Origin of the sequence: Rahnella sp. PCH160 (genome assembly GCF_047784855.1) — a bacterium.
Lineage (GTDB): Bacteria > Pseudomonadota > Gammaproteobacteria > Enterobacterales > Enterobacteriaceae > Rahnella.
In genome coordinates this window covers 1553790-1611460 of record NZ_JBLOGT010000001.1, presented here as the reverse complement: position 1 = coordinate 1611460, position 57671 = coordinate 1553790, and the positions used below count along the sequence as shown (strand labels likewise).

At 46.7% G+C, this 57671-nt stretch carries 51 protein-coding genes, 1 tRNA gene and 4 pseudogenes (2 of these 56 cut by a window edge); 21 read left to right on the top strand and 35 right to left on the bottom strand.

What is annotated here, in order from left to right:
* The 5 genes from ACM5QY_RS07480 to malK all read right to left on the bottom strand — a co-directional run.
* On the bottom strand, window positions 1–160 hold the beginning of the coding sequence (locus ACM5QY_RS07480; RefSeq protein ID WP_416119963.1) for a methylated-DNA--[protein]-cysteine S-methyltransferase. It extends 326 nt beyond the left edge of the window; 160 of the gene's 486 nt are visible here — the first part of the coding sequence; its start codon is at window positions 158–160; the stop codon falls past the left edge of the window.
* 175 nt (window positions 161–335) lie between these two features.
* Window positions 336–1034 (bottom strand): acid phosphatase, encoded by a 699-nt coding sequence (locus ACM5QY_RS07475; RefSeq protein WP_416119961.1) that lies wholly within the window; start codon window positions 1032–1034, stop codon window positions 336–338.
* A 133-nt stretch (window positions 1035–1167) separates the two neighbouring features.
* Window positions 1168–2067 carry a maltose operon protein MalM gene (gene malM / locus ACM5QY_RS07470; protein ID WP_416119960.1) on the bottom strand — a complete coding sequence of 300 codons (900 nt, stop codon included), beginning with the start codon at window positions 2065–2067 and terminating at the stop codon, window positions 1168–1170.
* A gap of 225 nt (window positions 2068–2292) precedes the next feature.
* Window positions 2293–3591: a maltoporin gene (locus tag ACM5QY_RS07465; protein WP_416119959.1), complete on the bottom strand. Its 1299-nt coding sequence runs from the start codon at window positions 3589–3591 to the stop codon at window positions 2293–2295.
* Between the two features lie 26 nt (window positions 3592–3617).
* Window positions 3618–4727 carry a maltose/maltodextrin ABC transporter ATP-binding protein MalK gene (malK, locus tag ACM5QY_RS07460; protein ID WP_416119958.1) on the bottom strand — a complete coding sequence of 370 codons (1110 nt, stop codon included), beginning with the start codon at window positions 4725–4727 and terminating at the stop codon, window positions 3618–3620.
* Between the two features lie 375 nt (window positions 4728–5102).
* Here malK and malE point away from each other — a divergent pair, with 375 nt between their 5' ends.
* The 3 genes from malE to malG all read left to right on the top strand — a co-directional run bounded on the left by malE (window position 5103) and on the right by malG (window position 8833).
* Window positions 5103–6302, top strand: a complete 1200-nt coding sequence (gene malE / locus ACM5QY_RS07455; RefSeq protein WP_416119957.1) for a maltose/maltodextrin ABC transporter substrate-binding protein MalE — start codon at window positions 5103–5105, stop codon at window positions 6300–6302.
* Between the two features lie 67 nt (window positions 6303–6369).
* On the top strand, window positions 6370–7929 hold the full coding sequence (malF, locus tag ACM5QY_RS07450) for a maltose ABC transporter permease MalF (protein WP_416119956.1): 1560 nt from the start codon (window positions 6370–6372) through the stop codon (window positions 7927–7929).
* Between the two features lie 13 nt (window positions 7930–7942).
* Window positions 7943–8833 (top strand): maltose ABC transporter permease MalG, encoded by an 891-nt coding sequence (gene malG, locus ACM5QY_RS07445; RefSeq protein ID WP_195815614.1) that lies wholly within the window; start codon window positions 7943–7945, stop codon window positions 8831–8833.
* Window positions 8834–9041: 208 nt separating this feature from the next.
* On the opposite strand, the gene ACM5QY_RS07440 is transcribed toward malG, so the two are convergent.
* The 9 genes from ACM5QY_RS07440 to ACM5QY_RS07400 all read right to left on the bottom strand — a co-directional run bounded on the left by ACM5QY_RS07440 (window position 9042) and on the right by ACM5QY_RS07400 (window position 15829).
* Window positions 9042–9953, bottom strand: coding sequence for an alpha/beta hydrolase (locus ACM5QY_RS07440; protein ID WP_416119955.1), 912 nt, complete (start codon window positions 9951–9953; stop codon window positions 9042–9044).
* 344 nt (window positions 9954–10297) lie between these two features.
* Window positions 10298–11134 carry a DUF4942 domain-containing protein gene (locus ACM5QY_RS07435; protein ID WP_416119954.1) on the bottom strand — a complete coding sequence of 279 codons (837 nt, stop codon included), beginning with the start codon at window positions 11132–11134 and terminating at the stop codon, window positions 10298–10300.
* Between the two features lie 82 nt (window positions 11135–11216).
* Window positions 11217–11642 carry a hypothetical protein gene (locus ACM5QY_RS07430; RefSeq protein WP_416119953.1) on the bottom strand — a complete coding sequence of 142 codons (426 nt, stop codon included), beginning with the start codon at window positions 11640–11642 and terminating at the stop codon, window positions 11217–11219.
* 79 nt (window positions 11643–11721) lie between these two features.
* On the bottom strand, window positions 11722–12030 hold the full coding sequence (locus tag ACM5QY_RS07425) for a TA system toxin CbtA family protein (protein WP_416119952.1): 309 nt from the start codon (window positions 12028–12030) through the stop codon (window positions 11722–11724).
* A gap of 12 nt (window positions 12031–12042) precedes the next feature.
* The gene (locus tag ACM5QY_RS07420; RefSeq protein WP_416122835.1) at window positions 12043–12507 is read right to left on the bottom strand and encodes a JAB domain-containing protein; all 465 of its coding nucleotides are present in this window, start codon (window positions 12505–12507) and stop codon (window positions 12043–12045) included.
* Window positions 12508–12792: 285 nt separating this feature from the next.
* Window positions 12793–13140: a hypothetical protein gene (locus ACM5QY_RS07415; protein ID WP_416119950.1), complete on the bottom strand. Its 348-nt coding sequence runs from the start codon at window positions 13138–13140 to the stop codon at window positions 12793–12795.
* 129 nt (window positions 13141–13269) lie between these two features.
* Complete coding sequence (locus tag ACM5QY_RS07410) at window positions 13270–14091, bottom strand: DUF932 domain-containing protein (protein WP_416119949.1); 822 nt, start codon at window positions 14089–14091, stop codon at window positions 13270–13272.
* A gap of 9 nt (window positions 14092–14100) precedes the next feature.
* On the bottom strand, window positions 14101–14727 hold the full coding sequence (locus tag ACM5QY_RS07405) for an EcsC family protein (protein WP_416119948.1): 627 nt from the start codon (window positions 14725–14727) through the stop codon (window positions 14101–14103).
* Window positions 14728–14827: 100 nt separating this feature from the next.
* On the bottom strand, window positions 14828–15829 hold the full coding sequence (locus ACM5QY_RS07400; protein WP_416119947.1) for a hypothetical protein: 1002 nt from the start codon (window positions 15827–15829) through the stop codon (window positions 14828–14830).
* 731 nt (window positions 15830–16560) lie between these two features.
* Between ACM5QY_RS07400 and ACM5QY_RS07395 the strand changes: the two genes are divergently transcribed.
* The gene (locus ACM5QY_RS07395; protein ID WP_416119946.1) at window positions 16561–17127 is read left to right on the top strand and encodes a YagK/YfjJ domain-containing protein; all 567 of its coding nucleotides are present in this window, start codon (window positions 16561–16563) and stop codon (window positions 17125–17127) included.
* A gap of 38 nt (window positions 17128–17165) precedes the next feature.
* Here ACM5QY_RS07395 and ACM5QY_RS07390 read toward each other — a convergent pair whose 3' ends face one another.
* On the bottom strand, window positions 17166–17486 hold the full coding sequence (locus ACM5QY_RS07390; protein ID WP_416119945.1) for a hypothetical protein: 321 nt from the start codon (window positions 17484–17486) through the stop codon (window positions 17166–17168).
* Between the two features lie 287 nt (window positions 17487–17773).
* Between ACM5QY_RS07390 and ACM5QY_RS07385 the strand changes: the two genes are divergently transcribed.
* The 5 genes from ACM5QY_RS07385 (at window position 17774) to ACM5QY_RS07365 (ending at window position 21240) form a co-directional block, all read left to right on the top strand.
* On the top strand, window positions 17774–17980 hold the full coding sequence (locus ACM5QY_RS07385) for a helix-turn-helix transcriptional regulator (protein WP_133823240.1): 207 nt from the start codon (window positions 17774–17776) through the stop codon (window positions 17978–17980).
* A 115-nt stretch (window positions 17981–18095) separates the two neighbouring features.
* A complete protein-coding gene (locus ACM5QY_RS07380) occupies window positions 18096–18518 on the top strand; it encodes a putative zinc ribbon protein (protein ID WP_416119944.1) in 423 nt (140 codons plus the stop codon).
* 98 nt (window positions 18519–18616) lie between these two features.
* Window positions 18617–19246, top strand: coding sequence for a hypothetical protein (locus tag ACM5QY_RS07375; RefSeq protein ID WP_416119943.1), 630 nt, complete (start codon window positions 18617–18619; stop codon window positions 19244–19246).
* A gap of 119 nt (window positions 19247–19365) precedes the next feature.
* The gene (locus ACM5QY_RS07370; protein WP_200222978.1) at window positions 19366–19794 is read left to right on the top strand and encodes a putative zinc ribbon protein; all 429 of its coding nucleotides are present in this window, start codon (window positions 19366–19368) and stop codon (window positions 19792–19794) included.
* Between the two features lie 486 nt (window positions 19795–20280).
* Complete coding sequence (locus ACM5QY_RS07365; RefSeq protein ID WP_416119942.1) at window positions 20281–21240, top strand: glycosyltransferase; 960 nt, start codon at window positions 20281–20283, stop codon at window positions 21238–21240.
* Window positions 21241–21355: 115 nt separating this feature from the next.
* On the opposite strand, the pseudogene ACM5QY_RS07360 reads toward ACM5QY_RS07365, so the two are convergent.
* Both ACM5QY_RS07360 and ACM5QY_RS07355 read right to left on the bottom strand, forming a co-directional pair.
* Window positions 21356–22498: pseudogene (locus ACM5QY_RS07360) on the bottom strand (IS110 family transposase).
* Between the two features lie 520 nt (window positions 22499–23018).
* Window positions 23019–24095: pseudogene (locus tag ACM5QY_RS07355) on the bottom strand (DDE-type integrase/transposase/recombinase).
* A gap of 322 nt (window positions 24096–24417) precedes the next feature.
* On the opposite strand from ACM5QY_RS07355, the gene ACM5QY_RS07350 reads away from it, so the two are divergent.
* From ACM5QY_RS07350 to ACM5QY_RS07335, 4 genes and pseudogenes are all read left to right on the top strand, one after another.
* Window positions 24418–26784: a sensor histidine kinase gene (locus ACM5QY_RS07350; RefSeq protein ID WP_416119941.1), complete on the top strand. Its 2367-nt coding sequence runs from the start codon at window positions 24418–24420 to the stop codon at window positions 26782–26784.
* Window positions 26781–28289, top strand: coding sequence for a hypothetical protein (locus ACM5QY_RS07345; RefSeq protein WP_416119940.1), 1509 nt, complete (start codon window positions 26781–26783; stop codon window positions 28287–28289). The genes ACM5QY_RS07350 and ACM5QY_RS07345 overlap by 4 nt, the downstream gene beginning before the upstream one ends.
* Window positions 28268–28735: a hypothetical protein gene (locus ACM5QY_RS07340; RefSeq protein ID WP_416119939.1), complete on the top strand. Its 468-nt coding sequence runs from the start codon at window positions 28268–28270 to the stop codon at window positions 28733–28735. Before ACM5QY_RS07345 ends, ACM5QY_RS07340 begins: the two co-directional genes overlap by 22 nt.
* Before the next feature lie 100 nt (window positions 28736–28835).
* Window positions 28836–29950 (top strand): annotated as a pseudogene (locus tag ACM5QY_RS07335) (IS256 family transposase).
* Window positions 29951–30051: 101 nt separating this feature from the next.
* On the opposite strand, the gene ACM5QY_RS07330 reads toward ACM5QY_RS07335, so the two are convergent.
* The 6 genes from ACM5QY_RS07330 to ACM5QY_RS07305 all read right to left on the bottom strand — a co-directional run bounded on the left by ACM5QY_RS07330 (window position 30052) and on the right by ACM5QY_RS07305 (window position 37698).
* On the bottom strand, window positions 30052–30891 hold the full coding sequence (locus tag ACM5QY_RS07330) for a phosphoadenosine phosphosulfate reductase domain-containing protein (RefSeq protein ID WP_416122834.1): 840 nt from the start codon (window positions 30889–30891) through the stop codon (window positions 30052–30054).
* A complete protein-coding gene (locus ACM5QY_RS07325; protein ID WP_416119938.1) occupies window positions 30891–31619 on the bottom strand; it encodes a hypothetical protein in 729 nt (242 codons plus the stop codon). Before ACM5QY_RS07325 ends, ACM5QY_RS07330 begins: the two co-directional genes overlap by 1 nt.
* The gene (locus tag ACM5QY_RS07320; RefSeq protein WP_416119937.1) at window positions 31613–34189 is read right to left on the bottom strand and encodes an ATP-binding protein; all 2577 of its coding nucleotides are present in this window, start codon (window positions 34187–34189) and stop codon (window positions 31613–31615) included. The genes ACM5QY_RS07325 and ACM5QY_RS07320 overlap by 7 nt, the downstream gene beginning before the upstream one ends.
* Window positions 34186–35133: a DUF4007 family protein gene (locus tag ACM5QY_RS07315; RefSeq protein WP_416119936.1), complete on the bottom strand. Its 948-nt coding sequence runs from the start codon at window positions 35131–35133 to the stop codon at window positions 34186–34188. The genes ACM5QY_RS07320 and ACM5QY_RS07315 overlap by 4 nt, the downstream gene beginning before the upstream one ends.
* A 1024-nt stretch (window positions 35134–36157) precedes the next feature.
* The gene (locus ACM5QY_RS07310; protein ID WP_416119935.1) at window positions 36158–37414 is read right to left on the bottom strand and encodes a tyrosine-type recombinase/integrase; all 1257 of its coding nucleotides are present in this window, start codon (window positions 37412–37414) and stop codon (window positions 36158–36160) included.
* 199 nt (window positions 37415–37613) lie between these two features.
* A tRNA-Leu gene (locus ACM5QY_RS07305) sits at window positions 37614–37698 on the bottom strand.
* Between the two features lie 220 nt (window positions 37699–37918).
* Between ACM5QY_RS07305 and ampH the strand changes: the two genes are divergently transcribed.
* Window positions 37919–39058 carry a D-alanyl-D-alanine-carboxypeptidase/endopeptidase AmpH gene (gene ampH / locus ACM5QY_RS07300; protein WP_416119934.1) on the top strand — a complete coding sequence of 380 codons (1140 nt, stop codon included), beginning with the start codon at window positions 37919–37921 and terminating at the stop codon, window positions 39056–39058.
* A 72-nt stretch (window positions 39059–39130) separates the two neighbouring features.
* On the opposite strand, the gene lptG is transcribed toward ampH, so the two are convergent.
* Together lptG and lptF are read right to left on the bottom strand one after the other, a co-directional pair.
* On the bottom strand, window positions 39131–40201 hold the full coding sequence (gene lptG, locus ACM5QY_RS07295) for an LPS export ABC transporter permease LptG (RefSeq protein WP_416119933.1): 1071 nt from the start codon (window positions 40199–40201) through the stop codon (window positions 39131–39133).
* A complete protein-coding gene (gene lptF / locus ACM5QY_RS07290; RefSeq protein ID WP_416119931.1) occupies window positions 40201–41295 on the bottom strand; it encodes an LPS export ABC transporter permease LptF in 1095 nt (364 codons plus the stop codon). Before lptF ends, lptG begins: the two co-directional genes overlap by 1 nt.
* Before the next feature lie 278 nt (window positions 41296–41573).
* Here lptF and pepA point away from each other — a divergent pair, with 278 nt between their 5' ends.
* From pepA to ACM5QY_RS07275, 3 genes are all read left to right on the top strand, one after another.
* Window positions 41574–43085 carry a leucyl aminopeptidase gene (gene pepA / locus ACM5QY_RS07285; protein ID WP_416119930.1) on the top strand — a complete coding sequence of 504 codons (1512 nt, stop codon included), beginning with the start codon at window positions 41574–41576 and terminating at the stop codon, window positions 43083–43085.
* Between the two features lie 119 nt (window positions 43086–43204).
* The gene (locus ACM5QY_RS07280) at window positions 43205–43690 is read left to right on the top strand and encodes a DNA polymerase III subunit chi (protein ID WP_101075028.1); all 486 of its coding nucleotides are present in this window, start codon (window positions 43205–43207) and stop codon (window positions 43688–43690) included.
* The gene (locus ACM5QY_RS07275) at window positions 43683–46538 is read left to right on the top strand and encodes a valine--tRNA ligase (RefSeq protein ID WP_416119929.1); all 2856 of its coding nucleotides are present in this window, start codon (window positions 43683–43685) and stop codon (window positions 46536–46538) included. Before ACM5QY_RS07280 ends, ACM5QY_RS07275 begins: the two co-directional genes overlap by 8 nt.
* A 95-nt stretch (window positions 46539–46633) precedes the next feature.
* Here ACM5QY_RS07275 and ACM5QY_RS07270 read toward each other — a convergent pair whose 3' ends face one another.
* Entirely contained in the window at window positions 46634–47776 is a 1143-nt protein-coding gene (locus ACM5QY_RS07270) for a YjgN family protein (protein WP_416119927.1), read from the bottom strand.
* 399 nt (window positions 47777–48175) lie between these two features.
* On the opposite strand from ACM5QY_RS07270, the gene ACM5QY_RS07265 reads away from it, so the two are divergent.
* The 4 genes from ACM5QY_RS07265 (at window position 48176) to ACM5QY_RS07250 (ending at window position 52654) form a co-directional block, all read left to right on the top strand.
* Window positions 48176–48679 carry a GNAT family N-acetyltransferase gene (locus ACM5QY_RS07265; protein ID WP_416119925.1) on the top strand — a complete coding sequence of 168 codons (504 nt, stop codon included), beginning with the start codon at window positions 48176–48178 and terminating at the stop codon, window positions 48677–48679.
* A 63-nt stretch (window positions 48680–48742) separates the two neighbouring features.
* Window positions 48743–49483: a MurR/RpiR family transcriptional regulator gene (locus ACM5QY_RS07260; protein ID WP_416119923.1), complete on the top strand. Its 741-nt coding sequence runs from the start codon at window positions 48743–48745 to the stop codon at window positions 49481–49483.
* Between the two features lie 147 nt (window positions 49484–49630).
* Window positions 49631–51163: a PTS transporter subunit EIIC gene (locus ACM5QY_RS07255; protein ID WP_416119921.1), complete on the top strand. Its 1533-nt coding sequence runs from the start codon at window positions 49631–49633 to the stop codon at window positions 51161–51163.
* Window positions 51164–51220: 57 nt separating this feature from the next.
* Complete coding sequence (locus ACM5QY_RS07250; protein WP_416119920.1) at window positions 51221–52654, top strand: 6-phospho-beta-glucosidase; 1434 nt, start codon at window positions 51221–51223, stop codon at window positions 52652–52654.
* Window positions 52655–52696: 42 nt separating this feature from the next.
* Here ACM5QY_RS07250 and ACM5QY_RS07245 read toward each other — a convergent pair whose 3' ends face one another.
* The 9 genes and pseudogenes from ACM5QY_RS07245 to ACM5QY_RS07205 form a co-directional block, all read right to left on the bottom strand.
* On the bottom strand, window positions 52697–52996 hold the full coding sequence (locus tag ACM5QY_RS07245; protein WP_416119919.1) for a hypothetical protein: 300 nt from the start codon (window positions 52994–52996) through the stop codon (window positions 52697–52699).
* Between the two features lie 396 nt (window positions 52997–53392).
* Window positions 53393–53719: a DUF2185 domain-containing protein gene (locus tag ACM5QY_RS07240; RefSeq protein WP_416119917.1), complete on the bottom strand. Its 327-nt coding sequence runs from the start codon at window positions 53717–53719 to the stop codon at window positions 53393–53395.
* Window positions 53703–54197, bottom strand: a complete 495-nt coding sequence (locus ACM5QY_RS07235) for an ankyrin repeat domain-containing protein (RefSeq protein ID WP_416119916.1) — start codon at window positions 54195–54197, stop codon at window positions 53703–53705. The genes ACM5QY_RS07240 and ACM5QY_RS07235 overlap by 17 nt, the downstream gene beginning before the upstream one ends.
* Window positions 54184–54340, bottom strand: a pseudogene (locus tag ACM5QY_RS07230) (GH-E family nuclease). Before ACM5QY_RS07230 ends, ACM5QY_RS07235 begins: the two are co-directional and overlap by 14 nt.
* 168 nt (window positions 54341–54508) lie before the next feature.
* Window positions 54509–55582, bottom strand: a complete 1074-nt coding sequence (locus tag ACM5QY_RS07225; RefSeq protein WP_416119915.1) for a PAAR-like domain-containing protein — start codon at window positions 55580–55582, stop codon at window positions 54509–54511.
* 161 nt (window positions 55583–55743) lie between these two features.
* On the bottom strand, window positions 55744–56178 hold the full coding sequence (locus tag ACM5QY_RS07220; RefSeq protein WP_416119913.1) for a hypothetical protein: 435 nt from the start codon (window positions 56176–56178) through the stop codon (window positions 55744–55746).
* 98 nt (window positions 56179–56276) lie between these two features.
* Window positions 56277–56507: a hypothetical protein gene (locus ACM5QY_RS07215; RefSeq protein WP_416119912.1), complete on the bottom strand. Its 231-nt coding sequence runs from the start codon at window positions 56505–56507 to the stop codon at window positions 56277–56279.
* A 104-nt stretch (window positions 56508–56611) separates the two neighbouring features.
* Window positions 56612–57076 carry a DUF4279 domain-containing protein gene (locus tag ACM5QY_RS07210; RefSeq protein WP_416119911.1) on the bottom strand — a complete coding sequence of 155 codons (465 nt, stop codon included), beginning with the start codon at window positions 57074–57076 and terminating at the stop codon, window positions 56612–56614.
* Window positions 57073–57671, bottom strand: partial view of a PAAR-like domain-containing protein gene (locus ACM5QY_RS07205; RefSeq protein WP_416119910.1) — the 3' portion only. The gene runs 550 nt beyond the window's last position; only the last 599 of its 1149 coding nucleotides appear in the window; the start codon falls outside the window, past its right edge; it ends in the stop codon at window positions 57073–57075. The genes ACM5QY_RS07210 and ACM5QY_RS07205 overlap by 4 nt, the downstream gene beginning before the upstream one ends.

The window sequence follows — 57671 nt, the reverse complement described above, 5'->3', positions numbered from 1 at the left end:
TTTTCAGCAAGATGGGAAACGTCGGGTCTTCCACCATTTCGCCCAGTTTCACCCGACCATCGATTTCGCATTCCCACAAAATAGCTGTCAGCTTGTCACCTTTTGCCGCCAGGGTGAGTAATCCGACCGGTGAATCTATCCGCTTAAATCTGTAGTCCATTTGTACTTTCCTCAGCCTGTTATGCGCAGAACACTTTACCGGAAAGGCGTGAAGCAGACCAAGAGGCAAAACAGGGATTTGCGGGACATCTTCCAGAGAATCTTCGAAAAATGAAAGCGTTACATAGTTGAATGTAACGCTTCAGGGGTAGGAATATTAGCGGAGAGAAAAGCGGTTATTTCAGGCCCATCTGTGCGCGCAGCTCGGCTTTTGCGGCCTCAAATTCAGCTTTGAACTCAGGCTCTTCAGAAATTCTCTGCGCAATCAGCGCCGCACCGGTACGGCTCATCACGGTATCAGAACGGTAATGGAAACCCGCCACCAGGCGATTTTCGGCATAACCGGCGGCGCGGGTGAACAGCGCATTACGTTTTTCCGGCACCATTTCGCCCAGCACCGTCGCCATCAGGTAACCGATAGTGGAATGCCCGGAAGGCCATGAACCAGATTTGGATTTTTTCAGCAACGGATGAATCTGCTCATCCAGCATGTACGGGCGCGGGCGGTTAAACGCTTTCTTGGCGTGATCATCCACCACGTCTTCTGTCGCGACGACGCGCTCAAACAACGCGGCGGTTTTTGGCAGTTTTTCCGCCGTAAAATCAGGGCCCATCACATCGGCATAACGCCAGACGTTTTCTTCGGCATCGGCAATCGCCGCTTTTTCCTGTTCCGGCGTTCGGGTCGCCTGAATCTCCAGCAATTCTTTCAGTTCGGCTTTGGTCTGAGCGGAATCATCGGCCGGTGGTGCAGGCAAATATTTGGTCAGATCAAGCTGTTCGGAAGTGATGAAGGGTTTGGCTTCGTCAGCGGCCTGAACAACAAACGTCGAACCCAAAGTGAAAAGCAGTAAAGCGACAAGTGACTTACGCACGGTGAAACTCCTGATATTTTTTGAATATCAGGAGAATAGAGAAGGAATATGACGGATAAATGACAACAAAATTCCTTAAATACGACGGCACGGATTTACGCCCTTTCCTCGCGGGAAAAGGCGTAAAAGGTGCTTACCGTTTCACGCTTTCGATAAAGGTTTTACGGGCGGTTTTCGAGCCCAGACGTTCGGCTTCATCCAGTAGTTTCAGGGCCTTATCAACGTCACCGGCTTTCACGGCTTTCTTAATCGCGTCGTTGAAGTAGCTTTCAGAATCGCTGAGCATCGGCTCGTTTGGCTTCGCAGGCGTTGCAGCGGGCGCGGCGGCAGGCTGGGTATTGCCGACCACCACTGGCGTTGCCGCGGCCGGGGCGGAAGACGGGAAGATCTGACCAATCATCACGTTACCGGTTCGCTGTTCGGCGGTCACTTTAATGCTCAGCGTGCCGGTCGGGGTATGACGCGCAATCGGATCCGGGATATCTGGCACGGCGTTACCCACGCCCGCCGCAAAGGCTTTCGCCGGATTGGTCATCTGCGTGGTGCCTGCCAGATCCTGACGCGTGGTGTACACCAGCAGATAAATTTGTTTCTGACCCAGCGCTGGCGTCAGTTTTAATGTGCCTTCCAGACGATCGCTGGAGACGATCCCCGGCTTCTGGTACGGGAAATAACTGGAAGGATAAAACGCCGCCGGACGCATCTGCTCATCGAGCACTAAGACGTTCGGCGCATAAAGGGTTTTGCCGGTGGCAATACTGGTCAGCGTGATTTCAAGCGAACCGCGATCGGCAGGCAGCGCAAACGCGCCCACCGCGCCCTGAATTTCACCCTGATTAATCTGTACGCTGGAGGTTCCGAGCGTCACATCCTGCGTCACTGGCGGAACCAGCGGCGTCCATGAAAGGTTGCGTAAGGTCTGGCTGGAAATCGCCGGTGCCGTATTGGCATCATTTTGTGCAGCGTGCCCGACCGCAGGGGCAGCCGCCATCAGACTCAGCGACAGACACAGTGACAGCAGATTTTTTTTCATTATTGTTTCCTTTGAAATCACCCTGAAGCTGGCGGTCATCACCGATAATCCGCCAGCCAGCACATCTTCTTTACTGCTTTTGTTTATGCAATGAGGAGCCGAACCTCTAAATCATTCGTGTCACAGGAAGGCGGCAAGCCTCCAAGTCCCCGGGAGCGTAGACAACTACGTGACCGGGGCGAGGAAGCGCAGCCAACGCACCAGTGGCATGAAGGATGACGAGGTTTACCACCAGATTTCCATCTGCGCACCGAAAGTCACTTCATCGTCGTTGCCGCGGCTGAAGGTTCTTGTGCTGGTGTCATTCATCGCTAAGCCATTGCTTGAGCCGCTGTCAGTGTCATAGCCCCATTTTTCATCCCAGTTCGCGTAGGTGGCGAAGACACGGATGGCCGGACGTGACCAGATGCTGTCGCCTGCCTGCCACTGTTGCGCCAGGGTAACTTTGTACTGACCGTTTTTCTCGCTGGTGCGCTGAGATTTCACGTTGTCGTAACCGACTTCCAGCAAGGTACTCATGATTGGCGTCCATTTGTACATCGGGCGCACACCCACGGTGTACCAGGTCGTGCCGTTGTTGTTGTCGCGGTCAACGTCCTGATACATCGCCACATACATCAGGCTCCAGGTATCGTTGAAGTCGATGGCACCGTGGTCGAGAACGCGGATCATGCTGCCGTTGTTGTCGATGGCGGCACCGTTGGAATGGCCGTTTGCTGCGCCCTGGCCCGGATCGGTCATGGAATCAGACGCGTATTGCAGGACAAATTTGTTGTAGCCGTTGTAAATGCTTTGCGTGTGTTCAGCCGTTAACAGGAAGCCGTCTTTAGTCGCATTATCAGCGAAAGAATAACCGTCACGCGCATTGGCGCGACCGTAATCCACACCCAGTTCCAGCACACCGCCTGGGTTAGTTTGCAGACCAGCCAGACGAACGTCGAACACGTCGTTGGACGTTGGCACTTCATTACGCTGGTCAGCGATGTAACCGTAAGAGCCCCCGCTTTCGGTGTTACGGGTCGCGGCCAGAGACAATTTACCGAAGCCCAGGTCGACATCTTCCAGACCGGCACCCGGACCTGAAATATCCCAGTAATAGAAGTCGATCATGTGGACGTCATGACGTTGGTAGAAACGCTTACCGGCCCAGATAGTGGAGCCCGGCAGCCATTCGATCAGGTTCTTACCCTTCACGTTTGCTTCGCGGAAAGCCGGATCGGTTGACTCCCAGTCGTTCTGTTGGGATACGGAATACGCCACGTTGGTGTCGAAGTAGAAGCTTTTATCCCCTTCTTTCCAGACTTCCTGACCCAGTTTTAACTCTGCGTACGTCTCACATTCGTTACCGAGACGGTATTTGCTGTCTGCGCCTGTCGCTTTGAAACACTGTTGCTCGCCACCGCTTCCGGTCCAGCCGATACCCGAACGGGCGTAACCCGTAAAATCAACGGCCATTGCTTGTGTAGAAAGGATGCCAGCAGCCACTGCCAGCGCCAGGGAAGAACTACGCATTGTAATCATCATTTTCTCCTGTAGGGGATCGCGTGCTTTCAAACACCAGGTTCGGGGTGTAACCGGCGACATGCCGTTCCATCCTCGCGGAACAGATGGCAGCGGTGTGGCGGCAAACCGATGGCGAATGTTGCACCTTCTTCTACCAGCACCACGTCGTTCTGGCGGTACACCAGGTTTTGACGAATTGCCGGAATTTGGATGTGGATCTGTGTTTCGTTACCCAGTTGCTCAACCACCTGCACTTCGCCGGAAAGCGTCACTTCGGCGACGTCACTTGGCAGAAGATGTTCAGGGCGGATCCCCAGCGAAAGGTTGCTGCCGACCTGGACGTCGGTGCCTTCCACCGGCAGCCAGACTTGCTGGCGATTGGGCAATTCAACCTGCACACGCGCAGGTTCAGCACCGGTGACTTTCACCGGCAGGAAATTCATTTTTGGGGAGCCGATAAACCCGGCGACAAAGCGGTTGGCAGGATAGTGATAAAGCTCAAGCGGCTTACCGACCTGCGCGATATGCCCGGCGTCGAGCACCACGATTTTGTCAGCCAGCGTCATCGCTTCGACCTGATCGTGCGTCACGTAAATCATGGTGCGTTTCAGGCGCTTATGAAGACGGGAAATCTCAATACGCATCTGCACACGCAGCGCGGCATCTAAGTTAGAAAGCGGTTCATCGAGCAGGAAAACGGACGGTTCTGCCACCAGCGTACGGCCAATCGCCACGCGCTGACGTTGCCCGCCGGACAGCGCTTTCGGACGACGGTCGAGCAGATGCGCCAGTTGCAACACTTCGGAGACCTGATTCACCCGCTGACTAATTTCGGCTTTTTTCGCGCCCGCCAGTTTCAGGCCGAAAGACATGTTTTCAGCGACGGACAAATGCGGATAAAGCGCATAAGACTGGAACACCATGCCGATACCGCGTTCTGCGGGCGGCACTTCATTCATACGTTTGTCACCAATTTTCAGCTCGCCGGAGGTGATGTCTTCCAGACCGGCAATCATGCGCAGCAGCGTCGATTTACCGCAGCCGGATGGCCCGACAAACACCACAAATTCGCCCTCTTCGATTTCCAGATTGATGTCGCTGGAAATCACGGTTTCGCCAAAGGCTTTGTACACGCTGTTAAGGGAAACGCTCGCCATCCTGAACTCCTGTACTTGCTGCCAGCGGGAAAACTCAATGCAACGAAGAGTGAAGGATCGGCCGTTAAGCGTAATCATCCGTAACAGAATTTTTCATGGGGAGGAGCAGGGAGGATGACCTATTCATGCAACCGGATGAAAGTTCACACCAAAAATCAAATTCGTGATCTGAATGGCAAAAACCGAACCATTTTTTTGAGTGATGAGCCACATAACGCCTGAGAGTGTCGGCGGGATCACACTCTGAGGGGCGGGGGCGTAGAAGGGGGGATGATGAAGCCCTGACGGGTTAAATCCACACTGGCGTCGTACCCTGCCTTTTCCGTCTCAGACGGGAAGCAAACCGACTCCTAACAGGAATAAAAGGACTGGATTATGACCCTCAGCATTAAGAAGATCGTGAAACACACACTGGCACTTTCGGCGCTGGCTACTCTGGTGCTGTCATCTTCCGCTTTTGCCAAAATAGAAGAAGGAAAGCTGGTCATCTGGATCAACGGTGACAAAGGCTATAACGGCCTGGCGGAAGTCGGTAAGAAGTTTGAAAAAGATACCGGTATTAAAGTCACGGTCGAACATCCGGACAAACTGGAAGAAAAATACCCGCAAGTCGCAGCGACCGGCGGCGGCCCTGACATTATCTTCTGGGCGCACGACCGTTTTGGCGGCTACGCACAATCGGGCCTGCTGGCAGAAATCAGCCCGGACCAGACGTTCAAAGATAAGCTGTTCCCGTTCACCTGGGACGCCGTAACCTTTAACGGCAAGCTGATCGGCTACCCGGTTGCGGTCGAAGCGCTGTCACTGATTTACAACAAAGACATCATCAAAGAAGCGCCAAAAACCTGGGAAGAAATCCCGGCGCTGGACACAGCGCTGCGCGCCAAAGGCAAGAGCGCCATCATGTGGAACTTGCAGGAACCGTACTTCACCTGGCCGATTATTGCCGCTGACGGCGGTTACGCGTTCAAATATGAAAACGGCAAATACAACACCAAAGACACCGGCGTAAATAACGCAGGTTCGCAGGCTGGTCTGCAATTCATCATCGATCTGGTGAAGAACAAACACATCAATGCCGACACCGACTATTCCATTGCCGAAGCCGCATTCAACAAAGGCCAGACCGCGATGACTATCGACGGCCCGTGGGCGTGGTCAAACCTCGACAAGAGCAAAATCAATTACGGCGTGACGCTGCTGCCCACCTTCCACGGCAAACCGTCTAAACCATTCGTCGGCGTGCTGACTGCCGGGATCAACGCCGCCAGCCCGAACAAAGAACTGGCGAAAGAGTTCCTGGAAAACTATCTGATCACCAACGACGGTCTGGCTCTGGTTAACAAAGACAAACCGCTGGGTGCTGTGGCGCTGAAAACCTATCAGGAACAGCTGGAAAAAGACCCGCGCATTGCGGCCACTATGGCGAACTCCAAAAACGGCGAAATCATGCCAAACATTCCGCAGATGAGCGCCTTCTGGTACGCAGAACGTAGCGCCATCATCAATGCAGTGAATGGCCGTCAGACCGTTCCACAGGCGCTGAAAGACGTCGAAACCCGCATTACCAAGTAAGCACTTTTCAAGGCAAACACCGGCGCGGAACTCACGGGTTCCGCGCCGTGAATAAAAGGATTTCCCTATGAATGCTCGAAAAAAACGGCCGTTCAGCACTGCGTTAAAATGGCTGGTGATCAGCCTGCTCGCCTGCTTTACCGGTTATCTGATCGTGCTGATGTATGCGCAGGGTGAATACCTTTTTGCCGTTCTGACGCTGATTCTGTCCAGCCTCGGCTTATACATTTACGGTAACCGTCACGCGTATTCTTGGCGCTACGTTTACCCCGGTCTTGCCGGAATGGGGCTGTTTGTCCTGTTTCCGCTGATCTGTACCATCGCCATTGCCTTCACCAACTACAGCAGCACCAACCAGCTGACGTTCGAACGCGCGCAGTCCGTTCTGATGGGACGCGAGTTCCAGGGCGGAAAAGCGCTGAATTTCGCTCTATTCCCTGCGGGTAAAGAGCCGGCCGGTGATAAATGGCAGCTGGCGCTGACGTCAGCCGATGACAGCGAGACGCTGGTTTCGCCGCCTTTTACGTTCGATGCTTCCGCACCCAAAACGCTGGAAATGCTGCCGCAAACCCCGCCATCCGCTGAAAAAGCCGGGCTGCGCGTGGTGACGCAAAATCGTCTGGCACTCGGCCAGTTATCCGCAAAATTGCCTGACGGCGAAATCCTGCGCATGAGTTCCCTGCGCCAGTTCTCCGGCACGCAGCCGCTATACAAGCTGGGCGAAGACCACAAACAACTGACCAACGTCCAGACCGGCACAATTTACCGCCCGAACATGAACACCGGTTTCTATCAGGCAGTGAACGCTCAAGGTGAATGGCAGGCTGAAAAACTCAGCCCCGGATTTACCGTCGGAATTGGCTGGGGCAACTTCCTGCGCGTTCTGCACGACGACGGCATTCAAAAACCGTTCCTGTCTATTTTCGTCTGGACGATTATTTTCGCGCTGCTGACCGTGGTGCTGACCGTGGCCGTCGGCATGGTGCTGGCCTGCGTCGTGCAGTGGGAAGAACTGCAAGGTAAAGCGGCGTACCGCATCCTGCTGATCCTGCCGTATGCGGTTCCGGCGTTTATCTCGATACTGATTTTCAAAGGGTTATTCAACCAGAGCTTCGGGGAAATCAACCTGATGCTGAGCGCCCTGTTTGGCATCAAACCGGCGTGGTTCAGCGATCCGATGACCGCCAAAAGCATGATCATTATCGTCAACACCTGGCTGGGTTATCCCTACATGATGATCCTGTGCATGGGCCTGCTGAAAGCCATTCCTGAAGATCTCTACGAAGCTTCCGCCATGGACGGCGCGACGCCGATGCAGAACTTCTTCCGCATCACGCTGCCGCTGCTGATCAAACCACTGACACCGCTGATGATCGCCAGCTTCGCGTTTAACTTTAATAACTTCGTTCTGATCCAGCTGCTGACCAACGGCGGCCCGGACATGCTCGGCACGACCACACCGGCCGGACATACCGATTTGCTGGTCAGTTATACATACCGCATCGCCTTCGAAGGCGGCGGCGGGCAGGACTTCGGGCTGGCGGCGGCGATTGCCACGCTGATCTTCCTGCTGGTTGGCGCGCTGGCTATCGTGAACCTGAAAGCTTCACGCATGAAATTCGACTGAGGAGAAACACAAAATGCCAATGGTTAAACCTAAGTCGCAAAAAGTCAGATTACTGGTGACGCACCTTCTGCTGCTGTGCTTTCTGGCGCTGATCCTGTTCCCGCTGCTGATGGTATTCGCCATCTCGCTGCGGCCGGGTAACTTCGCGACGGGCAGCCTGATCCCCGATCAGGTCTCGTGGGATCACTGGAAACTGGCGCTGGGAATTGCAGTGACCAACAGCGACGGCAGCATTACGCCACCGCCGTTCCCGGTGATGCTGTGGTTGTGGAACTCGATCAAGATCGCCGGCATCACCGCCGTCGGGATCGTGGCGCTTTCCACGACGTGCGCCTACGCCTTTGCCCGCATGAAATTCCGTGGCAAAAGCTCGCTGCTTAAAGGGATGCTGATCTTCCAGATGTTCCCGGCGGTGCTGTCACTGGTGGCGTTATACGCCCTCTTCGACCGCCTCGGCATTTACGTGCCGTTCCTCGGGCTGAACACCCACGGCGGCGTGATCTTTGCGTACATGGGCGGTATCGCGTTGCACGTCTGGACCATCAAAGGGTATTTCGAAACCATCGACGGCTCGCTGGAAGAAGCCGCCGCGCTCGACGGTGCCAGCCCGTGGCAGGCCTTCCGGCTGGTACTTTTGCCGCTGTCCGTCCCGATTCTGGCGGTGGTCTTTATTCTGTCGTTCATCGCCGCGATTACCGAAGTGCCGGTGGCATCGTTGTTACTGCGTGACGTGAACAGCTACACCCTGGCGGTGGGTATGCAGCAATATCTCAACCCGCAAAACTACCTGTGGGGCGACTTCGCGGCTGCCGCAATTCTGTCGGCAATCCCGATTACGGCGGTATTCCTGATAGCTCAACGCTGGCTGGTCGGCGGCCTGACGGCAGGCGGTGTGAAAGGTTAACTGCAAGGCTAATGCGCTTACCTCCAAAATAATTCGAGGTGCAGAAAGGCGGCAAGTGAGTGACTCCCGATGAGCTGACAATAAGTCAGTGATTCGGGTGAGCGAATGCAGCCAACGCATCTGCAGTTCGAAGTATGAAGGAGGGTTTGATTTCCCTGTGTCTTGGGCGGCCGAATAGGCCGCTTTTTTTTGTCCGGGAATTTATGGCTTACAGGGTACTGAGACGGGTTGCGATATCCCGCATAGCATTTCGCGCCGTCTGGCTGATTCCGCCAAGCTGGAAAAAACCATGGATTACGCCCAGATAACGTTGCGCCGTGCAAATGACGCCCTGATCTGTCAGGCGGGTAAACAACTTTTCACCTTCATCACATAACGGATCGTACTCGGCTGTGATGATATGCACAGGCGGCAACCCCGATAAATCATTACGCCATAACGGGCTGACTTCGGGATGCATTAAATCAGTATCCGGGCAATAAGCTTCAAAACCGCTGAGCAACATTTCGCTGGTGAGGACGTAATCAAAACCATTACGTTGATGGCTGGCAGATGACGCAGTGGCGTCAATCATCGGGTAAATCAGGACTAGCTGCTGAGGCAACCACTGCCCTGCATCACGAAGGCGAAGCGCCGTTACCAGGGCAATATGTGCGCCCGCACTGTCGCCTGCAAATACAATACGTCTGCAGTCTACGCCCAACGTCCCGGCATGTTCCCGGATCAGGTTTACAGCACGTTCCGCATCATCGTGCGCTGCCGGATAAACATGCTCGGGTGCGAGACGATATTGCACCGCAATCACCCGACAGCCGCTGAAAAAGGCCAACTGACGCAGCTGATTATCATGTGTCGCAAAACCACCACTCACAAAACAGCCGCCATGAAAATAGATCACCGCCGGCAATATTTTTTGCGCATTTAAAGGCGACACAACGCGCAATGAAATGCCATCGATAACCACATCTTCAACATTTACGCGCTGCTCGATATCCCCCGCCAAAACCGTGCTGGCGACATATCCGGCACGACGCGCCTCATAAGTCTGACTGCGTGATGACGGGCGACCTGCGGCAATAAAATCATTAACAAGGGAGGCGATTGCGGGTTCCAGAGCCATGGGGGGTTCTTCCTGAGTGTGGGGTGAATTCAGGAGTTTAATGCGGTTATCGGAAAGAAGAAAGGACAGGGAAAAGCGGGTAAAGAAGGAAGTTTAGGCATAAAAAAAGCCACCCGTAGGTGACTTGATTTTCATACTAATGGTGCGAAGGCCGGACTCGCCAATCAATTTCAAACATCTGAATTATAAGTAAATAAATCGAGACACCACCACCTTGTATACTCACTTATATACTCAATTGAATTTGACAAGAAATACAATTAAATCAATAAGTTACACGATTGGTGGTTTTGAGTTTTTACGTGATTTTTCTGAAGAAAAACAGGTCTTAAAAACTCCTGAGATCATACCCGTTGCGCTAACATTCCGGGGTAGTGTTTCGCAATGATGTCATTCATCTTGTCGATTAGCTCTGGGCGCTTAAACGTCAAGTGCCCGGTACCCTTCTGGAAATATCTAATATTAAAGTAATCATCTTCATACGACTGTTGGCTCGGGTGATCACGCACATATTCCATGAGTCGGGTAGTAATATCGCCCCGGCTATCGGGGATCGGTTTTCCGTCCAGCAAAAATAACATGCGCTCCAAATCGGCCAACTGATCTCGTCGCCAGCCCCAGTTCAGACTGTAGCCCCAGCGATTGTGAGTCACCAGATTATTGATGATGATCTTCTTTCCAAAACTGCACGGACTATTAGTTTTGTAATCCCACGATAGCCCTTTGAAGACGTTGATGATGCCACGCTCAAAGACATCCATTTTGTTGAGATGCAACTGCTCAAAGGTGCTGAGAATATTCGCTTCGCTGATGGCAGGAATATTCTCCCCCTCAAGGTTTTTGTTCCACTGGTCCCTTGCCTGGGCATCCATCAAACTGAGCATTCCCGATTTCTTCATCAAATCTCGCCATATACCGCGATCAAGATTGCAGGTAATCACCTTCATCGCCGTTTCTGCTTTCTCCATAAGCCAGCAGCCGCAGCGGAAGTCTTGTCGCATGGCCCAGTCTCTTGCAATTCCACCGCCAATGCTGCTGGTGGTTGCCGAGATGCCTTCAAGCTGGAAGATAAGGGCTTCAGTCTGTGCCAGCGCTGCGTTACGCCCCGTGACGATCCGCTCGATATTGGTCGAGCAGATGAGTTCAGTATGGTCAGTTAATACTTCAGGTTCTGTCTGCATAATTAGTTTTCCATGCACAAAAGCAAACACGCCTGCCGGGAATGGCTAGCGCATTATGCTGGGAGAGTCGGGACAACAAAAATCAGACGTTCAAATCAGGAATGCGGCTTGCAAGATTTAAATACTTAGCGATCCAGTCAGCTGTTTGTTGCCAGTCAGAGAGGGGAATATCAGTCTTTATCTGCCAGGTGGCAGGTGGCAGGTGGCAGGTGGCAGGGCAATAGTAGTTAGCTAATAGAATAACCACCCTGACCAAAAAACCATAAGGCAGGTTATTAGTATTGCAGCTGTAGTCGGCTGTTTGATGCATACCGCGGGTCAGTATAAATGCATCCCCAGCCTGCTGGCGGGCTCCGCTTCCGTTAAATGAAATGACGCCTAGCCCAATTAAACTATCGTCAAACCGCAGCGACGTATTACCTGAATGCTCGCAGTTGGTCAGGCTGGGATGGCCTGTGGTTGCGATTGCGTTCTTATGTAGCGATAAGCGAAAGTCACGGCCCTGCATAGATCCAGCCACGCCTCTGGTTCAGCCTCCTGAACCTGTTTGATACGATATATTCCAGTATTGGAAGAATTGTTATCGTTCATGGCCTCTCCCCTTTTGTTTGAGAAAATATTCCAGTAGCCCGCCGCGCACGCAGAACATCGACGACGTTGAGATAAGGCTCTTCCCAGGAAAACCCATCGAGGTCTGTCCGTATTAATGCATAACGCTCAACCTGGAAATTCACCGCATCTGCCAGCGAGATCCCCGCATCGATATGTTCCTGTATGACCTGGCTTTCACTAAACGGCGTATCGTTTAGCGTCAGGCCATAATGTTGCTGGAACAGATATGCCAACAGAGTTTGCCAGGCTTCAGTCGGTGTCACTGCTTTAGAAATGGAAGTCATCAGAATGTATCCTCACAGCCAGCCGCGTTCGGCAAAAGATATCGATTCGCCGTGTCCGATGACGACATGATCCAACACCTTGATACCCATCAGAGTTGATGCTTCGATCAAGCGCTCTGTCACGGAACGGTCTGCACTGCTGGGCTCCGCAGATCCCGATGGGTGATTGTGTGCAAAGACCACTGCCGCCGCGTTGTGGCCTAAGGCTCTTTTTATGATTTCCCGCGGATAAACAGAGGTAGCGTTGATGGTGCCCAATGACGTCGTTTCACTGGCAATGAGGCGGTGCTGAGTATCCAGATACAGCACCATAAACACCTCGCGTTCGAGCTGCTCCAGTTGTAAACGCAGGTACTGCAGGGTCTCGGCGCTGGAATTAAAACTAACGGGTTTCTGTTTCATCTGTTTTTCAAGCAAGGTCAGCGCCATCTGGATAACGCGCTGGTGGGTTTGATATTGCATGTGGAGAACTCCAATAAAAGATAAGCCGCTATCTATTGAGACAGCGGCTATTTAGCGAAGACTGGTTAAAAGAGATATTAGAATTACGGCATAAAGACCATAACCCGACGGTATAGTTTATATTTCACTAATAGCGACGCAATAAATTAGTCTTGCGAGATGCATTATATGGTGAAACTCTTTAAGGAGAGGAACCCTACGGAGGAGAGGTTTATGATGGCTATTAATACGGAGTATTAATACATCCTTTCATCCCTTTAGTAATAGCAGAGTACAGGAGATGAGAATACCGATTCTCATCTATTGGTAATGCATCGTCCAGTTACCCTTGTCAGTGACAACGTCGATCTGAAGCACAGAACAGGACGATAAAACAAACAACGTTATGGACTCACCATAGTTGAGTGTTTTGGGCAGCATGCTTCGCCCAGTAATTGCATATTTTTTATCCACACGACAGTTACCCCGATTGACAATAACATCTCTAATTTCGGCTTTATCAGTTATTGCCGTTATCTTCACTTTTAATTCTGGGAAATTATAGTGCGGATTAACTCCTTTATATAAAGAAATATTTACGGGAGCAGAAGCAAATGAACATGCAGAAAATAGAAATAAGACGAGTGCAATAATGAATTTCTTATACATGGAAATATCCTTTATGGAATATGACTGAATGAAGGTCTGGTAACATGAAAACAAGAGTTAATGAGGCCGACTTGGTCGGGGAAGTAATGCGCCAGAACAGAAATGTCCTTTCGAGGAAACGATGAAATTTCAGGAAGCGAGTTGCAACATTTGCTCAGCCATCACCCATAGCGCACGGTTAAGCTTAATGTCCCCATCAATGCCTTTAACAGCACGCGTGTGAGCCCGCTTGCCAGTAGCGGAAACCCCCGTTAATCCACCTTTGATCAGGTTTTCCTGAACCCGTTGGTAGGTCGTCCATAAGTCATCCGCCTTGTCTTCCCAGCGACGGGCAGTCAGTAGTTGAGACTCGGTGATAGGATGATGCTCTTCCCCATAGCGATAGTTCAGAGCAGCATGAGCAAAAGCCTGTCGGGCAGGGGCTGGCAGACTCAGGCACTGCATGGCTTCGCGCTGCTCTTCAACGCGTTCAAACACGTCCAAAACTTCATATGCTCCTTCTATCACCCGCCCCACCACATCACCTTTATGCGGGACTCGAACTTCACCAAAGGTATCACCACAAATCAGCCCATTAGCACACACGGCTCTGAACATGCCTGGCAGCATCTGATAACTGCTCGAACCGTCATGGCTATTCAGCAAAATGATTTCCGGCACTTGTTGACCAGTGATCTGACCTTCCCGACGGAGCCTGAGTAAATGCTTGGTATGCTCGCGCTTATTTGGGTCGCGAACACGGGTCTGGCAGGCATAGAACGGCTGAAAACCTTCACGCTGCAGATTTTCAAGCAAGGATATGGTCGGAATGCAGGTATACCTTTCGCTGCGTGACTCATGTTTGCTGTCACTGAATACACTGGGCACGTAGAGAGCCAACTCATCATGCGTAAGAGGTCGGTCGCGACGAATAGAATTCACCCGCCCAAAGCGGGATGCGAGAAGTGTCATGGTTTTTCCTTAATTATGATGTGGGTTAATATCAGGGAGAAATATTTCAACGGCTAATGCACCTGATGAACGAACTAACAGCCAGTCTAGGGTGCCGCTGATAATGCCCCCTATCAGTGGAATCAAGCGGGAGGCGGAGCCAGTAGCAACACCAACGGTTGAATGCATCATCAATGTGGTGATTGTTTTCTCGCTCGCAGCTTCCAGGGCTTTGAAAGATAGCTGACTAATAAAATGCATACTGGTGTTATGGAGCAGTTCTTTAGCTACGCTGCCACCGAGACAAATGTAAGCAAGATGTCGGGTTCTAAGATCATCAGGCGAATAGCCACCCAAAATCGCGACAGCAGCAATCATTCGGAACTGAATAAATAGCAAGCCGGTCAATCCGGCAGGAAGTGCCACAGGCAATGTTATAATGCCGGCCAGCCCAGTAATAAACCCGCTGGTTGCTGCTTTACTTGATTCCCAGCTAACTAAGCTGTCTGCAGCCTGATGAATATCAGAAAATGTGCTTAGATAGTGATGGGCCAATTTTTCTGCAGAATCGGTGCCCAGCCCTCCTTTAATAGCCTGGGCATACAAACGGTCGAGCCAACTGAAAAGAGTATTAAATGGGATGTCATCATCATGCATAAATCACCTTGTGACGAATAAAAAAGCCACGGTGATTTACCGTGGCAGGGTTCGAGTTGGTGATATAGGTTTATGTTTTTTTTATTTCCTTTTTTTCTTTTTATTTTTTTATCTGTGAGATGGCATAACTACGTACTTTTTTTGCTTTTATAGGATCATAAGGTGGGTAGAAACGCCTCAGTGACATATCTTTATTACGAACCTCATTTTTTGATATGGCGTTGAGTGTATGAACAGGATAACTTTCCTTAGCGAGGAGTATTAGGTAAGCTTCAAAGCTTTTAATATCACTAGCCAAAGCGTCGTATTTTAATTGAGAGTTTCCTTTTTGATTAAAATCATCTAAAAAAACATCTTCAGCTTTACTTTTGTCGTCTACCAACTTTCGTGAAAACATCGTTCTGACTTTGTCATTGTATACTTCACTATTACCATACCTACGTGAAACATCAAAAAATAAAGCACAACCATCATTACTTGTGACCTTTGCCCACAAGTTAATAATCTCAGTAGCAAGATTGGCGTTAAATCTATCATCATTTATGTAAAAATTAATATGGATGTATGGCATGCCGTTAGGCTCTTTCATCACAACCCAAAAATGACCAACTATTTTTTGAAGAAGTACCCTTTGCCTCGCATTATTTAAAAAATTACGCATTGCAGAAACTAACACCCAGCAACTATTTTTGACATCAAGTGGATTATCGAGTTCTTTATTTATTATCGCATCTCTTTTGAGAGAAAATGAAAAACGTAATGAGTATAAAGAAGGATGTTTCCTGTTCAATCTATGATAATGAAGCAACAGAGTATTAAGAAGTTCTGATTTCTTTTTTAAAAGAGGTTGAGTGATTTCCTTTATATTATTTTTAGCCTCAGTTAACTTATCAAAGTCGTTAAGAGAAAATGATCCCTCAACCAAGTTAGAAACTCTTCTAAAATATTTTATTATTTTATTATCATTTTGATCATAATAGTCAAGGCAAAAATCTGCTTCCACGACCCTCAATCTTTTCATCACATAACTTAACTTTGTCAGCCTTATTTCATCTTTTTTATTATGAAAAATAAAATCAAAATGATCAGTAAAGGAATTCATATCTACCTCATTCAAATCATACATTTTAGATATTTAACTTCATACATTTTACATGTAAGTTGTACTTACACTTACAATAATACTCCGATTAAACCCAGTTTTCTACCTTGAAGAGGCTGTTAGCAAAGCATGTACATGTCGGCAGTTAAATTGTGCTTTTAGGTTGAGGGTGCCCCTTACCGCTTCAAAGACAAATATATCATTCCTTCATAACTGAAGAACTTACAGAAGCAAATATTCGAATGAAAATAGTAATAATTTACATAGCAGCCTTATGAGACGAACCGCATTAACTCTGTTAACCACAATCATCTGTGCTTGTATTCTTAACTCTGAATCCTGATAAAACTCACGGTCATGAACAACTACTTTGATTAATCAACATGTCAATTCTGCCATTATCACCTCTTCCAGATTCCCGAGTTTCTATGGCTAAAAATTACATTTGGGTTAATTAATATAATTAATAGGCACCCCAATAAATACACACCGTAACTCTCTGTAATTAACGCACGCTCAACCACACATGTCAGCATCAATACGACACATAGCTTTGATTCACCTTAGCCATTTCAACCTGCTGATAATTAGGCAACCCCCATTGATATCTCACCCTGTTATCAGCCCTGAGGCATTGGCTCCTCAGGGCCTGAGGAGGCTGTTCTAATAAAGCATCTAATCTTGTGAGTTCTACTATGAGAGAAAACGAATTATACAATCAGGGCTATTCAATGAACTGGTTTCTTCATGCACTCATCAATAATCAAATCGATGCAATGGTACAACGCTATGCAAGGCTTTATGCCTTGAGGATCGATTTTTTCTACAAAAAAGGCTCTGACCGTTTTAAAAACAGTTCTCCGCGCTCAATGGAGGATGAGTTACGCCTGTTAATGACGGAGATGATGGCTTCCCCTGCAGTAGTAGGGTATTTCTGGGTAGTTGAATGGACGCCAGATCATGGCTTTCATGCGCATGCTGTTATCTGGCTAAATGGTCATAAAACACAGCGAACCTATCCCTTTGCAGAGAAGGCAGGTTCATTTTGGCAGGAGCTTACTAAACAGGAAGGTTTTCATTACCGCTGTGAATATCATGAAAATTACAGCGCAAATATTAACATGCCAATCAACTACAATGACCCAGCCAGTATCGCCAATATTCGCTACATATTGAGCTATCTGGCGAAAGAAGAGCAAAAAGAAGGATTATGTTGCTATGCCAGCAGTGAGGTTCCGCTTCCCTCTGGTGCTGGACGTCCCAGATCACCCGTCCATTCTACGGATTGGTCTTCTTGATGATCAAAAAACAGGGCTTTAAGCCCTGTTCTGATTACTTAGAAGTTACTGCGATTAAAACCAGAAGCTTCAGTGCAACGAATAAACGTTTGTAAGCCTTCTTTCATCACCAGGCGCTTCATATAGAGCATATTGGCATAATTGGCCTGAGAAACGTGTGATTCAAGATGGCGGTGCACAGTAATGTGATCGACCTGAAGTCGGTCATAACCGATATGTGTATTTCCGACGTTATAAGCTGAGAAAATCGCCAGCTGGTCCGAAGCATGTAATGTATTCAGAAACTCCTGCGCTTTTTCTTCACTCGTAATGTACGGCAATACCTCAACCGTCTGTTCAATTAATTTATCAATATGCATTAGCTGTTTCCATGTTGTTTTCGTATTCACAGAACATGGTGGCATTACGTCGAGGTTCAACCTGATTACTATGTAAATGGGGAGCCAGATCTCAATTTTTGAACTTAAAAATGCTTGCTAACGGTTACCTTCTTCAAACACTGCATCCGTGAACTCTTCGCCATCCCTTTTATTCAAAGCTCAGAAGTAAATTTTTACTCGGAGGGACATGATATGTAGAGATGCCAGTAACCACGCATAACCTTACCGCATGCTCTTCATCCCCCCACCGAAGAAGAGAAAACATCATGACAACGACACCAGAATTACTAAACGATCCGATGATTGACATGGCTTTCATCACAGCCTACACCGGGATGACGGACAAATGGCTTTATAAATTAATTCAGCAAGAAGAGTTCCCTAAGCCCATCAAACTCGGACGCAGTTCACGCTGGTTAACAAGCGAAGTTGAACAGTGGGTAAAACAGCGCATCGCCCAATCCCGCCCGTAAGCATATCCCGCACTCACTAACTTGAATTAACCCCTACAAGCCCCCTGCAGTAGCTACTCCTGCCCACCTGGGACGGATTACGCACGTCTGCAATTTGGCGTAACGGAGTAAAAACATGCACGCAAAATCATTTATCGCCTTCAACAGCAACGGGCAACTCATGGCCGCAACAAAGGCATCGTTAGCCCCTAATGACCAATACCGTTGCCATCTGTGTAGGGCCCTCATGAAACTCCACACGCCAGAGAACGGAAAGAATCCTTGGTTTGAACACATCCAACAAACGACAAGGACGACATTAGTTCACAAACTCCATGACTGCCCCTACCTCACTGCCGATGCAGAAGAGATGGCCCGAGTCAGCGCTTTACGCCGCTTCGTTCCAGAAGCACAGCCCATAGTCCAGAAAGGCGACTGGTACTGCACAAAATGCAGAAGTGACTACCATGCAGAGAAATACTGCACGCATTGCCAGACAGGCATCTACAGCATTGAAACTGCCTCCCCCACTTGGAATGAGTTATCTGTATTTCAGTAGCTCTCACTGCACTGGCCTGACGCAAATTCATAACTCAGGCCATCAAAAGATCAAGTCACCCAACTCCCCTTTCAGCAAAAAAATAAAGAGAAATCACGATGCCTAATGCTCATGCAATTACGGCTTTAAAGAAGTGCTATCAACACATACTTGATAGCTATCGCATGGTCGATGCCGTAACGGGACAACCGGTGCAGGCCTTGAGGCCCTATCTCAGGCTGGGGATGTATCAGTGTGATTTTGAACAGCGAAGCCACACCTGTCAGATTATCGCACCGGTTTTCATCGCTCACCTGCTAACTCTTAGACAGAAGCAGCAGTCAGATAATCTGGTCTCGCACGATGCAGCGGCTAGACATCTGCGGCCTGAACATTTCATACAGAGCACGCAATTCTACTTCTCATTGCTGCGAGCAGAATGTCAAAGGCTGGGATGGTCAGGGCTCGCCGATGACTTGCTGGCGCTAAGTTCACATTTTTACGATGAACCCTGGCATCTGGAGAGGTTTGCGCTCGCTTACTTTTACGGCTTGCTGGCGAACGATCCGGAGTACTTTGCTCTGCTGGCACCACCGCAGCATGAGGCTTCTCTTCATCCAGTTGAACGAGTAAATCATCGGGTGTTGCTACTGAACGCACACCTGGCGAAAACACCGAATCTGCATAACCTGATTGAGGAATATGTGTTTTTCGCATTTTACAACCTGTGGGGTCAGACCCCGCCTTAAGTACCGCCCCTTCCCATCCTGGGTGGGCTGCCCCTAACACTTCCAATCGTATTGCAATCTTCTTATTCATCGGAAAAACCACCCAATGACTACAGCCGGTCGCGGCAAGAGGCGCATCTATGCAATTTAAGAAAATAAAGCGTGGCGTTACCCATGATGGCGGGTGGGTTAAAGCAGAATTATATCCTCTGCCAGCATCGCTGCGTTGTTACTGCGAGGGCTGTTTAAACCCTTTGCATTTTCGAATCACGCATGCGGAAGGTCGTTTTTTTGAACACGACCTTGAAAATAGCGACATCAACCGTTTAGAAGAATGCCCCTATTTGCTTTTACCCCACAGACCCGCGCAACTCTCCACTGTTGCCCGGGCAACAGCCCTGCATGAATCCTTTAATTTGGGAAATCCTCAACCTAGGCACTTTATCTGCGTGATGTGCGATTACGAATTTTTCGGACTAAAACACTGTCCCCGCTGCGGTAACAGCCTGTACTGCACGGAAGTGAAAAACAGAAATACGCTGACCTTGTCTGTAAAGTTTGCAAAATAAATTAGGTTCATACCCGCACTCAGAAAAGTGACTGGGATATATCACGCAACAAACGACTATCACTAGCTGCAGTGCATCGATCGGTGATAACGATCGAAAACCAATTATCGATCTATCAAAACGATTATCTTTTCAGCAATCTCTCTGGTTATCCTTGGCTCCATTGTTGACGATAGATGGCTTTGTATCACGGCGTATTACAGCTGTGGGGCTTGCTACGTCATCACTACAGGGGTGCCAGAAACTAGTCGTCCCTCAGGTAACCATTATTGCATCAGATTAGTACGCCAACACCAGGCCACCATGCTCGAACGATGCAGCTGCGAAGAGATGAACATGAAAAGATGTACCCGATGCAATAAAAAAAGAAACTTCATCGAACGGTTATTTGCGCTGGATAAAGAGCTCTGCGAGGAATGCTTATACGACATTCAATTGGAAATTCGAGAAAGAAGAGAAATCCCAGTTCAAAGGCACAAAGATTAAATGGCGCTCATTCAGCAAGACCGGCAGGCCGTAATCGAGGTCAGCGTCATTATCCCTGTCTATAACGCGGCAGAGACCATCAGTCACCTCATCAGCAAGATCCTTAGGGAAACCCGTGTCGTTATTGAACTCATTATCGTTAACGACGGTTCCACTGATGGTACTGGCAATCTTATCCGGGATATCTGCGACAACCGGCTCATCCTCATTGAGCAGAAAAACCAGGGCGTCTACGCTGCTCGAAATGCCGCACTGGATATCCATCGTGGCGAATGGGTGATCTTCCTGGATGCGGACGATGACGTTGAAGACGGATTCATATTTACACGCTGGAAGACCGCACTGGCAACTCATGCTGATGTGGTGATCTTCAATGCCTGGCGCACGGGTTCAGGAACTTCCAGAACGCCCGTACACACCAGGCAACCTTACGGACAATCCTTATCCGGACATGAGTGGATACGCCACTGCGTGACGCTCCGGGAATGGCCGCACTACCTTTGGCTGCAGATTGTCAGGTCGTCCTATATCCGGCAAAACTCCTTATCCTTTCAGTCCGGTAAAAGCCACAAAGATATTCTCTGGACGATTCATCTCGCAACCAGCAACGGGCGTTTTTATCTTTCTGATTGCAAGGATTACACCTATAAGATGAATGCAGATTCCATTACACATCGGACCGATTACTTTGATGTCAGGGCTCAAAGTTATATTGAGGTGATTGCAGAAATTATTCGTCTGGCAAAGCATGACCAAAACAAAAAGATCAGCCAGTTTTTATACCGGCACGCGCTAGTGGAGGCACGTCACTTTTTGGGATTGTACAGGAATAATGTATGCAATACATTAAATGTAAAAAGCAGTTTTAGAACGGGAATATCGGTATTCAGTTTATTAAAGGGAGTAAGTAATATGAGTGATGCGTTTTTCTTTATTAAGCTGTTAGGGAGGATTTTATAAACTGGGAGTTCTGTAAAACACTCGACCAGTCATCAAAATAGCTCACTTTTCATTTTTGATGGATGATTGAATGAACTTGAATTGGAGGGGGCCCCTATTAGATTATCAAGCATGTTTATGACGGCATGAGTGTATAAAAAGTAGCGTCACGCATCATAGCGAAGAGGACTTCACAGCACCGCCTTTCGAAAGCGATAAGCGCTTGGTTGTGCCGTTTTTCCTGGTTCATTTTGCGTGTGTAGTAAGCCTTGGAGATCGGATTTCTAAGCGCAGCGAAGGCAGACAGGAACAGCGCCCGTTTGAGGGTTTTATTACTCCGCCACGAAGAGTGTTCCACTCATATTGATGAGCCGGAACGTCGGGTTACCGGCGCAAGACCGGCATATACTGCGTGTTGTCCAGTAGAGGTGAAGTCTCGACAAACGACCTTAATGAGGAGTGTGGCGGCGGTCCTGACGTCGCCCCGGGCATGCTGGTCAGGACCGGGTATAGAGGGTGAGCAAGAACCCGCTGTTCTACCTCAAAAACCACCTCGTCCCTTTGCTTACGCAGCATGATGAGCAGGAGTGTCTAACGTGGCAGGACCACGACAGCGGCATTCATACCAGGAGCGACGACAGTTTGCTCAGTTAGTGCATCGATAATATCTGCAGCAAGGCGCTTTCCGAGACGAGGCGTGAGTTTGCAGAGCTGGGTTGCCAACTTCCTCTCATCCAGCGAAGCGAGCTTTTCGGGTGAGGTATATCGTTGGAGAAGATCGAGTACTGCCGGATGTATCTGAGTCAGCAGGCCGCGAATACGGTTACTGGCCTGAGTTGTCTGAGCGGCAAGGTAATCATCGAAGCCGCAGAGCATGCAGAGTTCAACGATTTGTTCGTCAGCTGATTTTATCGTGCGTAGCGCATGAGGCATGGGCATGGGCATGGGCATGGGCATGGGCATGGGCATGGGCAGTTTCGGCGATGATAGAAGCATTACGGGCATCTGTTTTGGCTTCACCGGCGTGTAAATCTGCGATGCGGCGCATTACCAGCCCGGGAAAAGCGCCGATGATAGCTGGCTGGTCGGCAACCAGCATTATCAGACCATGTTGTTTAAGGTCAGATATCAGCGGTCTGAGATTGTTTTCGTCGTTGGGCAATGCTTTATTGAACGAACGCTTTCCTAAAAGACTAACGGGAACAGCTTGATGCGTATCTTTACCAGCATCAGTGCCAATAAAGACCTGGACTGATTCGTAATCGCTGGATTCGGTTATTCTGTCCGCCTAATGTCTGACTGGCCACCTCCAGTCGTCCTTGAACCCGGTGCCCCCAGGTTCAAGGACGACTGGGACTGCAATCAAGCCAGGTATGTCTAGTTAACCCCCCCTATTATAAGGGGTACGAATAAGGTAACGGGGATCTTAATATGCAATATATAAATAAATAATAAAATACCCCTCATATCTATATAGCTGTTAGATAGGGAATAAAGATCGCCATTTTGAGTTTATTTATCTCATTAAGAATCTGTTTGGCAGGCATGACGATTATTTTATTACATATATTTTTCACTGCACTTACTATTAAATGAATATGCCTTTTGATTATAGTGTTTTTTAAATCATCTTTTCGAACATTTATTAATGAGCTACAAACATGACGTCTGTCGATGAACTGCTTAAGGAAATCTTGTTAGTTGTATTAAGCCTTAAATTACAAAAGTTATGTACAGGTCCGGTTTTTTACAAGGTATGAACCGCTCCGGTTTTCATGTAGAGTATTTTGCAGAAGTATTCAGGCTGCCGCATTCCCGTCATTCAGTGAATGCGTAATACGCTTTTTCTACCTCTGTTGGCGGAACATATCCGGTACGTCCCATTAACCGATGATATTTGTACCAGCCCACCCATTTTAGTGTGACCAACTCCACATCCTGTCAGTTTTGCCAGTGGATCACCTCCTCCTTATACAACCCGTTGATATGTTCTGACATTGCATTGGTATACGAAACCCCGTGCTGACTGTTGAGGCCATTAACGCTGTGTCATTCAACCGCAGCGTATATGCCATTGACACATACTGTGCACCTTTATCGCTGTGATGGATGGCGCCACACGGTCGTTTGGGTGCGCAGTCCCTGCTCTAGTGCAACCAGCACAAAAGACGATTTCATCATGGATGAGACCCGCTAGCTCAAGATGACAATAGCGAACACATCGATGATGAACGCCACATATACAAACCCCCGCATGGTGCTGACATAGGTAAAATCGGCCACCCTGAATAAATCAGGGCGTTCAGCCAAGAACTTACGGTTTACCCGCTCGTGCGGTGATAAGGTTTTGCTGCTGGGGAGCAGACACTTTTCCACGTGTCTGCAAGGTTTCATCTGGCGGTCAATGAGACATCGGACAGCACTGACGGCTTCGTGTTTTAGCTGCCGCGAGACCTTACGCACACCGTAACCGCTGTTTTTTCTACGTATACGCGCTGTATCTCAGATATTCGTGCGACATCGCGCTTATCCTGCCAGCATTGCCGCTCCCGTGCTCACCGCTAAGATTTTCCAGTAGCCGCATTTTTTTAGTGACGGTCGAACTCCGCATGAGAGCAATACGCTGAAGCTTGGCGCAAAATGTCTTTGCTGCGCAGCAGTTACCGGCTTTCACGTTCCAGTCGTTCGCTGTCTTGCTGCTCATCAACGGACTCCCGCTGGCGTATCTAGATATGCAATACGTCTAGAGTGCGGCCGATCTTAGGGGCAACGGGGCAAATAGCGGCCCATTATGAGTTATAAGCGCTCTGTTTTTCCAAAACAATGCGATCAGCCTTCTCGTACACTTCAAGGAGAAATCGATGATGTTTTATCATCCTGGTTACTTGTCTCAAAGAGTGCAGTCTCCAAAATTGTCGGGGCGGCTCAATTGCGAACATTGTCGTTGAACACTTAGGTTACCTTGTTCATAATCCATCTAATAGCTGTGCCTATTGACGCTACTTCTATGCTTTTCTGTGCTTTTTGGGCATGTAACTATTCAGCTTGGACAGAGTACATTAAGCCCTGTGTAGAAAGTTTGCGAGTCAACCCGCTTCTAGGCCGGAGTGAGGCTAGATGGAGCTGCTTAGAAAGGTCTGGGGATGGCCATAAACCTCGGGGCGGTAGCGTCTCATTAAGGAAAGGAAAGGAAAGGAAATGTTTAAAGTAAGCGCGAGAACAATTTTAGAATTGGGCTCGGAGTTAATTAGCTCCGATATAATTGCATTTTATGAACTGATCAAGAACAGCTTTGATGCTCAGACAAAGAATGGCGTGACAATTAACTTTGATATTACACTACAGCGAAATGAATTTAAAAAAATAGATGGATTGCTAAATAGAAAAGAAATTTCATTAGAATCAGCCATCGAACTCATTGTCACAGCCTTAGATAAAAATTCAATTTATTATAAAGAATATTTTGAATTTATAAAAAACTCCAATAGTTTGGATAGCTTAAATGAGAATTTTAAAATTGCCCAAAATAATTTCAACAGAATAACGATTTCAGATACCGGTGTTGGCATGTCACCAGATCAATTAAATGAGAACTTCTTAGTAATAGGTACATCATCAAGAAAAAAAGATATTGATATCGCGATTAGTGCAAAAAGTGGAACATCTCCTTACCTAGGCGAAAAAGGAATAGGTCGTCTTTCAGTTATGCGCTTAGGGAATTACCTGAGACTAACAACATCGACTGAGAAATCTCAAGAAGAAAGTGTATTAGAAATTGATTGGGAGAAATTCTCACAGCTCGATCTTATGCTCGATCAAATAGAAATAAAAGCAATATCGAAAAATAAAGAAAAAGAATGGCATGGCTGTATAATTGAAATCAGCAATTTAACAGAAAACTGGACCCGAAAACGCGTTGATGAATTAATTGAGTTAGAAGTTGCCAAACTAACAGATCCATTTGAAGATGTGAGGAAAAGGCCAAAAATATTCATTCATTGGAACAGGATTAGAATATCAATTCCATCAATGAATAGAAAACTATTGGAACATAGCCATGCTGAACTAAGAGGGTCTTACAGTGTGGAGAATGGGAAGCCCTATATAAAATGTCATTATATTGTAAGAGATGCCGGAGTGGAACATCCTATCGAGGAGGATATATATTACCTCACCGATGTTGATCTACACGGACTACTGGTGGGAGACAAGCTTAATATTTCTTTAGAATCTTTAATTAGTATTGGTGATTTTAATTTTGAGTGTTACTGGTTTAATAGGCAAAAACTGAAAGCAATTGATGGCATCGGAAATCAAAAAACTGCCAGGGAATTACAAAAGCAATGGTCAGGAATATTTCTTTTTAGAGATGGATTTAGGGTATTTCCATATGGTGAAGATGACGATGATTGGTTATCACTAGATAGGAAAGCATTAGCCCACTCAGGCTACTCACTAAATAAAGCTCAGTTTATAGGAAGAGTAAATATCTCGAGGATAGGCAATCCACAACTAATTGACCAGACTAACCGTGAAGGCCTAAGAATTAATGACGAGCAAAAATTATTTATACGGATTTTAAGAAACACAATACAAGAACGATTACTTCAATTTTTAAAATCAATTAAAAAACAATATAAAGACAAAAAAATCAATATTGAAACCATTGAGACAGATGTAAACTCTCTGAAAAAAAGAGCTGACGATGCGGTAAAACAACTTAGAAGCCATATAGATCCAGAAGGAAAAGAGTTTTTTGAAGACTTACAACAGACATTGTTTCAATATGCAGACTTTTCTAAAAATGCAAAACTTAAAATAGAATCTGTAGAAAATGATAGTCTAATGATGACTGAACTAGCGGGGATTGGTTTAATGAGTGAGATAATTGCTCATGAACTAGCTAGAACTGCCGAAAATGCCTTAGATACTTTAAATGACTTAAAAAACAAGGAAGTATCCGTTGATATCAGAAAAGGATTGGAAGTCCTCAGAGGAGAAATGAATAGTCTAAGTAAGAGACTTCGTGTTCTTGACCCTATAAGCATTGCAGGTAGACAAAGAAGTGAGAACCTAGACTTAATAGAAGTGATTGAAGATATACTAGATCTTCACAAACCACAGTTTATCCGCCATAAAATTGATGTGCAGATTATAGAAAAACCGAATCATAAAATAATGATGCCCATAGTGAAGGGTATTCTGATTCAAATATTTGCCAATTTAATATCCAATTCAAAGTATTGGCTTAAAATTAAGAAAGATAGAATTATTAGCTTTTCACCTAAGATTGAAATAATAATAGAGTCATCACCACCAACTGTAATATATAGAGACAATGGAACAGGAATCTCTGTAGAAAATAAAGACCGGATATTTAAGGCATTCTTCTCATTGAAAGAGGAATCTAAAAGAAGAGGCCTAGGACTACATATTGCAAAAGAAAACGCAGAATATCTTGGTGGCAAACTTTATCTTGACAATGAAATAAATGAAGAAACCAGTAGATTGCATACATTTATACTTGAATTACCAGAGGCAGGTAATCTGGAGAATAAGAAATGAACGATTTAATTAATATCCTTAGTGAGAATAAAATAAAAAAAGCATTAGTTATAGATGATTCCTTTAACATAAAACCTAATGTTTCAAATATATCTTACACATTAGACGATTGGGATAGGTTCTTTGATGATTTGCAAAGTGTTGACGTCGATTTAATAAAAACTATTATAAAAGATTATGATGATATTGATTCTGAAAACCTTAAAAAATCAGATTCATTTATCGGAGCATTATGGGATTTAAGGGATGAAATACCTGCAAGCAAAACTCTTTTCGCAAGATATAGTAATGACATGTCGCACGACTTAGAGATTCTCGGAAAATTAAAATCCACCCTGACAAAACTTAATATACAGAGCGAAGAGTTGGGCGTTATAGACTCATATGTTGACAAAGAAATATACGAAAGGAAGATATCTAACAGCGATATAGATATTATATTCATTGACCTATTTCTTGGTGGCGAACAAGACTCATTAGCTCAAGAAAGATCTAGCAATTTGATAAAAAGAATTGTTTCAGAAAGGAAAGTTTCTCCCCCTCTGGTTGTACTAATGTCTCGAAGCCCATCACTTCAAGAGAAAAGAATCGAATTTAGAGACAACATTGGCATTATTGAATCAATGTTCAGGATATTATCTAAGAGAGAAATATCAGATGAAAGCAGGGTGAGTCAAGTATTATTTAACCTAGTATCTGCAAAAGAAAACTCTCATAAAATCTTGAAATTTATCAATGCATGGAGTGATGGCATGTCTAATGCCATGGATGAAACTCTGAATATAATGAGGTCCTTTGACCTTTCTACATATTCAAAACTAAAAGAATTACTATTGGATGGAGAGGGTGAAAGCACTGGAAGTTATATAGTAGATATATTTGAGTTAATAATGCAACACAAACTCGAAGAAAACAATGGCATTATTGATTCCGCTATTGGTTTAAATAAAATCACAGATAGCAAATCATATTATCCATATATTACAACAGACAAATACTTGCATGAGCTTCTATATAGCGTGATGTTCAAGAACAATAACAGAATACGAATAAACCCTGAGAATGATAATAGACTAGCCTTTGGTGATATGTTTGTTATAAATATTGAAGCCAACACAACCCAACATTATTTTATTGATAAAAACAATGCAGGAAATATATTTCTTGTGATAACTCCTGCTTGTGACTTACAAAGAGAAATTAAAAACAATATAATTTTACTAAAAGGTAACATCAGAGAGCTTTCTTTAAATACGTGGGTTTGCAACGATGATGAATTAATAACACCTATAGTTAAAATTGATGATAATTATAAATCAATCAAATGGGATGCTAAAAGCATAGAAACTCTTTCCGCTCAAGACATCACATTATTGTTATCTTCTAAAAGAATCAAGAGAGTTGCACGATTACGTGAAAATGCAACACTTTCATTGCAGCAAGTTTGTTTATCTAGCATAGGAAGAATAGGGCTCATAGCCCAATGCCTGCGTCTTATGCTGTAGAATTATGCGCTTATTATCTTGATGATAGCAGGGAGTTAAAGGAAATCCATCTCAAAAATAGCGACTCATTAGATGACTATTATGGTGTATGTTATGTTGGTCGATATAACGGAAAGAAAAACATCAAGAAAATATCACTTAGTGAAGATTTAGCTTCAAACCTTCGCAGAGCTATATCTAATATTTCAGCCAATGATGTTTACGTAAAAAACAAAGTAATAATTGGTCATCTAGTTGAGTCAATACAGCTCCAAGAGTTGATTTGTCATAGTTTAGAGCTTGAAAGCTCAAAAAATAAGCCTTATCCGCTTCACTTAGACATCAATGGAACTAACACAAAAGTAGGGTATATAATAGAAGACCCCTCCCAAGAAGTAATAATTAATCTGTCAAAAAAACAAGATGCTGCACTTGTAATTGTAATAAAAGAATACTGCACATGTTAGTAGAAAGGCAGCCGTTGCACTCAAAACTTCGAGAATGTAATTAAAAATCGTAATTACCTATTTTTGGTATGTTCACTCCTGTAACAAAGATAGGTAAATTATGGGTGAAAAGATACTACCAGCACTTACTGCTGAACTGGCTAAAGGCCTTACAACCGAAGCTGATCTCAATCAGTTTTCGCCCATGTTGACGAAGCTGTCCATCAAAACTGCACTAAGACTGATCTATCTGGCCACCTTGGGTATCATTAAAAAGTACCTAAAACAGGCTCGAATATCCGCAATGTAAATCCAACAATACATTGCTGTTTGATGAAGTAGAGGATGAACTCAGTACGCCCCGTGACCGCGAAAACACCTCGGAGCCCCTGCTCACGAAGGAAAAACAGACTCGTCTCACTCAAACGTACAGGCAGCTTTTAGATCTGTACGCCAAAGGTATAATCACGCGGGAAATCGTCGCCATATTCAAAGAAATTTATGACGCCGACGTGCCACCGAATCTGATATCTTAAGTCACCGATACAGTTATAAAGCAGGCCACAAAGTACCCCCCCCTCTGTATACGCTGTATCCGATTGTTTATCTTGAGTGTATCATTCTAAAAATTCGCCACAGCGTCAACTTTGATTAACAAGGCCGTATTCCATGTTTTAGGTATTAACACCGAAGGACAGAAAGAGCGGTTAGACATATCGTTGGTATGTCTGGCAGAACGTGTAGGCGCGTTGTTCTGGCTCAGCGCACTGACAGAGCTTAAAAATTGGATCGTCAGGACATCCTGATTGCTAGTATGGATGGCATGAAAGGTTTCCTGGATGCTATTAACAAGGTAAATCCTCATGCACATATCTAGCCCTGCCTCATTCATTTGATGCGAAACAGCCTGAAAGACTTGTCGTGGAAGAATTAAAAGATCGTGATTAGCGGATACAAAACGGTGTAGCTGATGGTACTGGAGATGTTTGCGGAGACGATACATACCTGCCAAACTACGAAAGATGGCGTACGCACTGGGAAAATCTCAATACGTTCTTCGGTTATCCAACCGATCTGTAAGGCTATCTAAACGACCAAAGCCATAGAGTTGTTGAAGAACGTGATCCCGCAGGCGATGAAGAAGCATAAGGTATTCCCGACAGTCATCTCGGTACGTAAGTTTATTTATCTGGCAATAGAGGATGCTAAAAAAGGAGCATGCTGATCCAGAACTGATGGCTGGCGACGAACCACTTTATTATCAAGTTCAGTGACCGCCTGAGCGATCACCTATTACGTGGTGGCAGTTACACCGAATAATTTATAAGCTCCAAATTTCATTTATGGCAGATATTACAAGCCCCTCCTCCTTCGTCTTTGTAATATAATTCATCAATATCAATACAAACGTCGTTCGGCCTCAGTGGATTTACTGGTCGACGACGCCGCTCTCTTTCAACCCTAAGCTCATAGTCTTTCTTTATTTGAGCGACTCTCTCAGGCTTTTCAAGTTCAGAAAGTGATTCCCCTTGTGTCCAAGTAAAAGGAGAGCCATGTTCCAATGCATCTTTCTCATATTTCTTAGCATCGATAAATTTATCAGGATGATGTTCTTTAAGCCTGACCCACTCGATTTTTTGTTGGTAAAAGCAGAATGTACAACCACTACGAGAGCGCCATTGATAGTAATCAGGCCATCCTACTCCTGATTTTTCAAGCAACTCGCCTACTCCTGCTTTATCAATCCCATCATCTCGAAATGGGAGCACGATTTTAAGATTTTTATTACTTGATGAATACCCTTCTCGATAATCTTCATCTGCACGAATAGCAACATAAGAATATACTTTCTCACCGTTTGCCAACATTGGACGAACCCATTGTTCAAATGGTAATAGCTTTAGTTGCCGAGTACACCACCGAGTTTGAGGTGAAGGTAGGAAATGATTATATTCACGAAGCCAAAAATCAAAATCACGTTTAGGATTAAGTTTAACTATAGGCTTGCCCAAGAAACCTTCCAACTTACCCAAAAACTCATAAACCTCTGGTAGTTCCTTCCCCGTATCGGTGAAAAAATACTCAATATTAAGATTCGGATAATTCTGTCGCATATAAATAGCTAGAGCGGCGCTATCTTTGCCACCAGACAAACCGAGAACATGGCGTTCCATTATTAATCCTCCCCCTGTGCAAAATCAATACCACACTCAGCTATAGCTCCTAGTAATGCTTTGGGGCTTAGACCGTTATGCCCACAATCATTAAAGAATTTTTTTACTACAGTTATTGCAGCTAATCTATCATGCTCTAAAATATCAAACTCACATATCCGGGTATTAGCATTTTCACCCGTACCAATCACGACAGCAACTACATTTCTTTTCGGCTTCCTACAATCAGCAACAGCATAAGCTTCAATATGCTTAAATTTAGTTGCCCACTCAGATACGATCAATCTAGCCTCTTTAATATCACCATCACGCCAGCTCTCAGTTGGCTTATTCAGAGCAAGGCTTATGGCGTTCTCAACATTAAACTCTTGAGAAAACAGGCCGTCCAATCGATCAATAAATGCACTAAATCTTAAATCATCTGTATGCTGCTTTACATAATTACAACGCTGATGTAGGTCATATGCGGCCCCAATTTCACTTTGAATATGGATTTTAAATTTCTCAAGCATATTTGGATATGCTGCTAGCAACTCTGAAATAGAATCCTCTAATCGGCTAGAATACTTACTATATTCTTCATCCTTACATAATGCCTCTTTGAGATCTACAAATAGTATTTTATACGGATCACTAGCTTTATTGAGTAAATCTCTGACAATTCTTGATGATTCAGATAGTAAGTTTGTATGTAACGTCCATAAAGGTAGAGTAAAAATAATTTTCACCAACCCTTCGCTGCTTCCAATGGGCTATTATCAACTAAACCTCTACCAGTAAGCTTTCTTATAACTCCGGAAATAGATTCAAGAAATGCCTTCTCATCTAAGCCAATTATCACTTTCCTCAGCTTAAACTTCCTTTCATTCTGTAGCAACTCGTCAACTTCTACATCTCCGAACTCTGGAAGAAACATACCATCTTTATAAATTGACAATATATCTCTTCGAGACATCATATATGCCAAAAATAAAATTGGCTTTATTCCATCATGAATTCCGTAAGGTGTTTCACCCCACACACTATATATATCACCTACATTAACCATTTCAGTGGAAAATAGTTCATCAGTATCTTTCCACAAAATGTTTAATCTACATTTTCCATTATCATTTGGTGGTACAAACGACCAACTATCATTTACATCTTTCCTATGAATATTTGTATTTTTAAGTACAATTTCATATATCCCGCGTTCTGCGGGATAACCTTCCAATCCTAAATTTTCAAACCCCTCATGATTGACCATTCTATGCATTAATTCACGGCGAGCTTTTACAGCACTTGATGACAGTTTATTCCTGTTCATAATTTCACTTCTTATTATTGGAGTATTATGAAAACGAATCTCTGCCAATTTGGAAGCAAGAATGTGAATATTCACATCCCCATTCCATTTTCCATCCATAAGCCATTGGGCGGAAGTTATTGCTTTTTTAAGCTCTTCCTCGAGCCTAATTCTAATTGCATCTAATCTTGCATCAACCTCACGACGTGCAACCGAGTCACCTTCCAGTACACCGCCAAGATTTTCTTTAACAGTATTTAATGCAATTAATTCTTTACCAAGCGACAATATAATATTACTGTTTTTTGGCACTCCAACTACCAAATCAAAATCCTTGCATTTACCCAAAAGTAAAGACATAGATTTCTTGTCTAGATTAAGTAAATTCTCATCAGACAGAAGTAGTATAAATCGTCCAAATGCTCCATTAGGAATAAACTCTTTTTTAATAGCTTTATTCAATTCTGAATAATTTAAGAGCGATATATCCATCCATCTCAAAGATCCAGTTTCGTAATAATGACGCTTAGCTATTATAGGATGCATATCGGCCAGGTGAGACAAAAGCTTAGCATCTGTCATTTCAAGCCCAGAATTTACCTCTTTGATTGCCTCATCTATATTAAAGTCACTACCTTCAAATATAGCCCAAGCTCCTAGATACTTTCTGAAAACCACTACACGCCATAAGGAAAGGTCTTTCAAAGCATCTGATAAATCTGTTTCAGTGATATTTGGATATACTGTTTTCAAAACATCGTTACTTGCTACTAAACCTGTGCCATTTCGGAAAAGATTCAAAATAGCGATAGTTTTAACAATTGATACTCTTATATCTTCAGTATTACTTACCCGAGATTCCGCTCGCTCTACAGATTCAACCGCCTGCGCCCAACGATGCCCTTCAGTTGATGAATGAACTGACACCTCGAAATTAGCACGTATATAGTCCCAATAATAATCAGGTTTGTAGCTGGCTGCGTCGTCAAAATAAGTATTTTCCAAAAAAGCCTGAAAACCATTTGGTTCTGCAGAAGAAAGAAAAGTAAATGTGCTACGTTCATTCTGCCCAAATTGTTTTCGAGATATAGGACCAAGCAACATGGCCATTACTGGATGTAATGGCCAGCATTTTTTCAGTTTCTCTGAAAAGTCATCACTTAAAGCCGGTCTATTTTCTTTAACAACACCACAAACTTTCTTAAAAATACTATCATAACCCGGCTCATACTCTCGAGTAATTGCATTCCCAACGAGATCAACAATTTCATCACTATTAACTATGACTGGTATATCTGAAAATCGCCCCTGGATTTTTGACCATTCATCTTTTACATTTCCCTGTAATTTATCAGCGTATTGCCTAAATGACTGATGAAGGATTCCTAAGGTTAGTAAATTACTATCTGTCCTAGCTGCAGATTCTGCAAGGTCTTGAAAGAAATGAATATCATCACCCTCGATAGCGGCATTTTCCAAAAACTTACCCATTTCATCAATTACAAGTAGAAGTCCGTCATAATTGCCTGATATTCTAACTAGCTGCTTAACTAGCTCAGCCTCTGAAATTTTTAAATCAATATTCTCATCTTCTAATGCGTTATTTATCGCAATAATAATTTCATTTTTAAAGCTACTTCTTTTTCCAACAACCGGAAGCACAATCCATCCAGAATTATGAATGGGAAATGTTTTATCTATAGCCGCAAGAAGTGTTGGGGGAAACTTTTTTCTTGCTGCCATTCGGATATTCTCTGAAGAACATATAGCCGATGCAAATGCTAATGCAAGAGAGGATTTTCCACTACCGTATGGCCCAGTCCATGTGAAGGCTCGTTGGTTCGTATTTACAATTTGATGAGCCATATTTTCTATAACTCTTGAAGCTGTCTCGTGGCATATAAACCCTTGAAAAGGATCATGCTTACCAAAGTCAGCATCAAGGCGAATCGAACGTTGATACTGAACAGAGATCGAAACTTTATCAGCTAAGAAGTGGTGGTTTTTATTCATTTATATGCACTCCGCAGACGTGTAAAGGCCAATTTACTCAAACTATTCCCATGTAGATTTACATCTTTCATTATCTGATGTATACCAGAGCTGCTTATCCATTGAAGAACGCCATTGGTCCTCTCCGAAATATTAACTAAACGTTCAGCAACAGAATCCTCATCTAACTTGAATACTCTTCCAGGGGATCCAGGAGAATACGCTATGTCATTAAGTGAAAGCGAACTTTCCATTTCAGAATAGGCTTGCCAATACATCATGAGACAATAGTCAAATATTTCATCAGACAAACTCGTTTTAGGTCCACGTTGAAAACATAGCTTCCCTGACTCTGAAATCTTAATTAATGATAGCTCTGCTAACATAGGTTCTGCAATATCTTCAATATTCCTACTTGACTGATAAGGTACATAACCTTTAATACATGTCTCGACGTCACGCTTTAATGTATTATCTGATACAGACTTATATTTATGGTCACTTAAATACTTTTTGATATGTTGGCTAACATCTTCACTATTAAAATCTTGAGCCGTATATGTATTAAAAAGCAAATACCAAGATGCACTTCTATGCTTATTATCATTAATAAAATTATTCTTTCCAGCTAACTGCCAATGCATTAACCAAGTAGTAGCAATATTTTCTGAATATTGATCCCATCCATTTTCAGAAAAGATATTCGCTCCTAAATCCGTCAGTTGGAAGCAAGATTTCCCTGGAATATCTTTTATTGTTCTTGTGGCTAAAGCCCAATGACGTATAGAGGAAACCATATTCTTCCCTACACCAAACCTCGTGATGGCATCCTCATCAGTGAAAACCGATTTAGCTATCCATCCTTCGCTATCAGCCTGATCACATACTTTCTTCAACCACATTTGCCTAAGTGGGAAAGTCTCGTGTCCTGAGAAATGAAGTTCTGTTCCGTCCAGGTTAACCATTTTAAGCTCTCGGTTTATACTGTATAAATAAACATGAAATATTCACGGATTTCGTCCTTCATATGATACTGGAGAAGTTATCCAGAAGAAAGTCTCTCTCCTGGCAAAGCTCTCCAGTACCAAAAAGTCGAATTTTTTTCTTCACTAACCGTCATGAATAAGCTCAAGATAATCAATATAAAAATAATAAAATCAACATCATAAGTATGCAGATCGGTAGCTGTGAGTTTAGAAAAGGAACCAAGACAACTGCATATGTTATCTCTTTAGGAAGGGGGATTAAGTCTAGCCTTAGCCGTGTGTATAACCTGCGACTCCTGGTAGTACATACTTAGCTTTTGGCGACATCTAAGAGCCAAACCTAAAAAGCATCACCTCTGGTATCCACAAAATAGTGGCTATAGTCCTACAAATATGATGCCAAATTGAATGTTCATAGATTGAACACAGAGGGCAAGTATCACATCCAACATAATCTACAGAAAAATAAAAAAAAAAGACCAGAGATGCTAATGCTGGTCACATAAGGAAATGAGGCCTGTGAATTTGGGCCTTCGGTGAAAAAAATTCCGCTACAAGCCTGATTCCTTCGTTATCCTGTGAAGCACAAAAATGAAGTTGCATTCATAAAAGTGTTTAAGTTACCAGCATCAACCAGAGATGCTCACTAACCAACAGTAGGATTACTAAGTCAATTGGTTATTCAGAGCTATCTGCTTAGCAAACGCTTCTAGATTATTTTCCAAATATCCATTGCCAATATGGATATATGTGTATCTTTACTGCCAAGCCGAAAAGCGGTAAATCATCTAAGCCCTACACCCAGACTCCTTTTCGGCCTACTCAGGCTTTGCATGTAATCCACATACCTCAGCCTTGTCTACCGCCTGTAGATACTGCGCATAGCTATACGTCCAAGGAAATTATTCTTAGCAAAGTCGGCAAGCCGCACATCACGCCAGATCAGGTGATCGCCTTGCTCATGCAAAGATGGTGCAGTCGATGTAACTGAAACAATGACCAATCACCGCCCAAGCTTGGCAAAATCAAACGGACTAACCCCCTTCTCCCTATTCACATCCAGAAAATCAGCCCACCACTGCAGCATTAGCCTGCGCTCATCCAAATGCTCTGCCTTATGAATGTAAGACGCCCGCACAGAGTTACGTTCCTGATGGCTCATCTGTCGCTCTACCGCATCCTTTGACCATATCCCAGACTCAATCAATGAACTACATGCCATGGTTCTAAAACCGTGACCACAGACTTCCACCTTCGTATCGTAGCCCATCACCCGGAGTGCATTGTTAACCGTATTTTCACTCATCGGTTTACGCGGATCGTGATCGCCAACGAAAATTAAATCGCGATTACCATTTAGCCGTTTTATTTTCTCAAGAACTGCAAGCGCCTGCCGGGATAACGGCACCAGGTGCGGAGTACGCATCTTTGACCCACGGTGAGAGTGCTTAACACCTTCTAGCGGTTCACGATCTGCCGGAATCGTCCACATTGCTGTTTCGAAGTCGATTTCAGTCCAACGGGCGAAACGCATCTCACTTGAGCGGATAAAGACAAGCAATGTCATCTCTATTGCCAAACGAGTGAGCGGTCTGCCAGTGTAGGTGTCGATACGGTGAAGTAGCTCAGGAGTACGGCTAAGTTCTAAGGCGGGGCGATGTTGCCGTTTTGCTGTAGCGACGGCTCCAGCCATTTCCTGCGCAGGATTGTAGTCAGTCAAACCACTTTGTACGGCATAGCGCATGATTGCTGTCGTACGCTGCTGAAGACGAGAAGCGACTTCAAGACGACCTGACTTCTCTACCGCTTTGATAGGTGCCAGCAAATCTCGAGTTTTAAGTTCGGTGATATTGTATTTACCGATAGCCGGGAAAAGAAAGTCTTCCAAGGTTTTCAAAACACGATTGCTGTGATCTTTTGACCACTTCTTATTAGTCGCATGCCATTCTCTGGCAACCACTTCGAAGGTGAAGACTTCTTTAGCCAACTCTTCTTTTACTGCTCGCTTTTGTTCACGAGGATCGATGCCTGCCGCAACCAATTTTCTGGCAGCTTCTCTTTTATGTCTGGCATCAGCCAGAGATGTCTCTGGGTAAACGCCAAAGGCCATCAGGTGTTGTTTACCGCCAAAGCGAAAGCGGAAACGCCAGTATTTGGAGCCGTTAGGGTGTATCAACAAAAACATGCCATCGCCATCGACGAGCGAGTATTCCTTTGCCTCAGGTTTTGCCGAACGCACCTTGGTATCAGTCAGGGCCATGATGGTATTCCTTCCATATGCTGCCGTGAGTATATAAGCATTATCGAACCAGCATATATACTCGGTTCTATACTCACAAGCATGTTGATGTGGGGTAACTCAGATTGACGTAGGTTGACTGAAAAGCGGGGCAAAGCCTTGCGGGGACTGGATTTTAGGCATAAAAAAAGACCTCAGTTGAGGTCTATTTACATACTAATGGTGCCGAAGGCCGGAATCGAACCGGCACATCTTTCGATGGTTGATTTTGAATCAACTGCGTCTACCGATTTCGCCACTTCGGCACTGAAAAGTAGTATGCGGAAAACGTGGGCATTATACCCAGCCCAGCCGGTCACGCAATAGTTATCCGGCATTGTTCGGTTTAAGTGTTGAAAAAACAGACATCAGCCGCAGGGCAGCGGGGTTTTGCTGAAAAAAAACTTCCGTTTGTGCTCGTTTTTCCAATGCCGATTTTTAAACTTCGCATTAGTATACAAATCACGAATAGTTTATGGCCTGTTGATGGATACCCGTTTGTTGAAAAAAATCTCCCTTTCGCTCCTCGCGCTGGCTTTTGCCAGTACGCCTTTATGGAGCCACGCACAGCAAAATGCACGTCTGGCGTCGCAGGTCGTGGATGACCATGCAGAACACATCTTTTACGGCAGCGGCGCGATGGGAATGGCGCTGGTGGTGGTGGATAACAATCAGCAGGTTTTCCGCAGTTTCGGGGAAATTCGTCCCGGTTCAAACCTGCGTCCGCGTGAAGATTCCGTTATTCGTATTGCTTCGCTGACCAAGCTGATTACCAGCGAAGTGCTGGTCAAAATGGCACAGCAGGGCAAAGTCAGCATTAACGACCCGTTGCGTAAATACGCCCCAGCCGGTGCGCGGGTGCCTTCTTACAGCGGCACGAATCCGATTACCCTGCTGAATCTGGCAACACACACCAGCGGCCTGCCGCGTGAGCAGCCGGGCGGTGCGGCGAATCGCGCGGTCTTTACCTGGCCGACAAAAAGCGATCGCTGGAGCTGGCTGAGCGTGGCCAAAATGACCATTCCACCCGGCGCGCGCGCGTCTTACTCCAATCTGGCCTTTGACCTGCTTTCCGATGCGTTATCAAAAGCCGCAAACCAGCCGTATACACAACTGTTGCGTGATCAGATAACTCAGCCATTAGGGATGGTGGATACGACCCTGACGCCGAACGCCAGCCAGTGTTCGCGTCTGATGGAAGGTCTGCGTCCAAGCCCTTGCATCAATACCATCGCGGCAGCAGGCAGCGGCGGCATTTATTCTACGCCTGCCGATATGGGCCGGTGGATGCGCCAGTTCCTCGGGCAGCGCACCACAACGGCTGAAATGGCACAGAAGATGTATTACAAGCGTACCGATCTCGTCTCGCTGAAAGGCATGGACGTTCCGGGCATGGCGGATTCACTGGGGATGGGCTGGGTCACGATGGCGCCAACGCCGTTGCTGCCACGCATCATCCAGAAAACCGGTGGCGGCGGTGGCTTTATCACGTATGTCGCGATGGTTCCGCAGCGTGGCGTTGGCGTGTTCGTGGTGGTAACCCGCAGCGAGCTGACCAAGTTCAAGAATATGAGCGATGGCGTGAACGATCTGGTGGCCGACCTGGTGCGAAATAACGAGATCTGATGGCGGAGAAGCCAGATTACAGACGTAAAAAAAGCAGGCATTGCCTGCTTTTTATTTATCGGATTATCAGATTCAGCGTTTTTTCAGCAGTAAGAACATGCTGATGACGAAGAACAATCCGCTGGGTAACAATGCGCCAAGGATCGGCGGAATGTTATAAACCAGGCTCAACGGGCCGAAAATCTGGTCGAGCACGTAGAACAGGAAACCGAAGCAAATACCGGTCACAACACGCACACCCATCGGCACGCTGCGCAGCGGACCAAAGATGAACGAGAGCGCCATCAGCATCATGACGGCTACTGACAGTGGCGAGAAAATCTTGCTCCACATGTTCAGCTGATACCGTTTAGCTTCCTGCCCGCTTTGCTTCAGATACTTCACGTAATTATGCAGACCGCTTATCGACAACGCGTCCGGATCGAGGGCAACAACACCCAGTTTGTCCGGTGTCAGGTTCGTTTTCCACACGCCCGTCAGCGTCTGAGAACCCGTGATTTGCAGTTTATCCGTCAGGTCTGATTCATCCACCTGAGAGAGATTCCATACGCCTTTATCGAAGGTGGCTGAAGACGCATAACGCACCGACTGAAGCTTATTCTCTTGATCGAAGTGATAGATGTTGACGCCGGTGAGCTCATTTTCACCTGCCACACGTTCGATATAGATAAAATCGTGGCCATCTTTCGCCCAGAGACCGTTTTGGGTTGAAAGCAGCGAACCGCCGTACATCTGTTGCGCACGGTAGTTACGCGCCATCTGTTCGCCCTGCGGCGCGACCCATTCACCGATCGCCATGGTCAGCAGCACCAGCGGGATCGCGGTTTTCATCACCGACGCAGCAATCTGCATACGGGTAAAACCGGAAGCCTGCATAACGACCAGCTCACTGCGCGTGGCCAGTGTGCCGAGGCCGAGCAATGCACCGAGCAATGCGGCCATCGGGAAGAAGATTTCGACATCCTTTGGCACGCTCAGCAAGGTATACAACCCCGCGCCTGCAGCGGAATATCCACCCTGCCCGACTTTACGCAACTGATCGACAAATTTGATGATGCCGGAGAGCGACACCAGCATGAACAACGTCATCATGATGGTGTTAAAGATAGTGCGACCAATGTACCGGTCTAATACGCCAAACATCAGGCAACTCCTCTCAGACGCTCGCGGACCTTACGAACCGGCAAGGTATCCCATGCATTCAGAACCATTGCCAGCCCGAAGTAGAGCAGGTTCGTCCCCCACATCCAGATCATTGGATCCAGCTTACCCTTCGCGCCGTTAGACCGCAGCGAGGTTTGCAGCAGGAAGAAAATCAGGTACAGCAAAATGGCCGGCAGCATACTGAGTACGCGGCCCTGACGCGGATTCACTGCGCTGAGCGGAACCACCATCAATGCCATGACAAAGACTGAAACAATCAGCGTTAAACGCCAGTTCAGTTCTGCACGGGCATCAGGGTCAGAAGAATTCCAGAGTTGGGTCATGGTCATCTGGTCAGATTCGTTGGAATCAAGCTGAACCGCCTGATGCCCGACAACAGCCAGATAATCGGTGAAGTCCGTGACGCGGAAATCACGCAGGAGTGCGGTGCCTTCATAGCGCGTGCCTTTGTCGAGCATCACCAGTTGAGAGCCGTCAGCACGTTGCAGCATATGGCCTTTATCCGCCACCACGACAGAAGGACGCTGGTTACCGTTCGGGCGTAACTGCGCAAGGAAAACGTTATGGAATTCTTTTCCTTTTACACTGCCGACGAACAGAACCGCATTCCCGTTCTGCGCCTGCTGGAATTGGCCTTCAACCATCGCCGCCATGCTCGGGTTAGCTTTCGCTTCCGCCAGAACCGCATCCTGATGTTTTGACGACCAGGGGCTAAGCCAGATGGCATTAATCCCGGCGAAAACTGATGTAAACAGCGCCAAAACCAGCGCCGCGATGACCAGTGAGCGTTTTCCAAGGCCGCAAGCGTGCATGACGGTAATTTCGCTGTCGGTATATAACCGGCCGAACGTCATCAGCAGACCGAGGAACAGGCTGAGTGGAAGAATAAGCTGCGCCATTTCCGGAATACCTAACCCCAGAAGTGACAGAACTAAATTTGTTGGGATATCGCCATCGACCGCTGCTCCAAGCACTCTGACCAACTTCTGACAGAAGAAGATTAAGAGTAAAATGAACAGAATGGCAAATTGGCTCTTGAAGGTTTCCCTAACCAGATATCTAATGATGATCACGCTTAATACGCCTGTGAAAACTTGTCTTTTTGAAGGAAAATCGCTAGTTTCATCGCTAATCCGTCATTTATTCTCATCATATGGCAACCTTCGCAGCTAAAATAGTATTACAACACCGAGATTTGGGGTGTCCTATAGGAACTTGCTTATAGCCGCCAAAATAAAAACTAACGCCGTTTAAGGTTAACACAGGTCGTTAACACAATGACGGGAGAGTGTCTCCGGCGACTCATTCTAGCCGTACCTCCCGCCCTTGTCTTTAAGATTCAGGAGAGTGCATGGAGTTCAGCGTAAAAAGCGGTAGCCCGGAAAAACAACGCAGTGCCTGTATTGTAGTCGGCGTTTTCGAACCTCGCCGCCTGTCACCGATTGCCGAACAGCTCGATAAAATCAGTGATGGCTACATCAGCGCCCTGCTTCGCCGTGGCGAACTTGAAGGCAAAGTGGGTCAGACCCTGTTGCTGCATCATGTACCGAATATCCTTTCCGAACGTATCTTGCTGATTGGTTGCGGCAAAGAGCGTGAACTGGATGAGCGCCAGTACAAACAGGTGATCCAGAAAACGATCAACACACTGAACGACACCGGTTCTATGGAAGCCGTTTGCTTCCTCACCGAGTTGCACGTTAAAGGGCGCAATACTTACTGGAAAGTGCGTCAGGCGGTCGAGACCTCCAAAGAATCGCTTTACACCTTCGATCAGCTGAAAAGCAATAAAACCGAACCCCGCCGTCCGCTTCGTAAAATGGTCTTCAACGTGCCGACCCGCCGTGAACTGACCAGTGGTGAGCGCGCAATTTCCCATGGCCTGGCAGTTTCTGCCGGTATCAAAGCGGCCAAAGATCTCGGCAATATGCCACCGAACATCTGTAACGCCGCTTATCTGGCGTCGCAGGCACGCCAGCTGGCCGATGCATTCAGCACTAACATCACCACGCGCGTTATCGGTGAGCAGCAGATGAAAGAGCTGGGGATGAATGCGTATCTGGCCGTCGGTCAGGGTTCGAAGAACGAATCATTGATGTCGGTGATGGAATATAAGGGCAATCCTAATCCGGACGCTAAGCCTATCGTGCTCGTCGGCAAAGGTCTGACCTTCGATTCAGGCGGTATTTCCATTAAACCCGCCGCTGATATGGATGAAATGAAGTACGACATGTGTGGTGCCGCTGCGGTTTACGGCGCGATGCGTGTGGTGGCGGAACTGAATCTGCCGCTCAACGTGATAGGCGTGCTCGCAGGCTGTGAAAACATGCCAGGCGGACAGGCGTTCCGTCCGGGCGATATTCTGACAACCATGTCCGGCCAGACTGTTGAAGTGCTGAACACCGACGCCGAAGGCCGTCTGGTGCTGTGTGATGCACTGACATACGTCGAACGTTTTGATCCTGAGCTGGTGATTGACGTCGCCACGCTGACCGGCGCTTGCGTGATTGCCCTTGGCCATCACATCACTGGTTTGCTGTCGAACCACAATCCGCTGGCACACGAACTGATCGGCGCATCCGAACAGTCCGGTGACCGCGCATGGCGTCTGCCGCTGGCTGATGAATATCAGGAACAGCTGGATTCTAATTTTGCTGATATGGCGAACATCGGCGGACGCGCGGGAGGGGCAATCACCGCGGGCTGCTTCCTGTCGCGCTTCACCCGCAAATACAGCTGGGCACATCTGGACATCGCCGGTACCGCATGGCGTTCAGGTAAAAATAAAGGTGCAACCGGTCGTCCGGTCGCACTTCTGGCGCAGTTCCTGCTAAACCGCGCTGGCCTTGATGGCGATGAATGATTCATTCGCTAAATAAGGTATAATTCCCCTATCAGGGTCTGGAAACACCATCAGGCCCTTCACAGGCGGGCGCACCCCGTTGCGCCCCTGTTTTTTCTCAGCAGCACAGTGAACTCATCATGAAACAGGCAACCTTCTTTCTTCTCGATGCGCCGGATGCAAGTGGCGAGCTCAGCTCACACGAAGCGCTGGCCTGTCAGGTCGCCGCTGAACGTTACCGGATGGGCAAACGTGTTCTGCTGGCCTGTGAAGATCAAAAACAGGCTGAGCGTCTGGACGAAGCGCTGTGGAAGCGCGATCCGAACCACTTTGTGCCGCACAATCTGGCGGGCGAAGGCCCGAGATTTGGTGCGCCTGTGGAGCTTTGCTGGCCGGGTAAGCGCGGCAATGCGCCACGCGACCTGCTGATAAGCCTCCTGCCTGAATTTGCAGATTTTGCTACTGCTTTCCATGAAGTGGTAGACTTCGTTCCTTACGAAGATTCCCTTAAACAGCTTGCGCGCGAACGCTACAAAGCCTATCGCAGCGTGGGTTTCTCTTTGACGACGGCCACGCCGCCCTCAGTCACCACATCGACCGACGAAAATACGAAGCGAAATGGATAAGACATATAACCCGCAAGACATCGAGCAGCCGCTTTACGAGCACTGGGAACAACAGGGCTATTTCAAGCCACATGGTGATACCCGTAAAGAAAGCTTTGCCATCATGATCCCGCCGCCGAACGTGACCGGCAGCTTGCACATGGGTCATGCTTTCCAGCAAACCATCATGGACGCCATGATCCGCTATCAGCGCATGCAGGGTAAAAATACACTGTGGCAGGCGGGCACCGACCATGCGGGTATCGCAACGCAGATGGTGGTTGAGCGTAAAATCGCAGCCGAAGAAGGCAAAACCCGTCACGACTACGGCCGTGAAGCGTTTATCGACAAAATCTGGGATTGGAAAGCAGAATCCGGCGGCACGATCACCCGTCAGATGCGCCGTCTGGGCGATTCCGTGGACTGGGAGCGTGAGCGCTTCACCATGGATGAAGGCCTGTCCAACGCCGTGCGTGAAGTCTTCGTGCGTCTGTACAAAGAAGATCTGATTTACCGTGGCAAGCGCCTGGTGAACTGGGATCCAAAACTGCGCACCGCGATCTCCGATCTCGAAGTGGAAAACCGCGAATCCAAAGGTTCCATGTGGCACCTGCGTTATCCGCTGGCTGACGGCGCGAAAACCGCTGAAGGCAAAGATTATCTGGTCGTGGCGACTACCCGTCCGGAAACCGTCCTCGGTGATACCGGCGTGGCCGTTAATCCGGAAGATCCACGTTACAAAGATCTGATCGGCAAAGAGATCATTCTGCCTCTGGTCGGTCGCCGTATCCCCATCGTGGCCGATGAACACGCCGATATGCAAAAAGGCACCGGCTGCGTGAAGATCACGCCTGCGCATGACTTTAACGACTATGAAGTCGGTAAACGTCACGGCCTGCCGATGATCAACATCCTGACTTTCGATGGTGATATCCGCCAGACCGCTGAAGTGTTCGACACCAACGGCGAAGAAAGCGATGCGTGCTGCAACGATATCCCTGAGCAGTTCCGTGGCCTCGAGCGTTTTGCTGCGCGTAAAGCCGTGGTCGCTGCATTCGAAGAAGCCGGTTTGCTGGAAGAAATCAAACCTCACGATCTGACCGTTCCTTACGGCGACCGTGGCGGCGTGGTTATTGAGCCAATGCTGACTGACCAGTGGTACGTCCGTACCGCGCCGCTGGCGAAAGTCGCGGTGGAAGCTGTTGAACAGGGCGATATCCAGTTCGTGCCGAAACAGTACGAAAACATGTATTTCAGCTGGATGCGTGACATTCAGGACTGGTGTATTTCCCGTCAGCTGTGGTGGGGACACCGCATTCCGGCGTGGTATGACGCCGAGGGCAACGTTTTTGTTGGCCGCGACGAAGCGGAAGTCCGCACCGAAAACAATCTGGGCGCAGACGTGGTTCTGACGCAGGACGAAGACGTGCTCGACACCTGGTTCTCTTCCGGCCTGTGGACATTCTCCACGCTGGGCTGGCCTGAGCAGACGCCTGATCTCAAAGCCTTCCACCCGTCAAGCGTCGTGGTCAGCGGCTTCGACATCATCTTCTTCTGGATCGCGCGCATGATCATGATGACCATGCACTTCGTGAAAGATGAAGACGGCAAACCACAGGTTCCGTTCCACACCGTTTACATGACCGGGCTTATCCGCGACGACGAAGGGCAGAAAATGTCCAAGTCCAAGGGTAACGTTATCGATCCGCTGGATATGATTGACGGCATCTCGCTGGAAGACCTGCTGGAAAAACGTACCGGTAACATGATGCAGCCGCAGCTGGCAGAGAAAATCCGCAAGCGCACCGAGAAGCAGTTCCCGAACGGCATCGAGCCGCACGGCACTGACGCCCTGCGCTTCACGCTGGCAGCACTGGCTTCTACCGGCCGTGACATCAACTGGGACATGAAACGTCTGGAAGGTTACCGCAACTTCTGTAACAAACTGTGGAACGCCAGCCGCTTCGTGCTGATGAACACAGAAGATCAGGATTGTGGCCTGAACGGCGGCGAACTTGAGCTGTCTCTGGCTGACCGCTGGATCCTCGCGGAATATAACCGCACGGTGAAAACGTACCGTGAAGCGATGGACAACTACCGCTTTGATCTGGCCGCCAGCATTCTGTATGAATTTACCTGGAACCAGTTCTGCGACTGGTATCTGGAACTCACCAAACCGGTCATGAACGGCGGCAGCGAAGCACAACTTCGCGGCACCCGTCATACGCTGGTGGAAGTGCTGGAAGGTCTGCTGCGTCTTGCGCACCCGATCATCCCGTTCATCACAGAAACCATCTGGCAGCGCGTGAAAACCCTGAAAGGCATCACAGCAGAAACCATCATGTTGCAGCCGTTCCCGGAATTTGATGCGGCGAAAGCGGACGAACTGGCGCTGGCCGATCTCGAGTGGATCAAGCAGGCGATCATCGCTATCCGTAACGTGCGTGCCGAGATGAACCTGTCTCCGGCCAAACCGCTGGAACTGCTGCTGCGCGGCGCAAGTGCCGATGCACAGCGTCGTGTGGAACAGAACCTGAGCTTCATTAAATCTCTGGCGCGTCTGGAATCCATCACCATTCTGCCTGCCGGCGACAAAGGCCCTGTGTCTGTCACCAAACTGGTGGAAGGCGCTGAGCTGCTGATCCCGATGGCCGGTCTGATTGACAAAGATGCCGAACTGGCGCGTCTGGACAAAGAGATGGCGAAGCTGGATGGCGAGATTGCGTCTATCGAAGGCAAACTGTCTAACGAAGGTTTCGTGGCGCGTGCGCCGGAAGCCGTTGTCGCAAAAGAACGCGAACGTCTGGCAGCCTGCGGTGAAGCCAAAATCAAAATTGCAGAACAGAAAGCGACAATCGCTGCACTGTAATCCTTTGATATAAAAACGTTACAAAGAGAAAGGCCGCGCAAGCGGCCTTTTTTATGGTTCCATTTTAACACTCAACCGTTGCGCACTAACGGCCTTCAAAAGGAAATGTTAGCGCGCAGATCATCCGTGGTCCCTGCGACTGGCTCTGAAGGCTCGGGGATAATACGGTCGATATCGCCTTCGATAGCAATGCATTGTGCAAGATACTTTGCCGTCCGGATTTGAGTATGGGGAATACATAACCCAAAGCTGCACATGACCATGACCAGATTGAGCAACGCGAGTTTAAAATAGCCGCTGTAACTCATGGTGGATGTAATGCGGATATCGCCATCCAGAACGGCATTACGGCAAACATAATTAGTCAGTGATACTCTCAGGAACAGAGAGCAGATATAGTTCCCCAGTAGTATGACAAGCAATCCACCATAGACATGGAAAATAAACTGGAAAGGTAATGGTGAACTCCCCGTCTTCGCTGCCTGCACAACAGACTCCATCTCCACTGCAGAAGTCAGCATTATTTTGGCTGCGACCAGGAAAAAAGGAATAGAGAGAATAAAGGCGTAAAAGTGATATTTTATGAAAGCCGATTTCTTAAAATCCCCTGCAAATCTGGCTCTACCGATAAGAAGATTATTAATAATCATCTTCATATAAAGATAGTTTTGAATTGCCCATCTGACAATAAAAAACGGAACAAAAAATACGGACAGCAGTATAAAGTTTAAAGCTGTTGCATCACGGTGATGAAGTATGGAAGTTATTATCGCTCCCATCGGTACCATGACGACAATCAGTGTCAGGAATGGCCATGCGAGGCATGAGACATAGGCCTCCCCCGGCTTACAGCAGTACCCGAAACGGGTGCCTCGGAAACCGGTAGACCTGCAGATATAACCGATTATCTTTATAATAATCAGCGGCATGGTACAGAACAGGGCAAACATCACGATGATATTTACGAAAGGTAACATCATTAAAAATACACACCCAAAAACCATCAAAATGAAATTTAAGATTTCAGTCGGTTTTGCGTAGAGTTCAAAACGATTTCCTGCTAACTCTGTATTTTCATAAAAATAACGCCATTCTTTCACCAGCGACCAGGGAAAATAGATACCCAGCGTAATGATATTGAGAAATAAATTAACAATCCATATAGAAAAATATTCACTACTTTTTCCGTAAAACGAGAAAGGATAAACCTTTCTCATTTCTTTCTGATTAGTTGACATAAAATTCTTTCATCCTTAAAGAATATAGAAACTCTACCGGAATGGCAGAGGGGTTTTAATATAAATATTAACCGCTGGCATTTAACCACACAGAACAAAGGGACGTAAACTGACAATACTTTATAACAGGAATAAAAAATTTATTACCGCGTTGAAACACTTTTTACATCATTCTGGCCATTTTCTGTCTGGTTTAGCATCGTGCCTGATGCACATACGTTCAGTACAGCGCTGCCTGACGGGTACGACTAAGCGAATGGGTGAGTACCGGGAATGAAAAATTCTCATTTGATTAAGTAAAATCAACGGGACGAACCGGTAACGTTGCACCCACCTGCCCTTAGATGGTATTAAAACGGTCTGTTTATTTATCTTATTATTTGAAACTGAGTGAGCAATATGACGACCTCCCTTCCTGTCAGCGTGCTGGTGCGCCCGATTCGCCCTGAAGATAATGCGGCAATCGCACACGTGATCCGCCATGTATCGGCTGAATTTGGTCTGACTGCCGATAAAGGTTATACCGTAGCAGACCCGAATTTGGATCATCTGTATGAAAGCTACAGTCAGCCACGTTGCGCTTACTGGGTGGTGGAAGTCGACGGTAAAGTCGCCGGCGGCGGCGGTGTGGCGCCACTTTCTGGCGGCGAAGATGATTTGTGCGAACTGCAAAAAATGTATTTCCTGCCTTCACTGCGCGGTCAGGGGCTGGCGAAACGGCTGGCGTTGCAGGCAATTGAACACGCCCGTCAGAACGGATTCGCGCGCTGCTATCTGGAAACAACCGCCAGCCTGACGCAGGCGATCGCGCTGTATGAGCGTCTGGGTTTCCAACATATTGATGGCTCGCTGGGCAACACCGGGCATGTCGATTGTGAAGTGACGATGTTAAAATACCTCTGACCGCTCTTTAGCTCCTCATCAGAGCTATTCATCAATAGTCATGACGAAAACACAGGCAGACGCATGTTCACACACAAAGCCATTTCAGCGTTAAACGATCTGGAACTGACGGTCTATAACTACATCGTCAAAAATGGCGATAAAGTGATGTACATGACCATCCGTGAGCTGGCGGATGCCGCCGGGGTATCTACCACCACGGTTCTGCGTTTTTGTAAGAAAATGGATTGCGAAGGATATTCTGAGTTTCGTATCCGTTTTAAATTATTTCTGGAACATGAAGAAAAGCCGCCAGTCTCCTTTGGGATCAGCGAGATCATCAGCTATTTCAAAAGTATTAATAACAGCGAATTTGATGAATTATTGAATGAGGCGGCAAAAAGAATTTCCGACGCGCAACGAATTATATTTGTCGGCGTAGGAACATCGGGTTCATTAGGGAAATACAGCGCACGTTTTTTCTCTAATGTCGGGAAATTCAGTACCTTTATTGACGATCCCTATTTTCCGATTAACAGCGACATGTATAAAGATGCTATCGCTATTATTCTTTCTGTCTCAGGTGAAACGGAAGAAGTATTACGGTTTGCCACACAGTTCAGCCAGCACAACTGCCAGATCATCAGCCTGACGAACAGCGAGAACTCAACGCTGGCGCGCATGGCAGACCTCAATATCTCCTATCACATGCCGCAAATTGTCTTAGAAGGTCAGTATAATATTACGACTCAGATCCCTGTACTTTATATTATCGAGACGATCGGAAAGAAATTACCTTTAATAAAACGTGACTCAGCGCAATGAAAAAACAAGGTGTTTTAAAGATGTGACATATTACCTTCCCTGTTTTTTGTTATATCGTGACAATATTCTTTCTTTTGCTACACTCCTGCCAACGAGTAAAAAAACAAAAAAGCTCACCTCTGTATACCCGCAGGAGAATAATAAATAATGGCTATTGATTACGCTCAGACAGCTCAGGATATTGTTAAATATATTGGCGGCGAAAATAATGTGATTAGCATCACACATTGCGCTACCCGATTACGCTTCGTTCTGAAAAATAATAGTGCTGTCGATAAAGAAGAATTAAAACGCGTAAAAGGTGTTATCACCGTCATTGAAGCCGGTGGCCAGATGCAGGTGGTGATTGGTAACCACGTCAGCGATGCGTATAAACAGGTTCTGAAACTCATCCACATTGATGAAAACGCGCCAGTCTCTGCACCGAATGTCGGCATCGTCAGCCGCGTGATGGATGTCATTTCCAGTATCTTCACCCCTTTCCTTTATCAGCTCGCCGCCTGCGGTATTTTGCAGGGGATCATTTCTTTCCTCGCGGCCGTCGGGATTATGGACGCCAGCAGCGGCACTTACCGTATTCTTAACTTCGTTTCCTGGACGGCGTTTACCTTCCTGCCGGTCATGATCGCGTTTACGGCGGCGAAAAAATTCAACGTTCATCCGTTTACCGCGGTTATTACGGCCTGTGCGCTGATCAGCCCTGATTACATGAACATGCTGACTGCGTTCAAAATCACCTCGATCAACTCCGCCGACCCGGCCATGCAACAACTGATGCGCGAAGCCGTGAATAATCCGGAAATCGCCAGCATTCTGACCAATATTGTCGGCATTCCGCTGACCTCGCCGACGCTCGATTTCCTCGGTATACCGGTGAAATACCTGAGTTATACCGCGTCCGTTATTCCGATCATCCTGATGGTCTGGGCGATGTCTTACGTCGAACGCTTCTTCAATAAAGTGTTACCGGTGGTTATCCGCAACCTGTTCACCCCGATGTTTTGTATCGCCATTATGGTGCCGATGACGCTTCTGGTGTTCGGCCCGATTGGCAACCTGATCGGCGGCGCGATTGGCGGCGTTTACAACTATCTCTATCACCTCAGCCCGACCATTGCCGGTTTCGTTGTCGGTGCATTCTGGCAACCGCTGGTCACACTCGGCGTTCACTGGGGTATTACGCCGGTTACTGTCGGCAACTACGCAACGCTGGGCTACGACACCTTCACCGGCCTGCAAGCCTCCGCCGTATTCGCGATGACCGGCAGCATGTTTGGCGTTTACCTGAAAACCCGCAACCGTGAAATCAAAGGAATTTCCCTTTCCGCTGGCGTCACCGGCCTGTTCGGGATTACCGAACCTGCGATTTACGGTGTGGCCCTGCGCCTGAAAAAACCGTTCCTGTGCAGCTGCGTTGCCGGGGGTATCGGGGGGGCGATTGCCGGCTCTTTCAACGCGGTTTCATGGAGCTATTGCCTGCCGGGCATTGCGGTATTGCCGGTGTTCTTCAAAGAAGGCCACATGCCACAGTTCCTTGGTTTCCTGCTGTCGATTACCGTCGCCTTTGTTCTCGGCGCCCTGTTTACCTGGCTGGTTGGTTTCAAAGATGAGCCCGATGTTGCGGCTACTAAAAAGATCCAGGCTGAAAGTCAGCGCGCCGCGCAGGCAGAAATGAATTAAACCGGATATTACATTTATCACGCGGGCTGCTACAGCCCGCCTCAAGGGAGAACGAAAATGAGTCAACAGTTACCGAAAGATTTCTTATGGGGCGGCGCAGTTGCGGCACATCAGGTTGAAGGCGGCTGGAATAAAGGCGGCAAAGGCGTGAGCATCTGCGACGTACTTTCCGGCGGCGCACACGGCATCGATCGCGTGATGACCGACGGCGTACTGGAGGGTTACAGCTACCCTAACCACGAAGCTGTCGATTTTTATTCGCACTATAAAAAAGACATCGCGCTGTTTGCCGAAATGGGTTTCAAATGTTTCCGCACCTCGATTGCCTGGACGCGCATCTTCCCAAACGGCGACGAATTACAGCCAAACGAAGCCGGTCTGCAATTCTACGACAACATGTTTGATGAACTGCTCAAACATAATATCGAACCGGTGATCACCCTTTCCCACTTCGAAATGCCGTGGCATCTGGTGAAGGAATATGGCGGCTGGAAAAACCGTCAGGTCGTTGATTTCTTTGTACGCTTCAGCCAGGTCGTCATGGAGCGCTATAAAGGCAAAGTGAAATACTGGATGACCTTCAACGAGATCAACAACCAGCGCAACTGGAAGTATCCGTTGTTTGGATATTGCTGCTCCGGCGTGGTGTTCACCGAGCAGGAAAACCCGGAAGAAACCATGTACCAGGTGTTGCACCACCAGTTTGTGGCGAGCGCCAAAGTGGTCAAACTCGGCCATCAGATCAACCCGGATTTCCAGATTGGCTGCATGATCGCCATGGTGCCGCTGTATCCGTTCTCCTGCCATCCTGACGACGTGATGTATTCCGTTGAGGCGATGCACGAACGCTTCCTGTTCAGCGACGTCCATATGCGCGGTTACTACCCGGCGTATGCGCTGAAAGAGTGGGAACGCCGCGGTTTCAACATCAAAATGGAAGATGGCGATTTGCAGGCGCTGCGCGACGGTTGCGCGGATTACATCGGCCTGAGCTACTACATGAGCAATGCGATTTCGGCGCATAACCCGAGCGATGACAACGGCTTGTCCGGCTTCGCAGGCAGCGTTCCGAATCCGCATGTAAAAGCCTCCGACTGGGGCTGGCAGATTGACCCTGTTGGTCTGCGCTACACTCTGAACATTCTTTATGAGCGTTATCAGAAACCGCTGTTTATCGTCGAAAACGGTTTTGGTGCTATCGACAAAGCGGGCGAAGACGGCGTCATTCACGATGATTACCGTATCGCTTATCTGAAAGCGCACATCGAGCAGATGAAGAAAGCCGTGCTGGAAGATGGCGTGGAGCTGATGGGTTATACGCCGTGGGGCTGCATCGATTGTGTATCCTTCACCACCGGCCAGTACAGCAAACGCTACGGCTTTATCCACGTGGATAAAAATGACGATGGCACCGGCACGATGGCGCGCTCTAAAAAAGAGAGCTTCAGCTGGTATCAGAAAGTGATTGGCAGTAACGGGGAATTGCTTTAAAAACAGGGCCGGCTCTTGGGGTCGGCTTTATTCTTTTTCTGCTCACTCTTTTCGAAGGAACAGTAAGAAACCATCCTTAATTTTTATGGGTTCAGGATAGTCCAAACGTATTGTTTTTATATCAATATTAAACCCAGACTCAAAATCAGCAATCACTTCCGTACCAACCTCTGATGCCAGTTCTTCGTCAACTTCATCTATCACTCCATCGTAATAGAAAATGATCTGGATTTTCTGTTCAGATAGAACACCGACAACCGCTCTGATGTTTTCTGTTATATTACCAAGTAAAGCACTTTGTACAGAAATCCGAAAATAGGCATTTAAGTTCTTTTGATACATTTAATACGCCATATATTATCTAGCATGCAAGACATCGTTTTTGGAAGAAGCCATCGAAGCAATAATTATCTGCACAATCTTCAATACTAAAATAGCTTGTAATTATTTCCCTCTGAAAATAAAATAATAAACTTATCCTTATAACCTCTTCCTCAATCGGATTTTTTTGATGCTGTTATAATGACTTACTAATTCATCTAACTCATTCATATAATCACCTCGGGTAATCATGATATTGGTCACCGCAGACTTTATGCCTAGCTCTATGTGCATCTTTTTACTGTGATTTCATATTATCAAAAACGTCTAAAAAACGCTTACTTTCTATTGTACTAGCAGTAGATTGTGAAACCTTAGGAGAAACCTCAACCCCAAAAAGTCATTTGCAGATTATTTTCATTCGATTTTTATGAATTTCCCCTTATCATCACTACGTTCAAATTCACTTCCTACCGGATGATTCAAGAATGGTATTATAGCAGGTTCATAATTTGCTATGGTGTTCAAGTCATATACAGAATGAAACCCAGCGTTTGCCATATAATCGCTGTCCTCAGTACCTGAGAAAAAACGCCAACCACTATCTTTCGCATTTACTGGCTCATCTCGATACATATACATGATCGGCAACCCGTCAACTGTTATCTTATCTGTGCAGATCCCCCCCATAGATGGTATTAACTTTAATATATCATTAGGGGCTATTTTATAGGCTTTCATCATAAAACTCCTGGATAGTATCTAATACAACTTTGTTTCTGCTTTCATTAACTATTTTAGCGACAGAATTCCCAAATTTGTTTTCAACATATGGATCACATCCTAGAGCAATCATTTTCTTAACTAAATTCCAATCTTTTTTTGATGAAACATATGCGTCAAACAAAGCCGTATTCCCATTTTTATCTATAGCGTTCTTATCTACCAAATCAATTAAAATATTAGTGGAAACTAAATCTTGGTGCGTAGCTGCGTAGTGCAGTGCTGACTTACCATTATTATCTAAGATCTTCAATGAAATACCAAGTTGCATAAGTATATCTAAAATTTCAGGCACCTTAGAGCTTATTGCAATGTGCAAAAAAGATTGCCCTAATACGTTTACACAATTCATGTTACTAACTTTGCATAAAAGTTTAAATTTTTCTACATCTTGGTTTCTTATTGCATTAAATATTTCGTCAGTTTCATTTTTTTTCATATTTGTGACTCCTATTTGATGATTGAGACTCCGGCCTATACTTAGCTGGGTCTCTATACTCGCTTAAAAATTCTTCAGTAGTTATCCGCATCCATATATCGTTTGTGTAGTATTCTATACTCCTCACCTGGCAAATGACCCATATCCCAGTTTCTTTTTTCACTTACGTCCCAAATTAACTCTTCACCTGTATTTGGGTCATAAACCTTCCCGTCAGGCCCTGATGCATTATCCCAAACTTGCTCAAACTTGCTCAACCTGGCTCTTAGCATATCTTGGCCTATTTTTTGGGTTAGAATAAGTTTTTTTTACTAAAACTCCATCTGAATCACTTTGCTTGCATCAATGACATCCAATGTATTAACGGTTTCATTAACTTCATCTACCCGAGCGACTTCACTTGCCTTCGATACGGCGCCAACGACTTCAGATTCACCTACGCCAATAAATAGCGTTCCAATAATGCCAAATATTCCCGTCGCCATTTCAGCCTGATCGCCCAGCGAGGCATGGCTGGCTTTATCCCATTCCTCTGCAGCGGCTTTCTTCGCGGCATTCAATGTCTTTTTAGCATCTTGCAATATGCCGTCAGCACAAATATTGCCCAGCCGGATGTTTTCTCCCAAAATGGCGGCATCAAGCGACAACTCCTCGCTTGCAAGGCTCAGTCCAACCTGCACCGCGCTGTTAGCCAGATGTTCTACACCAGACACCAAATCCCAACCCAGCCCAAGGACGCCACGCACCACACCAGCGCCTATTTCATTCGCCGCATTCAGGACGTCTCCCGCGCTCCCTGCACCTTCAATTTTTCCTGGACGCAGCTTATCAATTGACGCTTTCGCATAAACATCACCGGATTTAAGAGAGTCACTCACATCCACAAAATTTCGCGCTGACGCCAGCAGACCCTTTTTCATCTCCTCTTTTTTAGCCTTCATCTGCTCCAGCGCAGCAGAAGTGATCGGCGGGTTATTGCAGGGGATCGCGTTGTCTTTCACGCGGGTCAGCGGCGGCTCGACTAACGTATACAGTGAGCCGACACAGTTCATATTATTCATGCCCACCTGAGAACCGTGCCGGGCGGCCGCCTTTCCTTCAATAAAAACTGACGGACTGCCGGTTAATATGATGCAGTCTCCACTCGCCAGCGACGTTCCGGAAGCAACGCCTGCCCCGGTATTGCCCTGACTTCCGGCAATCACTGACCCGACGTTTAAAACTGAACATCCACGCGCCCACACCGTGCTGGCATACTGCTTTTGGTTAATCAGCGTCTGGAAACTGTCAAATGGCACCGGATCGATCCCCACAATGCAAACATCAGGCGCTGAGCTCACTGCCTTAAATGCCGCTTCGCCGTCCGCGATGTGCTTATCCGCCATAACATGCTCCCTTTGTCATCGCCGGTACGATGCAACCCAATATCCCTTCACGAAAATCCAGTGAGCGCGGCACCGTTAATCGCCAGGTGGCGTAAATAAGCCTTTCATCCAGGTCGAAAGTCAGCGTGTCGAGATTAGGAGCAAGGGTATGGCTCTGGTTTTTACCGTCCTTCAGAACACAAACCGGCTGGTACTCCGGTAACGCTGTCAGTAACCGCTTGTTTTATCGCTTCATGGGCTGCACTGCTAAGCCCCAGGCCGAGACAGGGTTGATCATCATCACGTAAAACACGCTCCGCACCTGCGGCAATACCCGGCACAGTACACCAGCAAGGAAGGGATTTTGTCGGCGCCAGCATCAGCACCGCAGCCCCCTCACCCGGAACTCGGCCATAAGGATTACGGCGAACTTCACCTTTATAAAAAGCATGACTATTGTGCAACAGGTGTTGATTTTCAAGCCATATCAATGTTTCAGGCGATAACCAACTCTCAACGGCGACGACGATATCAATGGTTAATGCGCGATCATGCCGTTGCTGTTGGCGGATCTGAAGCAGTGCATTTCCGGCTTCGGCATGACTGCCCCGCAACACATTAATCTGCTGGCAGTGTGGTAGCCGGGTCGACAATGAATGAGAAAGTGCAGATGCCAGCGTTGTGGGAACTCCGGGTCTGCCAGCAGGAGGTAATATCAGCCAGAGGCGTGATGGCAGAGCGCATATTCTCCGGCTGATAACAAGGCATCCCGCACTGCATTGTCTGCGATCACCTGCCAACGGGTGATATCAAACGTTAATTCACGCTGCGGGAAAAAGATGGCTTTCACCGGTAAACCACAACGATCAACAGCAGTAGGATGCTGGCGTAAAAGTGAGAATTGCGTTCTGACAGCGATGTCAGCCAGCGCTAATGTTGCTCCCAAGGGAAAGGAACAACCGGCAGCAATAAACCCTACTAACATCCTGTTAGTATTTTAACCAAGCGACCATGCGACCTCATGCTCTATGCATTTATACAGTGTAATTTTCACTCCTCGGAATTAAAATACACATCGAAAGAACACTCCAAATTAAGATCGGAAATACTCTTCATCTGCTCAGGCCAAAGCACTGGACCACCATGTCCATATTTTGAACGCCATACACAACATAATGTCATTGTTACATCATCAATGCTTTGCAATTTCCTTAATTCAGTTTCAACTGGATTCAATTTTTCAATAAACCAATTCAAATGGTCCCTTAAGTCTTTAGACGTTACGTGTAACTCTGAAGACAAAAACCAGCCAGACAACTTAACCTCTCTAGTTTTCCCCAAAGAATTAGTTATAATATCTCCAACAATATTTATCTTTGTTGCTTCAAGCTTAAGGAATTCACTTACTTCATTAGGGTGAGTGTGTGCAGGATAAATTAACAACTGAGCATAACATTCATAACAATTTTCATTGTTAGGTGAAATTGGGTTAAGCCTAGAATCTTCTATTTTCACGGTAAATAATCCTCTATATTTCCAATATTACTTCCGGCATCATCAATGTAGCTACCATTATCCAGAATTCGGCCATGAAAATCATTCCTTAGCCCATTATCCTTTTTCAACGATTCAAGCGCCCGCCCCCATTCCCGGCTGGTTAAGTTAGTTCCAAATTGTTCGTTCAATATTTTAGCTGTATTTTTACTTAAAGTATGCCCCCCTGTTTGCAATACTGTAGGTACTCTGCCTGCAGCACTAAGACTGGGTGGGACTGGTAAAGGTAATCCGTTAGAATCGAACCATTTACCATTGATAAATATATTTCTTCCATCAACAACCTTAAACCCATTCCTCCCACCCCGTCCAATAAGCTTTGCAGCCCCCTGAGTTAATCCTTTGACTAAAAACAGCAACTCTAGGGCAGCTTCGGCATTAGCCCCCACTTCCTGCGCTTCGTTCTCCAGTTCCATGAGTCGTTCACTGGTATCTGTTTCTTCCAACACGACTTCGTTCAGTTGGCTGGCAGCTTCCATGCTGCTGGTATTCATGCCCATCGTATTCATCACAGCCATTTGTTGTTCGGCTTCTATCGTGCCATTCAACATTCCGG

Excerpts from the sequence above, each read along its gene's own strand:
- ACM5QY_RS07310 (WP_416119935.1), bottom strand. The coding sequence starts at position 37,414 with ATGGCCCTGACTGATACCAAGGTGCGTTCGGCAAAACCTGAGGCAAAG.
- pepA (WP_416119930.1), top strand. The coding sequence starts at position 41,574 with ATGGAGTTCAGCGTAAAAAGCGGTAGCCCGGAAAAACAACGCAGTGCC.
- ACM5QY_RS07350 (WP_416119941.1), top strand. The coding sequence starts at position 24,418 with ATGTTTAAAGTAAGCGCGAGAACAATTTTAGAATTGGGCTCGGAGTTA.
- ACM5QY_RS07385 (WP_133823240.1), top strand. The coding sequence starts at position 17,774 with ATGACAACGACACCAGAATTACTAAACGATCCGATGATTGACATGGCT.
- malM (WP_416119960.1), bottom strand. The coding sequence starts at position 2,067 with ATGAAAAAAAATCTGCTGTCACTGTGTCTGTCGCTGAGTCTGATGGCG.
- ACM5QY_RS07320 (WP_416119937.1), bottom strand. The coding sequence starts at position 34,189 with ATGAATAAAAACCACCACTTCTTAGCTGATAAAGTTTCGATCTCTGTT.
- ACM5QY_RS07415 (WP_416119950.1), bottom strand. The coding sequence starts at position 13,140 with ATGTATAAGAAATTCATTATTGCACTCGTCTTATTTCTATTTTCTGCA.
- malE (WP_416119957.1), top strand. The coding sequence starts at position 5,103 with ATGACCCTCAGCATTAAGAAGATCGTGAAACACACACTGGCACTTTCG.
- malK (WP_416119958.1), bottom strand. The coding sequence starts at position 4,727 with ATGGCGAGCGTTTCCCTTAACAGCGTGTACAAAGCCTTTGGCGAAACC.
- ACM5QY_RS07440 (WP_416119955.1), bottom strand. The coding sequence starts at position 9,953 with ATGGCTCTGGAACCCGCAATCGCCTCCCTTGTTAATGATTTTATTGCC.
- ACM5QY_RS07430 (WP_416119953.1), bottom strand. The coding sequence starts at position 11,642 with ATGCAGGGCCGTGACTTTCGCTTATCGCTACATAAGAACGCAATCGCA.
- ACM5QY_RS07245 (WP_416119919.1), bottom strand. The coding sequence starts at position 52,996 with ATGTATCAAAAGAACTTAAATGCCTATTTTCGGATTTCTGTACAAAGT.
- ACM5QY_RS07375 (WP_416119943.1), top strand. The coding sequence starts at position 18,617 with ATGCCTAATGCTCATGCAATTACGGCTTTAAAGAAGTGCTATCAACAC.
- ACM5QY_RS07235 (WP_416119916.1), bottom strand. The coding sequence starts at position 54,197 with ATGAAAAAAAATGAAACTGACGAAATATTTAATGCAATAAGAAACCAA.
- ACM5QY_RS07250 (WP_416119920.1), top strand. The coding sequence starts at position 51,221 with ATGAGTCAACAGTTACCGAAAGATTTCTTATGGGGCGGCGCAGTTGCG.
- ACM5QY_RS07425 (WP_416119952.1), bottom strand. The coding sequence starts at position 12,030 with ATGACTTCCATTTCTAAAGCAGTGACACCGACTGAAGCCTGGCAAACT.
- ACM5QY_RS07345 (WP_416119940.1), top strand. The coding sequence starts at position 26,781 with ATGAACGATTTAATTAATATCCTTAGTGAGAATAAAATAAAAAAAGCA.
- ACM5QY_RS07380 (WP_416119944.1), top strand. The coding sequence starts at position 18,096 with ATGCACGCAAAATCATTTATCGCCTTCAACAGCAACGGGCAACTCATG.
- malF (WP_416119956.1), top strand. The coding sequence starts at position 6,370 with ATGAATGCTCGAAAAAAACGGCCGTTCAGCACTGCGTTAAAATGGCTG.
- ACM5QY_RS07270 (WP_416119927.1), bottom strand. The coding sequence starts at position 47,776 with ATGTCAACTAATCAGAAAGAAATGAGAAAGGTTTATCCTTTCTCGTTT.
- ACM5QY_RS07405 (WP_416119948.1), bottom strand. The coding sequence starts at position 14,727 with ATGCATGATGATGACATCCCATTTAATACTCTTTTCAGTTGGCTCGAC.
- ACM5QY_RS07435 (WP_416119954.1), bottom strand. The coding sequence starts at position 11,134 with ATGCAGACAGAACCTGAAGTATTAACTGACCATACTGAACTCATCTGC.
- ACM5QY_RS07280 (WP_101075028.1), top strand. The coding sequence starts at position 43,205 with ATGAAACAGGCAACCTTCTTTCTTCTCGATGCGCCGGATGCAAGTGGC.
- ACM5QY_RS07240 (WP_416119917.1), bottom strand. The coding sequence starts at position 53,719 with ATGATGAAAGCCTATAAAATAGCCCCTAATGATATATTAAAGTTAATA.
- ACM5QY_RS07400 (WP_416119947.1), bottom strand. The coding sequence starts at position 15,829 with ATGAATTCCTTTACTGATCATTTTGATTTTATTTTTCATAATAAAAAA.
- ACM5QY_RS07260 (WP_416119923.1), top strand. The coding sequence starts at position 48,743 with ATGTTCACACACAAAGCCATTTCAGCGTTAAACGATCTGGAACTGACG.
- lptG (WP_416119933.1), bottom strand. The coding sequence starts at position 40,201 with ATGTTTGGCGTATTAGACCGGTACATTGGTCGCACTATCTTTAACACC.
- ACM5QY_RS07465 (WP_416119959.1), bottom strand. The coding sequence starts at position 3,591 with ATGATGATTACAATGCGTAGTTCTTCCCTGGCGCTGGCAGTGGCTGCT.
- ACM5QY_RS07225 (WP_416119915.1), bottom strand. The coding sequence starts at position 55,582 with ATGGCGGATAAGCACATCGCGGACGGCGAAGCGGCATTTAAGGCAGTG.
- ACM5QY_RS07275 (WP_416119929.1), top strand. The coding sequence starts at position 43,683 with ATGGATAAGACATATAACCCGCAAGACATCGAGCAGCCGCTTTACGAG.
- ACM5QY_RS07265 (WP_416119925.1), top strand. The coding sequence starts at position 48,176 with ATGACGACCTCCCTTCCTGTCAGCGTGCTGGTGCGCCCGATTCGCCCT.
- ACM5QY_RS07410 (WP_416119949.1), bottom strand. The coding sequence starts at position 14,091 with ATGACACTTCTCGCATCCCGCTTTGGGCGGGTGAATTCTATTCGTCGC.
- ACM5QY_RS07370 (WP_200222978.1), top strand. The coding sequence starts at position 19,366 with ATGCAATTTAAGAAAATAAAGCGTGGCGTTACCCATGATGGCGGGTGG.
- malG (WP_195815614.1), top strand. The coding sequence starts at position 7,943 with ATGCCAATGGTTAAACCTAAGTCGCAAAAAGTCAGATTACTGGTGACG.
- ACM5QY_RS07255 (WP_416119921.1), top strand. The coding sequence starts at position 49,631 with ATGGCTATTGATTACGCTCAGACAGCTCAGGATATTGTTAAATATATT.
- ACM5QY_RS07395 (WP_416119946.1), top strand. The coding sequence starts at position 16,561 with ATGAACTGGTTTCTTCATGCACTCATCAATAATCAAATCGATGCAATG.
- ACM5QY_RS07315 (WP_416119936.1), bottom strand. The coding sequence starts at position 35,133 with ATGGTTAACCTGGACGGAACAGAACTTCATTTCTCAGGACACGAGACT.
- ACM5QY_RS07365 (WP_416119942.1), top strand. The coding sequence starts at position 20,281 with ATGGCGCTCATTCAGCAAGACCGGCAGGCCGTAATCGAGGTCAGCGTC.
- ACM5QY_RS07340 (WP_416119939.1), top strand. The coding sequence starts at position 28,268 with ATGCCTGCGTCTTATGCTGTAGAATTATGCGCTTATTATCTTGATGAT.
- ampH (WP_416119934.1), top strand. The coding sequence starts at position 37,919 with ATGGATACCCGTTTGTTGAAAAAAATCTCCCTTTCGCTCCTCGCGCTG.
- ACM5QY_RS07390 (WP_416119945.1), bottom strand. The coding sequence starts at position 17,486 with ATGCATATTGATAAATTAATTGAACAGACGGTTGAGGTATTGCCGTAC.